General features: G+C 69.0%; 45 protein-coding genes and 10 pseudogenes. 21 read left to right on the forward strand and 34 right to left on the reverse strand.

Features of this window, described 5'->3' with window-relative positions; genetic code table 11:
• Nucleotides 1–477: 477 nt before the first annotated feature.
• The 6 genes and pseudogenes from E6U81_RS34070 to E6U81_RS34100 form a co-directional block, all read right to left on the reverse strand.
• Nucleotides 478–1,148, reverse strand: a pseudogene (locus tag E6U81_RS34070) (response regulator transcription factor).
• Nucleotides 1,145–1,819 (reverse strand): annotated as a pseudogene (locus tag E6U81_RS34075) (ATP-binding protein); the annotation flags it as partial. The pseudogenes E6U81_RS34075 and E6U81_RS34070, both read right to left, overlap by 4 nt.
• A 482-nt stretch (nt 1,820–2,301) precedes the next feature.
• Nucleotides 2,302–3,222 carry a DEAD/DEAH box helicase family protein gene (locus E6U81_RS34085; protein ID WP_240804172.1) on the reverse strand — a complete coding sequence of 307 codons (921 nt, stop codon included), beginning with the start codon at nt 3,220–3,222 and terminating at the stop codon, nt 2,302–2,304.
• Between the two features lie 554 nt (nt 3,223–3,776).
• Complete coding sequence (locus tag E6U81_RS34090) at nt 3,777–4,922, reverse strand: RICIN domain-containing protein (RefSeq protein WP_136233874.1); 1,146 nt, start codon at nt 4,920–4,922, stop codon at nt 3,777–3,779.
• A 642-nt stretch (nt 4,923–5,564) separates the two neighbouring features.
• Entirely contained in the window at nt 5,565–6,032 is a 468-nt protein-coding gene (locus E6U81_RS34095; RefSeq protein WP_136233875.1) for a hypothetical protein, read from the reverse strand.
• Between the two features lie 23 nt (nt 6,033–6,055).
• Nucleotides 6,056–6,676, reverse strand: coding sequence for a hypothetical protein (locus E6U81_RS34100; RefSeq protein WP_136233876.1), 621 nt, complete (start codon nt 6,674–6,676; stop codon nt 6,056–6,058).
• A 426-nt stretch (nt 6,677–7,102) separates the two neighbouring features.
• Here E6U81_RS34100 and E6U81_RS34105 point away from each other — a divergent pair, with 426 nt between their 5' ends.
• The 5 genes and pseudogenes from E6U81_RS34105 to E6U81_RS34125 all read left to right on the forward strand — a co-directional run bounded on the left by E6U81_RS34105 (nt 7,103) and on the right by E6U81_RS34125 (nt 9,953).
• Nucleotides 7,103–7,504 carry a hypothetical protein gene (locus E6U81_RS34105; protein ID WP_136233877.1) on the forward strand — a complete coding sequence of 134 codons (402 nt, stop codon included), beginning with the start codon at nt 7,103–7,105 and terminating at the stop codon, nt 7,502–7,504.
• Nucleotides 7,505–7,541: 37 nt separating this feature from the next.
• Nucleotides 7,542–7,703 (forward strand): annotated as a pseudogene (locus E6U81_RS34110) (fused response regulator/phosphatase); the annotation flags it as partial.
• Between the two features lie 176 nt (nt 7,704–7,879).
• Nucleotides 7,880–8,230: a PRC-barrel domain-containing protein gene (locus tag E6U81_RS34115; RefSeq protein WP_136233878.1), complete on the forward strand. Its 351-nt coding sequence runs from the start codon at nt 7,880–7,882 to the stop codon at nt 8,228–8,230.
• 398 nt (nt 8,231–8,628) lie between these two features.
• Nucleotides 8,629–9,351, forward strand: a complete 723-nt coding sequence (locus tag E6U81_RS34120; protein ID WP_346766193.1) for a DUF1206 domain-containing protein — start codon at nt 8,629–8,631, stop codon at nt 9,349–9,351.
• A 215-nt stretch (nt 9,352–9,566) separates the two neighbouring features.
• A complete protein-coding gene (locus E6U81_RS34125) occupies nt 9,567–9,953 on the forward strand; it encodes a hypothetical protein (protein WP_136233879.1) in 387 nt (128 codons plus the stop codon).
• Nucleotides 9,954–9,995: 42 nt separating this feature from the next.
• On the opposite strand, the gene E6U81_RS34130 is transcribed toward E6U81_RS34125, so the two are convergent.
• Both E6U81_RS34130 and cutA read right to left on the reverse strand, forming a co-directional pair.
• Nucleotides 9,996–10,400, reverse strand: coding sequence for an STAS domain-containing protein (locus E6U81_RS34130; RefSeq protein ID WP_136233880.1), 405 nt, complete (start codon nt 10,398–10,400; stop codon nt 9,996–9,998).
• A gap of 675 nt (nt 10,401–11,075) precedes the next feature.
• The gene (gene cutA / locus E6U81_RS40200) at nt 11,076–11,318 is read right to left on the reverse strand and encodes a divalent cation tolerance protein CutA (protein ID WP_168714815.1); all 243 of its coding nucleotides are present in this window, start codon (nt 11,316–11,318) and stop codon (nt 11,076–11,078) included.
• Between the two features lie 639 nt (nt 11,319–11,957).
• On the opposite strand from cutA, the pseudogene E6U81_RS34140 reads away from it, so the two are divergent.
• Nucleotides 11,958–12,801 (forward strand): annotated as a pseudogene (locus E6U81_RS34140) (DUF4394 domain-containing protein).
• A gap of 183 nt (nt 12,802–12,984) precedes the next feature.
• Here E6U81_RS34140 and E6U81_RS34145 read toward each other — a convergent pair.
• Together E6U81_RS34145 and E6U81_RS34150 are read right to left on the reverse strand one after the other, a co-directional pair.
• Nucleotides 12,985–13,623, reverse strand: coding sequence for a fasciclin domain-containing protein (locus E6U81_RS34145; RefSeq protein WP_136233883.1), 639 nt, complete (start codon nt 13,621–13,623; stop codon nt 12,985–12,987).
• Between the two features lie 470 nt (nt 13,624–14,093).
• Nucleotides 14,094–14,285: a chaplin gene (locus E6U81_RS34150; protein WP_136233884.1), complete on the reverse strand. Its 192-nt coding sequence runs from the start codon at nt 14,283–14,285 to the stop codon at nt 14,094–14,096.
• 552 nt (nt 14,286–14,837) lie between these two features.
• Here E6U81_RS34150 and E6U81_RS34155 point away from each other — a divergent pair.
• Nucleotides 14,838–15,896 carry a polysaccharide lyase gene (locus tag E6U81_RS34155; protein ID WP_168714816.1) on the forward strand — a complete coding sequence of 353 codons (1,059 nt, stop codon included), beginning with the start codon at nt 14,838–14,840 and terminating at the stop codon, nt 15,894–15,896.
• Nucleotides 15,897–16,336: 440 nt separating this feature from the next.
• On the opposite strand, the gene E6U81_RS40655 is transcribed toward E6U81_RS34155, so the two are convergent.
• The gene (locus E6U81_RS40655; RefSeq protein WP_206310096.1) at nt 16,337–16,747 is read right to left on the reverse strand and encodes an RICIN domain-containing protein; all 411 of its coding nucleotides are present in this window, start codon (nt 16,745–16,747) and stop codon (nt 16,337–16,339) included.
• A gap of 17 nt (nt 16,748–16,764) precedes the next feature.
• Nucleotides 16,765–19,230 (reverse strand): glycoside hydrolase N-terminal domain-containing protein, encoded by a 2,466-nt coding sequence (locus E6U81_RS34160; RefSeq protein ID WP_206310097.1) that lies wholly within the window; start codon nt 19,228–19,230, stop codon nt 16,765–16,767.
• A gap of 521 nt (nt 19,231–19,751) precedes the next feature.
• Between E6U81_RS34160 and E6U81_RS34165 the strand changes: the two genes are divergently transcribed.
• Nucleotides 19,752–20,150, forward strand: a complete 399-nt coding sequence (locus E6U81_RS34165; protein WP_206310098.1) for a tyrosine-type recombinase/integrase — start codon at nt 19,752–19,754, stop codon at nt 20,148–20,150.
• Between the two features lie 88 nt (nt 20,151–20,238).
• On the forward strand, nt 20,239–20,598 hold the full coding sequence (locus tag E6U81_RS34170; protein WP_136233887.1) for a hypothetical protein: 360 nt from the start codon (nt 20,239–20,241) through the stop codon (nt 20,596–20,598).
• A gap of 17 nt (nt 20,599–20,615) precedes the next feature.
• Here the strand turns inward: E6U81_RS34170 and E6U81_RS34175 are convergent.
• Nucleotides 20,616–20,693 (reverse strand): annotated as a pseudogene (locus E6U81_RS34175) (AAA family ATPase); the annotation flags it as partial.
• Nucleotides 20,694–20,872: 179 nt separating this feature from the next.
• On the opposite strand from E6U81_RS34175, the gene E6U81_RS40205 reads away from it, so the two are divergent.
• Nucleotides 20,873–21,028, forward strand: coding sequence for a hypothetical protein (locus E6U81_RS40205; protein WP_168714817.1), 156 nt, complete (start codon nt 20,873–20,875; stop codon nt 21,026–21,028).
• Nucleotides 21,029–21,370: 342 nt separating this feature from the next.
• Here the strand turns inward: E6U81_RS40205 and E6U81_RS34185 are convergent, their stop codons facing one another.
• Nucleotides 21,371–21,745: a hypothetical protein gene (locus E6U81_RS34185; RefSeq protein WP_136233888.1), complete on the reverse strand. Its 375-nt coding sequence runs from the start codon at nt 21,743–21,745 to the stop codon at nt 21,371–21,373.
• A complete protein-coding gene (locus E6U81_RS34190) occupies nt 21,742–22,266 on the reverse strand; it encodes a hypothetical protein (RefSeq protein ID WP_136233889.1) in 525 nt (174 codons plus the stop codon). The genes E6U81_RS34185 and E6U81_RS34190 overlap by 4 nt, the downstream gene beginning before the upstream one ends.
• A gap of 331 nt (nt 22,267–22,597) precedes the next feature.
• On the opposite strand from E6U81_RS34190, the gene E6U81_RS34195 reads away from it, so the two are divergent.
• Nucleotides 22,598–22,957, forward strand: coding sequence for a hypothetical protein (locus E6U81_RS34195; protein ID WP_136233890.1), 360 nt, complete (start codon nt 22,598–22,600; stop codon nt 22,955–22,957).
• Between the two features lie 370 nt (nt 22,958–23,327).
• On the opposite strand, the gene E6U81_RS34200 is transcribed toward E6U81_RS34195, so the two are convergent.
• Nucleotides 23,328–23,699, reverse strand: a complete 372-nt coding sequence (locus E6U81_RS34200) for a hypothetical protein (RefSeq protein ID WP_136233891.1) — start codon at nt 23,697–23,699, stop codon at nt 23,328–23,330.
• A gap of 871 nt (nt 23,700–24,570) precedes the next feature.
• Complete coding sequence (locus E6U81_RS34205) at nt 24,571–25,227, reverse strand: helix-turn-helix domain-containing protein (protein WP_136233892.1); 657 nt, start codon at nt 25,225–25,227, stop codon at nt 24,571–24,573.
• A gap of 489 nt (nt 25,228–25,716) precedes the next feature.
• Here E6U81_RS34205 and E6U81_RS34210 point away from each other — a divergent pair, with 489 nt between their 5' ends.
• A complete protein-coding gene (locus E6U81_RS34210; protein ID WP_136233893.1) occupies nt 25,717–26,829 on the forward strand; it encodes a hypothetical protein in 1,113 nt (370 codons plus the stop codon).
• A gap of 307 nt (nt 26,830–27,136) precedes the next feature.
• Here E6U81_RS34210 and E6U81_RS41410 read toward each other — a convergent pair.
• A pseudogene (locus E6U81_RS41410) lies at nt 27,137–27,609 on the reverse strand (transposase); the annotation flags it as partial.
• On the opposite strand from E6U81_RS41410, the gene E6U81_RS41415 reads away from it, so the two are divergent.
• Nucleotides 27,602–28,735 (forward strand): hypothetical protein, encoded by a 1,134-nt coding sequence (locus E6U81_RS41415; protein ID WP_240804179.1) that lies wholly within the window; start codon nt 27,602–27,604, stop codon nt 28,733–28,735. The pseudogene E6U81_RS41410 and the gene E6U81_RS41415 sit on opposite strands and share 8 nt — an antisense overlap.
• Nucleotides 28,736–29,342: 607 nt before the next feature.
• On the opposite strand, the gene E6U81_RS34230 is transcribed toward E6U81_RS41415, so the two are convergent.
• Nucleotides 29,343–29,549, reverse strand: coding sequence for a hypothetical protein (locus tag E6U81_RS34230; protein WP_136233895.1), 207 nt, complete (start codon nt 29,547–29,549; stop codon nt 29,343–29,345).
• Between the two features lie 34 nt (nt 29,550–29,583).
• Here E6U81_RS34230 and E6U81_RS34235 point away from each other — a divergent pair, with 34 nt between their 5' ends.
• Nucleotides 29,584–29,991: an STAS domain-containing protein gene (locus E6U81_RS34235; protein ID WP_136233896.1), complete on the forward strand. Its 408-nt coding sequence runs from the start codon at nt 29,584–29,586 to the stop codon at nt 29,989–29,991.
• Nucleotides 29,992–30,656: 665 nt separating this feature from the next.
• Here E6U81_RS34235 and E6U81_RS41825 read toward each other — a convergent pair.
• Nucleotides 30,657–30,779, reverse strand: a complete 123-nt coding sequence (locus tag E6U81_RS41825; protein WP_276615835.1) for a hypothetical protein — start codon at nt 30,777–30,779, stop codon at nt 30,657–30,659.
• 712 nt (nt 30,780–31,491) lie between these two features.
• Here E6U81_RS41825 and E6U81_RS41420 point away from each other — a divergent pair.
• A complete protein-coding gene (locus tag E6U81_RS41420) occupies nt 31,492–32,223 on the forward strand; it encodes a DUF6461 domain-containing protein (RefSeq protein ID WP_240804173.1) in 732 nt (243 codons plus the stop codon).
• A 195-nt stretch (nt 32,224–32,418) separates the two neighbouring features.
• On the opposite strand, the gene E6U81_RS40220 is transcribed toward E6U81_RS41420, so the two are convergent.
• Both E6U81_RS40220 and E6U81_RS34245 read right to left on the reverse strand, forming a co-directional pair.
• Complete coding sequence (locus E6U81_RS40220; RefSeq protein ID WP_168714814.1) at nt 32,419–32,577, reverse strand: hypothetical protein; 159 nt, start codon at nt 32,575–32,577, stop codon at nt 32,419–32,421.
• 482 nt (nt 32,578–33,059) lie between these two features.
• A complete protein-coding gene (locus E6U81_RS34245) occupies nt 33,060–33,644 on the reverse strand; it encodes a hypothetical protein (RefSeq protein ID WP_136233898.1) in 585 nt (194 codons plus the stop codon).
• A gap of 155 nt (nt 33,645–33,799) precedes the next feature.
• Here E6U81_RS34245 and E6U81_RS41830 point away from each other — a divergent pair, with 155 nt between their 5' ends.
• Nucleotides 33,800–33,934 carry a hypothetical protein gene (locus E6U81_RS41830; protein ID WP_276615836.1) on the forward strand — a complete coding sequence of 45 codons (135 nt, stop codon included), beginning with the start codon at nt 33,800–33,802 and terminating at the stop codon, nt 33,932–33,934.
• Nucleotides 33,935–34,228: 294 nt separating this feature from the next.
• On the opposite strand, the gene E6U81_RS34250 is transcribed toward E6U81_RS41830, so the two are convergent.
• On the reverse strand, nt 34,229–34,540 hold the full coding sequence (locus E6U81_RS34250; RefSeq protein WP_240804174.1) for a hypothetical protein: 312 nt from the start codon (nt 34,538–34,540) through the stop codon (nt 34,229–34,231).
• Nucleotides 34,541–34,676: 136 nt separating this feature from the next.
• On the opposite strand from E6U81_RS34250, the gene E6U81_RS34255 reads away from it, so the two are divergent.
• A complete protein-coding gene (locus E6U81_RS34255; RefSeq protein WP_136233899.1) occupies nt 34,677–34,904 on the forward strand; it encodes a hypothetical protein in 228 nt (75 codons plus the stop codon).
• Here the strand turns inward: E6U81_RS34255 and E6U81_RS34260 are convergent.
• The 3 genes from E6U81_RS34260 to E6U81_RS41835 all read right to left on the reverse strand — a co-directional run bounded on the left by E6U81_RS34260 (nt 34,894) and on the right by E6U81_RS41835 (nt 38,860).
• A complete protein-coding gene (locus tag E6U81_RS34260) occupies nt 34,894–36,696 on the reverse strand; it encodes a pentapeptide repeat-containing protein (RefSeq protein WP_240804175.1) in 1,803 nt (600 codons plus the stop codon). The genes E6U81_RS34255 and E6U81_RS34260 overlap by 11 nt on opposite strands.
• 336 nt (nt 36,697–37,032) lie before the next feature.
• Nucleotides 37,033–37,503, reverse strand: a complete 471-nt coding sequence (locus E6U81_RS34265) for a lamin tail domain-containing protein (RefSeq protein ID WP_136229177.1) — start codon at nt 37,501–37,503, stop codon at nt 37,033–37,035.
• A 547-nt stretch (nt 37,504–38,050) separates the two neighbouring features.
• Complete coding sequence (locus E6U81_RS41835; RefSeq protein ID WP_346766194.1) at nt 38,051–38,860, reverse strand: DUF6233 domain-containing protein; 810 nt, start codon at nt 38,858–38,860, stop codon at nt 38,051–38,053.
• Here E6U81_RS41835 and E6U81_RS34275 point away from each other — a divergent pair.
• Entirely contained in the window at nt 38,745–39,209 is a 465-nt protein-coding gene (locus tag E6U81_RS34275) for a DUF4262 domain-containing protein (protein WP_240804178.1), read from the forward strand. The genes E6U81_RS41835 and E6U81_RS34275 overlap by 116 nt on opposite strands.
• Nucleotides 39,210–39,350: 141 nt before the next feature.
• On the opposite strand, the pseudogene E6U81_RS34280 reads toward E6U81_RS34275, so the two are convergent.
• Nucleotides 39,351–39,665 (reverse strand): annotated as a pseudogene (locus E6U81_RS34280) (IS110 family transposase); the annotation flags it as partial.
• Between the two features lie 361 nt (nt 39,666–40,026).
• Here E6U81_RS34280 and E6U81_RS34285 point away from each other — a divergent pair.
• Both E6U81_RS34285 and E6U81_RS34290 read left to right on the forward strand, forming a co-directional pair.
• Nucleotides 40,027–40,272 carry a DUF2283 domain-containing protein gene (locus E6U81_RS34285; RefSeq protein ID WP_136233903.1) on the forward strand — a complete coding sequence of 82 codons (246 nt, stop codon included), beginning with the start codon at nt 40,027–40,029 and terminating at the stop codon, nt 40,270–40,272.
• A 166-nt stretch (nt 40,273–40,438) separates the two neighbouring features.
• Nucleotides 40,439–40,570 (forward strand): annotated as a pseudogene (locus E6U81_RS34290) (IS5/IS1182 family transposase); the annotation flags it as partial.
• Nucleotides 40,571–40,641: 71 nt separating this feature from the next.
• On the opposite strand, the pseudogene E6U81_RS34295 reads toward E6U81_RS34290, so the two are convergent.
• The 6 genes and pseudogenes from E6U81_RS34295 to E6U81_RS34320 all read right to left on the reverse strand — a co-directional run.
• Nucleotides 40,642–41,049: pseudogene (locus tag E6U81_RS34295) on the reverse strand (transposase); the annotation flags it as partial.
• A 274-nt stretch (nt 41,050–41,323) separates the two neighbouring features.
• Nucleotides 41,324–42,010 (reverse strand): hypothetical protein, encoded by a 687-nt coding sequence (locus E6U81_RS34300; RefSeq protein WP_136233904.1) that lies wholly within the window; start codon nt 42,008–42,010, stop codon nt 41,324–41,326.
• A gap of 251 nt (nt 42,011–42,261) precedes the next feature.
• Nucleotides 42,262–42,864, reverse strand: a complete 603-nt coding sequence (locus E6U81_RS34305; protein ID WP_240804176.1) for an Imm21 family immunity protein — start codon at nt 42,862–42,864, stop codon at nt 42,262–42,264.
• A 75-nt stretch (nt 42,865–42,939) separates the two neighbouring features.
• Nucleotides 42,940–43,794, reverse strand: a pseudogene (locus E6U81_RS34310) (IS5 family transposase).
• A 57-nt stretch (nt 43,795–43,851) separates the two neighbouring features.
• Nucleotides 43,852–44,280 carry a RacP protein gene (locus tag E6U81_RS34315; protein WP_136233905.1) on the reverse strand — a complete coding sequence of 143 codons (429 nt, stop codon included), beginning with the start codon at nt 44,278–44,280 and terminating at the stop codon, nt 43,852–43,854.
• Between the two features lie 4 nt (nt 44,281–44,284).
• Complete coding sequence (locus tag E6U81_RS34320) at nt 44,285–45,403, reverse strand: DUF6192 family protein (RefSeq protein WP_136233906.1); 1,119 nt, start codon at nt 45,401–45,403, stop codon at nt 44,285–44,287.
• A 517-nt stretch (nt 45,404–45,920) separates the two neighbouring features.
• Between E6U81_RS34320 and E6U81_RS34330 the strand changes: the two genes are divergently transcribed.
• Nucleotides 45,921–46,166 carry a hypothetical protein gene (locus E6U81_RS34330; protein WP_136233908.1) on the forward strand — a complete coding sequence of 82 codons (246 nt, stop codon included), beginning with the start codon at nt 45,921–45,923 and terminating at the stop codon, nt 46,164–46,166.
• 302 nt (nt 46,167–46,468) lie between these two features.
• Here E6U81_RS34330 and E6U81_RS34335 read toward each other — a convergent pair whose 3' ends face one another.
• Nucleotides 46,469–47,923 carry a DNA cytosine methyltransferase gene (locus tag E6U81_RS34335; RefSeq protein WP_168714820.1) on the reverse strand — a complete coding sequence of 485 codons (1,455 nt, stop codon included), beginning with the start codon at nt 47,921–47,923 and terminating at the stop codon, nt 46,469–46,471.
• Nucleotides 47,924–48,536 lie beyond the last annotated feature (613 nt).

Consider the following 48,536-nt stretch of genomic DNA (forward strand, 5'->3'; position numbering starts at 1 on the left):
TACCCGACCATCGTCAAACCATCAGCCGAATACTCAACCACACGCCCCACAATCTCCGTCATGACACCCGACCGTACTAACCACCAAACCCGATCCGACCCGTGTTCCGCCACCGGCAGAACAACACGGACATCCCCCTGAAACACAGACCCACCACCTACACGAGAACCACCTCGTCAGGTCGGGCTCCTGGCCCTCGGCGTTCGTGTACGCCTCACGCCCCGCCCCTCTCCACGCCACCGCCCTCCCGGCCGACGGAATCGCACCAGGACACACGCACAAGAGCAAGCACCCCTTCGACTCGCACACATCCGCCCCTGCGCCGACGCTGGATGCGCCGGTCAGCTTGTCTCGCCAGGGCCAGGTGGCGGAGAACCGTAGGCGGAGCGACGGCCCCCGCGCAAACTCAGGGAGTTGAGGGACCGTGCAACCGACCCCCGGAACGCAACCTGAACCCGAACCGAAGTCGGCCCGGACTCAGACAGTCCCAGGTATCACAAGCCCCGACTCGTACGCCACGATCACGAGCTGCGCCCGGTCCCGTGCCCCCAACTTGCCCATGATCCGGCTGACATGCGTCTTCGCGGTCAGCGGGCTGAGTCCCAACGCGACGGCGATCTCGGAGTTGTTGAGACCGCGCGCGCCCAGCGCGAGCACCTGCCGCTCCCGTTCGGACAGCCCGCTCGGCCCGCCCACCGCGGATGTCGTCGCGGTGTTCGGCGCGCGCAGAAAGCGGGCGATCAGCCGCGAGGTGGGACCGGGCGAGAGGAGGGACTCCCCGCGGCCACCGTCCTGATGGCGTCGAGGAGTTCGGCCGGCCTGATGTCCTTCACGAGGAAGCCGGACGCACCGGCCCGCAGTGCCTCGACGATGTGCTCGTCGGTCTCGTACGTCGTCAGGACGAGCACCTTCACCCCCGCGAGATCCTCGTCGGCGGCGATGAGCCGGGTCGCCTCGATCCCGTCGAGGTCGGGCATGCGGATGTCCATCACGATGAGATCGGCCCGCGCCGACCGGGCCAGCGCCACGGCCTCCCGCCCGGTGCCCGCCTCGGCGACGACCTCCATGTCCCCGGCCGACGAAACGAGCATCGCGAAGGAGGCCCGTACGAGGTTCTGGTCGTCGGCCAGCAGTACGCGGATGGTCATCGAACCTCGCCCTCCCGGGACAGCGGCAGTGTGGCCGTCACTTCGAAGCCCTCGGCGGGCCCCGGACCGGCGTCCAGTGTGCCGCCCACGCTACGGGCCCCGCTCCCGCATTCCGACGAGCCCGAACCCCGGCCGGCCGTCGGACGGGCCCACCCCGCCGCCCGAGCCGGCGTCCCCGCCCGAGCCGTCGTCCCTGACACTCACCCGCAGTACGCCGTCCGCGGCCCACAGACCCACCCGCACGGTGAGGTCCTCGCGGCCACCGTGACGTACGGCGTTGGGAGCGCCTCCTGCACGATCCGGTACGCGGCGACGCCCACGGAGGGCGGGATGCCGTCCGCGCGGACGGACAGTTCGACCTCGGCCCCGGCCACCCGGCCGGCCTCCACGAGACCGGCCAGTCCGTCGATCCCGGGCAGCGGCCCCCGCATGTCCTCGGCCCCGGAAGCAGAACCGGACAAGGAATCGGCCCCCGCTCCCAGATCCGCGCCCACGACCGTGTCGGGCGCCCGCAGCACCTCCAGCGTCGTACGCAGTTCCCCCCGGACGCTCCGGCAGGTCCCCGCGATGTCGTCAAGTGCCTGGGCGACGGCCTTGCGGTCGAGGCGCTCGGGGTCGACCGTGAGGACATGAGCCGCCACGGACGTCTGCACGCCGATGAGCGTGATTGTGATTCCGTCGCTGTCGCGGACGTAGCTGCGGGCAGTGGGTGCGCCGGGGGCTCGGGAGCTCATCGTGGACGAAGGCGTGGACCCCGCGAGCGGGGACATCGTGACGTGCGTCCAGCGGTGCAAGTTCCCGGTAACGGCCATGGCTTGATGCTGGCGGGGCCCGGGCTTGCAGGGCCCCGCCGGCCCCGTGGGTTGAGTTGGCCAGCGCGCATTTTGGTGCGGGTCTTGGCGAACCAGGGGCCAATCTTGACGGTGTCGCCGTCGACGGTGATGGTTTCGCGGCCTGTGGGGGCGCGGTGTTCGCGGTGGAGGAACAGTTCAAGGAGCTGGACGGTCTGGGCGAAGGTGCGACGGGCTGTCGGGCGGGGGGCCAGGCTGGTGGCGGTCGGAGTGATGCCGAGGGCTTCCAGGAGCTGGCGCTGGCCGGTCTCCAGGGTGTCCATTGGGTGAGCTGGCGGACGGCCCAGCCGCCGAGACTGACGCTACCAGCGGTGGTGTCGGCGGTGAGGGGGCGGCCGGTTTCGAGGTGGTGGCGCAGCAGGTGGTATTTGCGGTGCCAATCGGGGCCGTGCGGGAGCTGCCAGTGGGGGTCGAGTGCGGCCAGGTCGGCGGCCCGCTGGGGGGGCTCGGCCGTCCGCGATGACGGTTGCCAGGGGGTACTCGAAGATCTTCCGGCCGTAGACGGCCTCGTTGTCCATCGAGTTCGCGGACGCGTCGGCCGGCTCGGCGGTCGCGTGGTGGCGGCGCGGGGGGATCCGGCTGGCGGACTCTGCCACCTCGGGGGCGGCGAAGCTGCGCGGGGTCGCAGTCATGTAGAGCCGGCGATCCGCGTGGATGGCCGAGGCGTCGTTGATGACCGTCCACTTCTTGTCCGCGCGGCCCGCAATCCGGTGCGCCTCGTCCATGATCGCCAGGTCGAACGGCGGCACGGGGCGGCCGGTGTGCTGGGCGTCGCGGATCTTGTCCAGGGAGTCGTAGGTGCACACCACGGTGAGGAAGGGGATTTGATCCGGGCCCGGGCCGACCACCGACAGCAGTGCGGACAGTGCAGCCGGGCTGCCAGTCGAGCCGACCTGCGCCGCTGTGAGCGCGGCGTGGCCTGCGGTGTCCATCGAGGAGACGATGATCAGGTGGCGCGCGTAGCCGTCCGACCGCCACGCCAACGCCGTCTGCGCAGCCAGGTCCAGCGTGGGGACCACCACCAGGACCAGGCGGGCGCGCAGCGCGAGCGCGGCCCGGATACCGACGACCGTCTTCCCCGTACCCGTCGCCGACACATACAGCCCGCGGCTACCAGGGCGCTGCAGATGGCGGACCACCGCGTCGAGCCCCCGGACCTGATCAGGGAACAGCGCGCGCCTGGGCTCGTGGGAGACAGGCCGGTCGACGGTGGTGGTGCTCACAGGCCCATCATCACCCACAGCCCGCCCAGGACGCGGCGAGAACCGACAGGCTCCCCCGGGGAACTTGACCACGAGGGCGGACTGTTCCTCTGGCCTGTGAGAAGAGGTAAGCGACGCGGATAGGGCGATGTACCCGGGGCCAGCGCGACTCGGCAGCACCACGAAATGGGTGGTCTACCTGGCCATAGCGGACAGGCAGGCCACCCCGTCACAAGGCTCCATGGACGAGTTTGGGAGTCAGTCATGGCGACCAGGCCCCGAAATCCCGGCTCGGACACCACGGGGCAACTGACCGGCCAGTAGCTGGGGCGATCCGGGCGTGACGCCGCAGGTGCCGACCGCCGACCTGCGGAAACGATCCCAGGGCCCGGGACTCGGGGTAGAGAACTCAGGGCAGGGCTTCGGATCCGGCCGATGCAACTGGGTCGTGCCGTACGCCGAGCACCGGCCGGCTGCGGTCGCCGGTGCTCGGCCTTGTCCGTGATGACCTCCGGCAGGGCGTTGCGGTACCCCGGTTCTGCGGGCCGCTCGGTGCCGCTACGACTCGGCTTGGGTCACTCCGGCCAGGCCTTGGCGGTCTCGTCGTCTCCGCGCTCCGGCCAGGACGCCGCGTCGCCCGCCCTAGGCCAGCCGTCGAGAACCGAGCTCCTCTTAGAGCGGGTACGCCATTCCGCGACCTGGCTGCCGTCGATGCGTTGCAGGACGAAGTGATCGCCCCGGTACCAGAGGGCTTCGGTGACCCGGTCGCCGACGAAATACGTCCGGGTGATGATGTCCTCCTTCTCGCTGGACTCGGTCTCCTCCGTGGCGCGCAGGACCCGCAGCTGGTCGGTGACGGTGGTGCTGATCCCGGCGGAGAAGCCTTTGAAGACGAAACCCGCCTCCGCCGTGACGGAGATACTCGTCGTCCGCTCGACCTCGGTCCTGTTCGACGTGGTCAGCCCGATGGTGGTCCGCTGCTTCTCCTCGTACTGGGAGAGACCGGAGTGCTCGTAGTAGAACACCCGCTCCCAGTAGCCGTACTGCTTGAAGATCAGGTACGGGTTGTGCTGCGCCTGCTGGTCGGCGGAGCCGCCGCCGTCCTGAACGGCGAAGGGAACGGCCACCTGGCCGATCAGCACCTCCGGAGTCCGCGCCGGCTCCGGCACGGTGTGCCCGGTCAGGCGGATCACATCACCCACACCGTCCGCAGGCCACGGCACCGGCTGCAGATCCGTGACCGGCCTGTACGTGTCGACGAGCTGGAACTTCCACAGCTGGGAGTCGAAGTTCGCGTCGCCCGGCTGCTGCGCGTAGTACACGTCCACCGCCGACCGCCCGCCGGACCAGCGCTCCGGCGTGATCGCGAGGCCGCTGGCCTTGTTGATGACCTGATACCAGCCCGAGCCCCGGTCGACCAGGTTCCACAGCTGATGGGGACGCTTGTCCTCCCGCTGGATGTGGTATTGGTCCAAACCCGAGGGGCCTGTCGACCAGTACTCCGGCGTGAGCGCCATACCGCCGCGCTTGTTCACCAGGAGGTAGTCGTTGCCGTCCATCGGGAATAGGTGCCACGTCTGGCTGATCGCGTTTCCCGCGCCGGAGGCCTGGATGTCGTACTGGTCCACCGTCGACGGTCCGGTCGACCACGACTTCGGAGTGAGCGCCAAGTTAGAGCGCTTGTTCACGATTTGGTAGGTCTTGCCAGGAGCTAACGCCATGATGTCTCCTTTCCCGCGGCCGGGCCTACCCCGGCCCACGCGTGTCGTGTCTGCACTGATCCGGCTGGGCCTTGCCCATGAGGGGGCAGCCACGACGCCCCACGCTGAGCTGGCATGGCAGGGCGACAACCGGCGGGAAGAATGCCCTCCCCCGACCTCCACAAACCGCTCTCAAAGAACATCAGCCGCAGAAACGTCACATGTGGCTGAACTGGTACGGCACCACCCGCCAGTCATGCGTTCCGGGGGAAGGAGCACAATGGTCCGCCGGTTCAGCAGGTGCCCGCTGTGGGCTTGGAGGCTCTTTCTGCCAGGTCAGGTTGGGCGTCGTCGGAGTCCTCACCCGCGACACACCGCGCAGTTTGCACTCAAAGTCCCGGGCCTCCTCGCCACACGCGGATTTCAAGCGGCCGTGGAGCCAAGCCCGGGACGCTGCCTCCCGTTCTCATGAACACTGCCTATTCGCGCGAGCGTGCGACTCCCAATGTCGCGTCAAAACGACGTCGCGACTCGGTTCTCGCACAGATCTTGGGGGGCGGCCGCGGAGAGTCATCGCAGCGTTCGAGGGTGGGGGTGTCCTATCTCGTCCAGTGGAGGCGTCTACTCAGCGAATCCAGTTGGTTGGCTGGCGCGGCCCATCATTCAGTCGTCCGAATGTTCGCGGCGCAGGTGCTCAGAGCGGGATTGGAGGATGTCCAGGGCCTCGTGGATCGAGCAGCCGAGGTGGTCTCGAAACAGCTTGATGGCCTTGATGGTCATGCCGCCGAGGATCTCTTTGTCTGCGAAGGAGAGCGGGCCGGCCGTCCAGGGGGCGGACGCGGGGTCTCCGCCTGGCCAGTCGACGTCGGTCAGGGTGGCGAGCAGGCGGCCGTCTGCGAGCGCCACCGCCACGTCCATGCCGCGGGCCGCCTTCTCCGTGAAGGCAACGGGTGCAGTGTGGTCCAGGAGGAAGACGAAGTGCTGGGCTATACGCTGCCGCCACTCATCGAGCTCGCCGTCGCCCTCCAGGCGCAGGTTGGAGTTCCAGGCTGCCTGGGCGAGAACTGATACGAACAGCCCGAGGAAGTCCGACTTCAGCAGGTCGTCTGCGTGCTCGACGGGAACTGGCATGCCGACCTGGCGCCGGACCGGCTTTAGGGGTTGGGGATGCGGAGTCCGGCGAGGATCCGCTCGTGCACCGCTTTCAGGGCCTTCTCGTTCGCCTGGGGACCGAGGGACAGGACCTGCACGAAGTGTTTGTCGTCGGCTATGAGACGGACCGAGCCGGCCAGGGGTTCACCGTTGGTCTCGGAAGTGAGACGCGCATCCAGCACAGGCCGACCGTCAACGGTCGACTTCTTCACGTTGCTACTGGTCAGAGGCTCCGCCGTAGTGATCATGTACCGCTCAACGAGGCGCTGGAGATTCTCCTCCAGGGTGTACAAGTCGTCGGGCATGTCGTGGACCGTGAAGCCGACCCCTCCTTCCGCGGTGTCCAGCCAGTAGCCGCGCACGTCGACGTTCCTGCCCTTGATCGACACGATCTCGTCGCGGGTCTCTGCCTTCCCCGGAAGCGAGGCGCGAATGCCACTGGGCGGGTCGGTCGTCTCCACCCAGTCCACCGATGGAATCGCCGCCACTACCCCAATGCGCGGCGTCAGCGCTGGATCGAAGGAGCCGGCCATCGCTGAGCCGGAAGCCGGCACGCTTGCCGCCACCACGACCGCGACGGCGACGAATGTCGCAGGGCGCCGAGCCAGGAAACGGTAAGTCATGCAAGATCACTCCAATAATCTGCTCGCTTACCTATGGCCCCGCTGCCTGATTGCCTACCCCTCCCCAGGGTCCGTCCCGACCGCTCCGCGTGCACCCGGAGAGTGGGACGCGCATCGTCGGGAGCCTGAGCCGGCCGGGCAGCGCCGCACGGGCGGTCATGCCCCCCCCCGACAGCCGCTGAGAAGGCGTGGATCGGGGCCTGGTGCTCGATACCGGACCGGCGTACCTGCCGCATCGTGTACGTGCCACGCGGTAGGGGTGGCACTGGCGGACCCTGCGGGACTTACACGGCGTTCAGACGCAGGCGAGAGCAGGAGCGTGGCTTGCGGCGATGGCCGGGCTGTTCTGGATCACTGAAAATGCCGTGTTCGTAGGTCCGCCACCTGATGCCATCGGCGGTGGCGTCCGCCTGGGTGGGGAGGGGGGTGGAGGCCGTCGATCCCGACGACTCCCGCGTGTGGACGTGGCAGGAACTGCGGTCTGCCGTCGTCGAGGAGGTCCCTACCGCAGGCACATCGGGCCGCGTTGCCCGGCTTCTGGGGTCGATGGTCACGGCCGCGGCGGGGGCCTTCCTCGGCGAGGGGCCGCCCGAGATTCGGCTGCGGCTCGAGACGGACACCGAGTCGACCGTGGTGACCGTCTATGCGGCCACAGCTGGAGGATACGCGGCCAAGGAAGCCGAACTCTCCCAAGCCCTGCTGGCCGACTTCGTCGCGGGAACCGCCCACCCGGGCAACCTCGTCAGGTGGGGCCGCGAGCACGCCGCGCAGGGCACGCTCGAGCCGGTAGTGCGGGAGACCCTGCTGATCGCGTGGGCCCAGGCATAGAACTGACCTGGATGTGGCCCTCGGCGGGAAAGCCGGGACCGCCACGCACGGCATCGCCCCCGGCCGACGGAACCGGGCCGCCACAAAGGTCCCCCTCCCGGCCAACGGCGCCCTGACCCTCTACACCGACGGCCTCACCGAAGGCCACAACGGAGCCACCGGTGAACGACTCCAGGTCGAAGGATTCCTGGAGCTGATCGCCCCCTGGCACTGCCCATAGGCCGTCGTCCACGTCGGGAGGTCCGCCCGGGTGGTTGCTGCGGCGGATGGGCTACTTCCCGACAGGCGGTGCTCTCACAGCGGGCAGGGATGGCCAGTCGTGCGCCGGCGATCGGCGGCCCGACGACGATCCCCGTCCAGAAGGAGAAGACACCCGTGTCCGAGAACATGTGGAGCTACAACCCGCAGTCGCACTACACGCCCGGCACCAGCCTGGTCGGCTTCAAGGTCGAGGCCAGCGACGGCCACATCGGCAAGGTCGATGAAGCGACCGAGGAGGTCGGCGCCTCCTACATCGTCGTCGACACCGGCCCGTGGATCTTCGGCAAGGAGGTTCTGATCCCCGCCGGCGCAGTCGTCCGCGTCGACGTCAAGGAGGAGACGATCAACGTCAACCTCACCAAGGACCAGATCAAGGACTCCCCGGAGTACGACAAGGACAAGCACCGCGGCGACGCCGCCTACCGCAACCAGCTCGGCCAGTACTACGGCCGCGACCACAGCTGAGCCCACTCCGCCGGTGCTGGGCCTCCCCACCAGGCAGGGGAGGCCCAGCACCGGGCGATGCCCGGAGGTGCCGGAGCCGCTGTCGGTAGCTTCCTCAACGAAACCGACCCACGGTGAAAGAACCCCGCTCACCGCATGGCGGCGCCCAGCAGACGGACGATGAGCAGGGACGCCTGGAGGTATTACACCTGCGCAGGTACTGGCGTCGCGGATCGTGCGAGGTCGAAGCCGGAAGATCCGGACCGACCCAGGCCCCGACGTCTTGAGCACCGCCACGCCTCGAGAAGCGGCGGCGGCGAGCACCCGTCAACGTCATCCCTGGCGCTGGACCTGTCCCGTCGGAGGTGCGCATGGCCGTCGGGAAGGACGCGGTCCCCACCCCGTCGCAGGGGCAGCGCGTGGCCGACAGCCACGCCATGGAAGCCGCTGCCCGAATCGGGCTCTGCGCCCGGGGAGTGATCTACGTACTGGTGGGGCTATTCGCCGTGCAGATCGGTTTCGGCGGGGACAGCGGCAAGGAAGCCGATCGCTCCGGCGCGGTGAGCACCATCGGTGATCAGCCCTTCGGCAGGGTGCTGCTGTGGGCGCTGGTGGTGGGCCTGGCGGCGATGGCGCTGTGGCGGCTGTCGGAGGCGGTGTTCGGCCAGGCTGTGGCCGGCGGTGACACGTGGACTCGCCGTCTGGGCTCTCTGGGCCTGGCCGTCTTCTACACGGTGATCGCCATTGGCGTGGCGCAGACCGCGCTCGTCGGCGGGTCCGCCGGCGGCCGTCCCGGCGACGACACCTCGAAGGACTACACGGCCAAGGTTTTGAGCTGGCCGGGCGGGCGGGCGCTCGTCGGCGTCGTGGGAGCCGTCCTGGTGATCGTGGGCGTGGTGATCGTCGTCCGCAGCCTGATGCGTAAGTTCGAGGACAACCTGCGGACCGAGGAGATGAGCGCGCCCACGCGGCGGGTCGTCGCGTGGCTGGGCGTCATCGGCGGCGTCGCGTGCGGGGTGATCGCGGCAGTCGCGGGCCTGTTCATCGTGCTGGCCGCTCTGCGGTTCGAGCCCAGTGAGGCCAAGGGCCTCGACGCGACCCTCCGCTCGTTCGCCACCACCCCCGCCGGACCCGTCTCCTGATCGCGGCAGCCGGGGGCCTGCTGCTGTTCGGCCTCTACTCATTCTGCGAGGCCCGCTGGCGCAAAGCCCCGGAACACGACGCTACGGACGAGTAACCCTGACCCCGGCCACCAGAGAAGCCGAAATGCCCGCACAGTGTGCGAGTGAGACAATTTGGCTACAACGGGTAGCAGGCTTAGCGCGCCCATTCCGATGAAACTGGCAGGTCACAAGTCATGGCCAAGCAGCCGAAGGCGTCCCACCCCCGCGACGGCGAAGGAATCAGCCGCCACAAGGGCAAGCAGCACGGCTGGTCTCCCGACGTGGACGAAACCCGCCAGCAGGACAACCCCAGCGCCCACCGCTCCTTCCACCCGGAGAAGTACGCCCCCGCCAAGGGCCCGGGCAGAAAAGTCTCCAAGGAAGAGGCGGGCAACCCCCACGGCAAGCCCTCCAAGAGCATGGGCACCCGCGGCGAAGACCAGGAGAAGGGCACCGGCGAGAAGGGGATGCACGACCGCGGCGCGCGCGGCCGCTCGCAGCGCCCGAGCGGAACCAAGGACGCTTCCGCCACCACCGGTGTGGATCCCCAAGCCCCCCCTGGTACGCGAAGCGCCGGATAGAAATGAACGTCGGCGGGCCTTGCTGGACAAGACCAGCGCTCGCTAGAGGCCGGACAGCCACCCGGCACCGAAATGCGAGAGGTCGCGTGCGCGCTGCACCCGCTCCTCGATCAGCCGGCGAAAGCCCGCCACGGCGTACCGCTCGCCGGTGGCCGAGCCGCGCCCGCGGATGCCGGCGACATCTGCCATGCACTGCTGGGGCTGGGGCTGCCAGCCGACGACCAGAACGCGCAAGCCCAAGCTCTCCGCACGCCGGTGCAGGGTCAGGAGATGGAGCAGGCCGTCGGCATCCATGGACATCGCGCCGTGAAGGTCGACCATGAGGTCCCGCTCGCCAGCGGTGACGTCGTCCAGCGCCCGCTGGAGTGCCGCGCCCGCGTCATCGTCGAGTGCCCCGTTGACGCTGACCAGGACCGTGCCGTGGCGCTGAACGTTCGTGGTGATCAATGCGCTCTCCTTCCGTCCGGGGAGAGAGGACCCTCGGGCTCCCTATCCTGGCGCGGCGTTCCCCCAGACGGGTGCGAGGCTCGCTGACGCTTCCACACCAACATGGACAGCGGCGGCTGTTACGGGAATCGCCCATCGACCGGAGGGCCACCGGGCTGGCATGGCAGCACGCGACCGCGGGGAACCACCAGGAGGCGGACTACGTCCTGGGCATTGCCGAAGAGGCCATCCACAAACACAGCGACGAGCCAGGCCCGGACTGGGCGTACTGGGTCGACCCCGACGAGATCGCCATCATGACGGGGCGCTGCTGGGCAGAGCTGCACCGACCGCTACGGGCCATCCCGGCCCTGGAGGACGCTCTGGCCCGGTACGACGACACCGGGCCCGGAACAGGGCGCTGTAGCTGTCGTGGCTGGCAGCGGCGTACCTGGACGCGGGAGAGGTCGAGCGCTCGACCGCGATCACAGCACGGGTGTTCAACCTCTCCGAGGGACTGGCGTCGATCAGACCGATGGCCCGGGCCCGCCTGATGGCCAAGCGGTTGGAGCCCCACCGGTCCCTCGCCCCGGTCGGCGCCCTACTGGAGCGCGCAAAGTGCTAGCGGGTGGCCCGGCTGATCCAGTCCAGGTATTCCGCGCGGCCGGCGTCGATGGTGAACGCGATGACCTCTGGCTAGTCGTAGGGGTGGTTGTCCACCAGATGCTTCTCCAGTGCCTCGCGCCGGTCACCGGTCGTACGGAACGTCACCTGATACTCGGTGCCCTTGGAGACTTCCCCGAGGTGTCGGTACGTCGTTTCGATGGGCCCGGTCACCTGCCCGGAAGCGGCTAGGCTCGCCTCCACTGCCGAGCGCGACAGCCTCCGCGCGGAGGTCTGGTTGTCCACCGTCGTGATCATGATCAAGAAGTCAGCCATGGGGGGGGCACCGTACCGGCTTGATGCATCACACCCGTACGGAGCCGGTGGGCCAGATGTGGACCGCCTAAGTCCCCGGAAGACCCTGACAGTGGGGAACAAGCAGTTCACGCACGTCGTATGCATCTCCCGCAACGCTCTGATGATCCGTCGTGACGCGCGCCAGCGTGCGCTCAACGCCCCCAGCCGCCCCGGCGTACGAAGCTGCCTCACCGGTGTGGGAAACCGTCCAAGGGTCAGAAGGCAACGGGGACCCGCAGGCCCACGGCAACCGCCGCATGCCGAACCCCGCGCGGACGCCAACCGGCTCCTCCCGCACATCCGTCTCTGGCCGCTCGCTGGCAGCCTCGTTGGCCCTGGCAGCCGCCGTATGCAGTCCGGCCCGCGCAGTCGGACCGTCGCCGGGGAGCACCGTGACCTCGGCGGCGTCCGCGACCGCGCCGACAGCGGTGGACGAGCCGCTGGACACCCACATGGCCAGCCCAATGGGGGTTCAGGCACTCGACCGGAGCAACAGCCCCACCGCTGTCTAGGCCATGCGGGTGGTATCCGCCCCGGTCACACGTCCGCAGTGGCGGTGGCTGCGAATCACGGTCGAGCCTGCGGCCGCCTGGCCGCGGTACCCGATCCGGGAGCATCATGCGAAAGCACACTCTCACCACCGCGTCCGCAGTTGTCCTCGCTGCCCTGTGCGCCGCGCCCGCGCTGGCCGGCGATGGAGGGCAAGGACGGCCTGATCGCGATCGGCCTGACAGGCGACCAGCGCCTGGTCGAGTTCGACGTGACCAAGCCGTCCAAGACCTGGTCGCTGGGCAGGGTCTCCGGTCTCTCCGGCGACACTAAGCTCGTCGGCATCGACTTCCGGGTCCAGAACGAGAAGCTGTACGGCGTCGGCGACCAGGGCGGCATCTACACCCTGAACACCACAAACACCCGAGCTGTGAAGGTGTCGCAGCTGACCGTGGCACTGGCCGGGACTGCGTTCGGCGTGGACTTCAACCCGGCGGCCAACCGGCTGCGGGTCATCTCCAACACGGGCCAGAACCTGCGCCACAACATCGACGATGCGGCCGCCCCGCTGACGACCACCACCGACGGCACCCTGACCAACCCCACCACGCCGCCGTCGACCGCCATGGGCGTGACCGGCGCCGCCTACACCAACAACGACCTCAACACCGCGACGGCCACCACGCTGTTCGACCTCGACACCATGGCCGACCGGATCTCGCTGCAGTCCCCGGCCAACGCCGGCACCCTCGCCCCCACCGGCAACCTCGGCGTCGACGCCGCCCTGGACGCCGGCTTCGACATCCACTACAGCCCGGCCACCGGAGTGAACCGCGGCTTCGCCACCATCGGCACCGCAGGCACCTACCGCCTCTACGCAGTCGACCCACTGACCGGCAGGGCAACCGACAAGGGCGCCTTCCCGGCCCGGTACAAGGTCACCGACCTGGCCCTGCCCATCAACCAGCAATAGGCCCCGCGCCCGGACGTTCCGTCGGTCCCGGTCTGCGCGCTGCTCCCGTGGCGACGACGGGGCATCGCCCAGGCTGGGCCCGACAGGGCGTCGCCGGGCCGCGGTGCCGTCGGACAGGCCGGTGGCCCTGCCCCGTCGCATAGGGGCAGGGCCACCGGTCGTTCCCGTCACCGCTCGCGCCGGCTACTGGGGCATCAGGACCGTGTCGACGATGTAGACGTTGGCGTTGGCCGTCTTCACGTTCCCGCAGACCACCCTCGAGGCGTCGTTGACCTTGTAGGACTCCTCGGAGCCGGCTGTGGTGACCATTCCCTTCTGCAGCGTCTCGAAGGAGCCGTTGTACAGCTGCTTCGGGGCGAGCCTCTGGCCGACCACGTGGTAGGTGAGGATCTTGGTCAGCGCGGCCTTGTCGGCGAGGACCTTGTCGAGATCGGCCTTCGGGGTCTTCGCGAAGGCATCGTTGGTCGGAGCGAAGACCGTGATGCCCTTCGCATTGTTCAGGGTGTCGACGAGACCGGCCTGCTTGACCGCGGCGACCAGCGTGGACAGCGCCGGGTTGTTCGAGGCGGCGGTCGTGACCGGGTCCTTGGCCATGCCGTCGAACGAACCCGCCCCCTCCTTCGGGACACCGGCACAGGCCGCACCGAACGGCTGATCGCCGGTCATCGAATCGTCCGCCGGGGTGCTCTCACCGGTCTTGGCCTGGTCCCCGGCAGCTGCGGGCGGGGCGGCCTTTGTGTCGGAGCAGGCGGCGAGGGAGAGGGGCAGCACGGCAGCTGCGGCAACGGCGATTGCGGTACGGCGGCTCTTCATGCTGTTCATAATCAGTGCTCCCCTTGAGCGTCTGTCTGAGGGTTGAAGGGGTGGGGCTGCCAGGACGGACCCGGGGTCCGGGGGACGGAGCCGCTGTGCCAGCCGCTCGCCCCGTCGGGGTCCGTCCGACGTCTCCCCCGTCCTGCACCTTCGGGCGCGGCGCGGACGCCGTGGTGGCGGTGGGCGCGACTCCGCGCGGAGCTGAGCTGCCCCTCTGTGCTCGCCTGGAGTCTTGCTGGCGGTAGTGCGGCGCTGTGAGAGACGACTCGTCAGTCCCTTTGCCCACGGCAGGTCATTGCCGGGTTGCATGGGGCGGGGCGTCGGCGGGAGTGCTGTGGGTGGCAGCCGCAGCCGCCCGACCTGCGGCTCACCGCAGAGACGTGCCGACACGCCCCTGCCCTGTGGCCGGGCGGGTCACCCGGTCCGCGCCGCCGCGTCTACTCGGCAGCGCGGACCGGAACCTTCCGGGTGGTGCCGGATCAGGCGTTGATGCAGGTGTTGCCGAACGACGGGTTCAGCAGCCCGATGATGCTGACGGTGTTGCCGCAGGCGTTGACCGGAATGTGGGTGGGCACACTCTGCGCACCCGCGTCGGCGGACGCCGCCGACGCACCGCCGAACACCACCGCACCCGCCGCCACCGCCACCGCCACCGCCAGATCTCGTCGCACACGACCATGTCAACTACCTACGCCGAATCTTGTTTACTTCTGTTCAATAGTGGCGGCGAGTTCACTTTGGTGACTTGCGAAGCAACTACGAGAACGAGCCACCGACCAACATCGCGTGACAGGGGCCCAAGCGCCGTCACAAACTCATCTCAGCCAACGGCGTCAAACGATCCACCAGGGCAGGTACTCCATGGAGTGCCCTACTGCCCACTGGAGACCACTGCCTTCAGAGCGGCCGTCACCCAGCATGAGTCGACGCACCGGTTGACGCCCTGACACGCCGGAACATCACGAGCGAATCTCGGCCTTCCGCACGCCCTTGACTCTGAGTGGCCGGAAACGATCTCATATGCCAGCGCGTGTGAACGCGTTTGTTTCTGCAGGGTTGTGTTCTGTCATGCAGAGCCGTCCTCCCGGGCGGCCGTCGCCAAGTCCTGACTCCTGCCCATCGGCCACCGCCCCGCCGCAGTCGCCCCCTCATCTCAAGGACGATTCATGTTCCAGCGTTACACCCATCGACGTCAGGCCGGCGCAGCATTGGCAGCCGTCTTGGTGGTGGGATTCGGGGCCACCGAGGCCCTTGCCGACCGTGCGCTCACTCCCGTCCCGTTCAAGGACGGGTTCGAGTCGGGTACCACCGCCGCGTTCCAGCGCAAGGGGATCGACGGCACAGGAACCGTGAGTGTCACCCGGGCGCCCGGTGGCCGTAGTGGCAAGGCCGTCAAGTTCGTCATGCCAAACGACGGAAAATCTTACCGCACCGAGATAGCCACACTGCGTGTGCCGTACGGCAGCTACAGGTACACCTTCGCCAACTACCTCCCCGCCGACTGGACCCCGTACGGGGCCCAGACCATCGTCTCCCAATGGCATGGAGGCACGGGAACGTCCCCTGCGGTTGTCCTCGGCGTCAAGAACGACCGCTGGATGATGATCGTGCACTGGAAGACGGCCTCGGAGCAGGTCGACGAAAGCAAGCAGCCGGCGCACGAGGTCAAGTACGACCTGGGCCCGGTACAGCTCGGCCGCTGGAACCAGTGGTCCTTCGACATCACCTGGTCCACGGCCACCACCGCCGGTTCCATCACCGCCCGGCTCGACGGGACCCAGGTGGGATCGCACCACGGCCCCAACAGCTACCACCAGGACACCGCTCCCTACCACAAGATCGGCCTGTACCGCCCGAACTGGCAGGCCTGGAAGGGCCACAAGCCGGACAGCACGCCGGACGTCGTGAACTACTACGACGACATCAGCATCACCCCCCTCTCCCCCGGATCCCCCCAGCCAGCCACGACCTCCCTGCAAGCGGCTCCGGACACCACGGCGAAGCCCTCGCCCGAACCCACCGCAGCGGCACCCGGATCGGCACAGACGACGGAACCGGCCACGGCGGGCTCTGCATCCGGCGCGCCGGTCGAAGTACCCCAGGACACCGGAACCGACACGGACATTGACAACGACGCCCCGCCCCTGGCCGAGACAGGTACCTCCAGCCAGACCCCGGTCGTCCTCGCCTTCGGCAGTACGCTGCTCGCCGCAGGCCTTGTCCTCGTCCTCCGCAGCCGCTCCAGGGCAGCAAAGCGCCGGGCGGGCGCCCACAGGGCGTAAGCCAAGGCACAGTGAGGCAACCGCAGCATGCCTTCCCCAACCCTGGGCTGCGCCCGAAACGGGCGAGCGGCGCAGCGCAGCCAGTAGGCGGTCATGCTCCAACAGCTGGGTCAGCGGTCAGGCGCTGCCGCTCAGCGGGCGCGACGACGGTGACCACCGCGTGCCGCGTTGCCCCGGCCGCCACTTCAGGTGCGAAGCCCGTCGGCACCTGCGAGTACGGCTTCCGCGGTGGGTCGTGGATTTGCTGGCGGGGTCCACTGCAGCTGCCCTTCACTTGAACCGGGTTGGTCGGCTGATCACATATCTCTGTCCGATTGGTGATGACTGAAAGGCGGCCAGAGCCGACCTGACCCGCGGCCGAATCATCGCCAGATGCTGCCAGGCCTGCGGCCCGCCATCCTTGTGGGGCCGCAGGCCACAGCGTTCTGCTCCACGTCATCTCAGAGTTCGCCGACTTGTCGGCGGACGCGACGCCATTGCTGCTGAGCACTGCCGTCAGGGGTCTGCTGTTCGAGCGTGGCGCCGTCGGAGGTCGATCGGCCGGTGATGCCGAGGACCTTGCCGCTGCGGGCACAGGTGAGGGTGACGTGTCCGTCGCCGGTGTCGCTCACCTTCCACCGCTGGTTGTCGGCGTAGGTCGGGTTCCACTGGACCAGTCTCGCGCCGTCGGCGGTGCCACCGCCGCTGATGTCCCAGGACAGGGCGGTGCTGCCGTGGAGGGTGCGGATGTCGTGGAGGCCGCCGCCCAGGGGGATGAAGCGGAACCACTGGCTGGCCGCAGAGCTGTTCGGGGTGTACTGGATGAGTTCGGTTCCGGGACTGGTGGAGGCGCCGGGGGCGTCGACGGCCATTCCGCTGTGCCGGTTGATCAGTTGGAAGACGGTGTGCTGGGCAGGTGGTGCGACGGCGACGGAACCGCCGGAGGGGATGGTGACCGTCTCGCTCCAATCGCCGAAGACGACCGTGGTCGACCGGCCGGCCGGCCGGCCGGGCCGCGGAGCGTAGCGCCGACGACCTGTCCGGCGGTCCAGCGAAGGTCGACGGTGAGGCCGCCTCGGACGCCGACGCCGGTGACCGACCCGGACGCGGCCCACGCGTCCGGCAGGGCAGGCAGGAACTCGACGCGTCCGGGGCCGGCTACCGTGCGGGACTGGACCAGCATGTCGAGCATGGCCACGGGCGTGCCGTAGTTGGCGTCGATCTGGAAGACCGACCTGCCGCCGAGGCTGTACATGTCGAACAGGTTGGCGGCGGAGCCGTTGCCGAAGCCGACGGAGGGCTTCAGCACGTTCACGACGCACTGGTACGCCTTGTCGGCGTGCTTGAGGTGGGCCCAGCATGCGGCACGCCATGCGGTGGCCCAGCCGAAGCTGTCCGTTCCCCGTGCTTCGAGGAGCTTGGCGGCGCCGGCGACGAGCGAGGCGGGAGAGTCCTGGAGGTTGATGCGGTCGCCGGGGAAGAGCCCCATATGGGCGGAGAGGTGCCGGTGGGTTGTCTCGCCCAGGTTGTCGTCGCTCATCCACTCCTCCAGCCGGCCGCTCGTCGTACTGACCTCAGGCATGTACAGCCTGGCCTGGAGGCCGCCGATCGTGGAGGCGTACTCGGTGTCCGTGCCGAGCTTGGCAGCGGCGGCGCGGTAGTTGTTGAACAGCTGCCAGACCAGTTCCTGGGCGTAGGTGATGCCCCGGGCGTTCTCGGGGCCGTGTTCCGGGGACCAGTCGTGGTCGTCGATCAGGACCTGGCGGACCATGCCGGTCACGGAGTCGGTCACGGTCGTCGTGATCAGGCGGGCCTGCCAGAACTGGCAGGCGCCCTTGAGCAGCGGATAGATCTTGGCGAGGTGGGCGGTGTCCTGGGTGTACTCGTAGTGCTCGTAGAGCGAGTTGCACACCCAGGCGTTGCCGGCCGGGTGCCACCACCAGCCGTTGCCGCCCCACACGTTCGTGGAGATGGCCAGCGCCCAGCCCGCCACCTTGCCCGAGGTATTGCGGAACCGGTTGCGGGAGTCCTGGAAGAGGTTCTTCGTCCTGTCCTGCCAGCCGGACAGCTGGGCGACGCAATACTTGGTGAACGCATCGAAGCACTCCGGCAGGCCCGCCCGGTCGGGCAGCCAGTAGTTCATCTGGACGTTGATGTCGGTGTGATAATCGCTCATCCACTCAGGAGTGTTGCTGTCGATCCACAGCCCCTGGAGGTTGGTCGGCAGGCTGTCCCTGGACCCGGTGATCGTCAGATAGCGGCCGAACTCCAGGTAGGCGGCCTCCAGCTCCGGGTCGGGCGCGGCGGCGGCCGCCGCCCGGGCTGCGAGCCGTGCCGGGGTGTCGAGCGCCCGCTGCGCGGCCGTCGATGTTCCCAGGTTCACCGACATGCGCTGCTGGAGCCGCTGGAAGTCCGCGACGTGCGTCGCGAGCAGCACCGTGCCGGTCGCCGCCGCCGCGGCCGTCGCCTTGGTGCGGGCCACGGTCACAGGCGCCAAGGCGGAGTCCTTGTAGTCGACGGAGGCGTCGGCCTTGTAGTTGGTGCCGCCGGAGAGAATCAGCACGACCTCGGTGCAGCAGGTGAACGTGACCTTCGCGCCCGTCGCCGAGACCCTGCCGCCCGCGCCGACCGCCTTGACGAGGGTCGCGTACCTCAGGGCGTTGGGCAGCGCCGCCGCGAACGACGCCTCGGCCGCGTCGGCGTTCGACGTCACCGTCTCACCCCGCGTGCCCGCGAGCGTCAACGAACCCGAGTAGGAACCGCCGCCACTCTGCGACAGTCGCACGACGATCACGTCGTCGGGGTGGCTGGAGAACACCTCGCGCCGGTACGTCACTCCGCCCACCTGGTAGGAGGCGCTGACCAGGCCGTTGCTCATGTCGAGGGAGCGGCGGTAGTCACCGACCGCCGATCCGGTGTGGGCGGGTATCTTGAGGAAGGCCTTGGCCAGCATGCCGAAGGCGCCGAAGTCGTCGGTGCCGTAGGGGAACTGGCCATCGGACTGAAGCACGGCGTTGGCGTGCCCGGTCCACAGTGTGGCGTCCGCGAGCACGAGCACGTCCCGGGCCGGGTCGCCGGACACCAGGGCGCCGAGCCGCCCGTTGCCGATGGGCAGCCCCTCTTCAATGATCCTGTCCGCCCGCCCCGGCGAGCGGTACCACAGAGCGACCGCCTCGCCTTCGGGTAAGAGCGACAGGGCGCCCGGCCGCGTGACCGCCGTGGCGGTGGGCGTGAACTCGGGCAGCGAGGACAGCGCGAACGCCGCACCGAGCGCGGAGACCGCTCTCAGTACGCCCCGGCGGGACATCTCGGGCTCGCCGCCGGCCGTGGACGGGCGCGGGTTGAGCTCAGACATGGGGAGATGCTCCTTGGGACTGCGGGGTTGCGGCATACCGGTTCGAGGACGGGCCCCGATCGGGGCCATCACGGCCAACTTCCAGGCCGGGTCACGAAGCGCCTTGAAGGTCCATCCGGCGAGGCAAGGCATCGCGTCGGTCGGGGGTATGCCGTGTCGATGAAGCCAGCTGAGCCCCGTCGGTCATGACGATCCTGTCCCGCCCGAGGTGGTTGCCCGCATCCTGCGGTTGCTCCAAGCCGCGCGTCGCCGTCTTGATTCTCATGACCGATACCTCCGAAGGGAGAAGGAGACAAGGCACCCATCCGAAGTGCCTCGATGGCCGAGCAACGTAGGAGCCATCGACCAAAAGAGCAATAGAACCAACAGGAATCAACAACTGTGAGAAGAGGTTCCGCTTCGCTCGCAGGCTGTTCGAGGACGCACCGGGCCTCCCCTGACGCAGGAGGACTCTGATCCACCAGCGGGGGAAAGATCTGGGGCAGCTCGCGGCATGTTGGGGCCAGTCAGCTGGCTGCAGCGTGCTCAGCACGTACTCGGGTGCTGGCGAGGCGGTAGGAGTCGGTGCCGACCCTCTGTTCTGCACCCGGGCCGGGCGGCGCCTCAGTCGCGACGCCGTTGCACAGCGTCTGAGCATCCACGCACAGGCTGCCGCGCAAGCCTGCGCATCCCTCCTGGACAAGAGCATCCACCCGCACGTCCTGCGGCACAGTTGCGCGATGTCGCTGCTGCAGGCCGGCGGCGACACCACGGTCATCGCGCTCTGGCTCGGCCACGCCGGCGTCCGCTCCACCGACGCCTACGTCCACGCCGACATGACCATCAAGGAGAAGGCGCTCGCGCTGACTGCGCCCGTCGCCACCCGGCCGGGCCGCTATCGGCCCACCGACAAGGTCTTGGCCTTCCTCGACCGCTTGTGACTATGCCGAGGAAACTCAAATGGTTTGCTTCCCCGAGGGCGGGCTGGGAGTGTCGGAGCGACACTACGGGCGGTCGAAGGAGCAGACGGTGGCGCTGGTCAAGAAGGGTTCCCGGCGCATCGTCGTGGACGGCGTCACCTACCGCTGGCGCGTCCGCCACAAGCCGACCTACTGCCAGTCAAACGGATGGGGTCCGCTGACGTTCGCGGTCGAGGACGCCACCGTCCCGGGAACCGTTCTCGTCATCGAGACCGGCTGGCACCACCCCGAGAACTGGTTCGGTCTGACGACCAAGCCGGTCGTTCCCGCTGATGTCGCCCAGGCCATCCGGACCGCCCTCGCGCAGGGATGGACGCCTCTCGCCAACGGATCACCCTTCCATCTCGACGTCTCAAACGCAGACCAGACAGGCGAGGATGCAACCCTCGCCAGCAGATTGTCGGCATAGTCGCGGTCTCGGCATAGGTCGATACAGAGCAGATCAACACGGCCGTAGCGGGCGATCGTCTTGGAGAGCTGTTTCTCGTCGGCGGCCTCGACGAGCCCCTGGGGCGGGAGGACGGAGGACGGCCACCGACGGCGAGGGCGTCCGAGGCGTCGCCGGCGGCGGGTGCGGCGTCGGGTGCGGCCTTGCCGGGGGAGAGGGCTTCGACGGCGTCGGGGCCGGGCGCGCCCCGGGTGACCGCCGACATGGCGCGCTGGAGGGCGTCGGTGATGGGCTGGTGGCCGGGGCGGGCGCCCAGGAGTCCCTGGTCTCCGGCGCCCGCCTGCCCCTCGGGGAGCTGGCCGAGCGCTCCGGCCTCACCGTGGAAGACCTCGCGGCGCTCGCCACCGAGCTGGTATCCAAGGACGCGGCCGCCGTCTCCCAGCCGCGGTAGGACCGCCGTGTTCGAGCCCCGCCCCAGCCACCGTCGACCGGATGCTGGCCGCCCAGCACGCCGCCGACCGGTTCGGCCTGCGCGCCGCCGGCCGCCGGGTGTGGGGGTATCGGGGCCGAAGCCTTTCCTCGGCAGCCAGCCCGCACTGGCTCCGCGTGGCCTGTGCGGGGCCGGCGCCGAGGGCGGCACGCTGTGGAACGGCCCGTCCTCCTCCCGCGCTCTCCCCGCGCCGGTGCCGCGCGGAGGAGAACGGGCGCCCGGCGCCCCCGAAAGGGCATCGAAAAAATATCGATTGGGAAGTGCGTGCGAAGCTTCGGTGCGCCCTCTCTCCGCGCTCCCGCCCTACCGCGCCGGTTGCTGCCCGGCGGGGTGGGCGGGAGCGGGTTCGGGTACTTCCACGAGGTGTCCGATGCCGAGGTCGAGCGCTTCCTGGACGGCCGGGGGAAGGTCGTAGGCGTTGGCGTAGCCGCGGCAGATGGCCGCACGGGTGCCGGGCGGGACGTCGTCGCCGAAGGTCTGGTGGCAGACGACGTAGCCGTCCTCGGCGTAGCGGGCCTCGCGGACGAACTCCTCGCGGCGGCCGGGCGGGAGCGGGATCGCGGTGCGGGCGGGGTTAAGCACGCAGGTAGTGCAGCGGCGCGCGAGGATTCGGATCTCGCCGGTGGCTGGGTCGGCGACCCCGGGCGCGGGCGCGTGGTCGGCGTTGCGGCCGGTCACGCGCCGTCTCCCTGCTGGTCGAGGAGGTGGGCGAGGCCTTCGCAGAAGGCGGGGAGGGCTTCGTCGCGGATGCGGTAGCCCTGGACCTTGCCGTAGCCGGGGCCGATGCCGAGGATCGGCTGCTGCATGCCGTGCGGCCACAGCTGCTTCTCGACCCCCTTGGTCAGGGTGGTCTTGAGGCCGTTGGCGTGGCCGTTGAGGCCCTTGCCATCGTCCGTGCGCAGGGCGTCGGCCGGCACGCGGCCGCCACGGCGGAGTGCCTCGCGGACGATGGTCTTGGCGCGGGCCGGCAGTTCCTCGTAGTAGTCGCGGGCCCGCGCCGGCGTCCACGTGGTGTCGGTCTGTACAACGGCGGCGTGCTTGGTGAGGAAGGCGTCGAGGTCCGCGAGGACTTCGGAGGTCGGATTCTCGACACAGACGGTGATACGGATGACGGCTCCTTCATACGGGACGTGGATGAACGTGGTTAGGAAGAGCGATCCCACCGTAACCGTCGGCCCCTCGTCCTGTTCGACGTTCATCCACATTCGCCGAACGAGTCGGCGAACTCGCTCGCCCCAATAGGGTTCCACCGCTCCCTCGGCTGGACCGTCGGCTACGCCGAAGCCTGTCTGATCACGGACAACTCAAAAATGCGAGAGCCCAGTTGCTCTGGCTCCACGCCGAGGCCTGGCACCAGCACTCCAACTACTTCAACGCGATTCGATGACTGACACCACCACAGGGGCGCAGAAGCCCGCGATATCCTGACCACCCACACGCTGAGGAGCAGTACGTGCAGACCCACGCCCCACGTTCCGGAAGGGCGACGAGTACTACGCTGCCCGGCCCCCGCTCGGCATCGAGAGCGTCGTGATCCGCGTCGCGAAGGATGCCGGCAGCCCGGGGCTCCTCTACACCGGCAAGGTGTGGGTCGAGACCGTCGGCGAGGACGGTCGCGGCCGCCGCGGGCGATGGCTGCCGTCCAAGCAGCTGCACGACTCCCCCACCACCGCCGCCGGCAAGCCCCGCACGACGGGGTACATCCGCCTCCACTCCGGCCAGCAGGTACCCGCCCCGCGCCCCGAGACGAGCGCGACGGGTCGGATTTCCGACCCGCTGGCCGACGACGCGGTCGCGGCCGCGCTGCGCCTGGCCCTGGACGACACCGCCCAGTGCCTCAAGCCGCTCGGGGCTCTCCCTGGACGACCCGGCCGCCTGGGAGCACACTGATTCGGCCACGGAGTGGGCCGACCGCACCGGCCAGATCGTCAAGGCGCTGGCGTTACTCGTTGCGCGCATCGAGCCGTACGCGGCGACGCCCGCGGCCGCCCGCCGGGTGCGCGCGGCCGCGGGCTCCGCTGCGGAGCGCACTGGAGCGGTCGGACGATGACCAGGAGCGAGGAGACGGCGGCGGCCGCCTCGTGGGTCTCCTTACTGCGGGGCCGCGTTGCCGAGGAGCGGGCCATGGCGCAGACCGCCATGGCTAGCGGCTGGTAGGCGCCGACCGGCCCCGGCCTCCCGAAGAACAAGGTGTGGAAGTGCTCGGTGATCTCCAGGAGGTGGCGCAGCTTGGTCTCCTCGGTCCGGTCGGAGATCCAGATCAGCGGGCCGTCCCGCAGCAGCGCATCCCCAGCTCCCCGATGGAGCCGCGGAAGGTGAAGACGAACTTCTGCGCGTGGTCGGTGAGGTGTTGAGTAGCCTCGTCGACTTGCCGGTGCCACCTGTCGCGCTCCTCGGTGAGAGCGGCTCGGAGCGTGTCGGTGACGCCGTCGGGAACCTGCACCTCCCGCAGCTTGATCACGGCGGTCAGGATGGACAGGGCGTTGGTCGTGATCTTCTCTTGCGCCTGCATCTTCGTCTGGAAGCGCCGGTTGCGGACCTCCAGCAATGGCGAGATGTAGCGGCCGGTGAAGATGGTCGTCGCCATCGAGATCAGTGCGGCACTCCCCCATGCGGGGATCCAGTCGAGCATGGCGCCGATTCTGGTGACGCGCAGCGGCCGACCGCAGGCGAACCGGCATATCCGGCAGGGGGCCGATCGCTTCGAGACAGGCGGCGCAGGGCGTGCCGTGGGAGCCCGCTGGCCCGGGTGCGCCACAGTGGTCGGATGCGCCGCCGGACCCTGCCCTTGCTGATTGCCGTCCTGTTGGCCTCGTCGGGGTGCGTCTCCGTCGCCCCCGCCGACGACAAGCCACCCCGTGCACCCTCGGGCATCGCTGCTCCGACGTCGGCCACGGACTCAGCCACGGACCCACCTGGGCAGGAGCGCGCGTTGCCGCTGTCGGCACTGCCTTCGGAGCCTGCGCCCGCATCCGTCGCGGCCCCGGCGACTGTCGCGGCGGCCCCCGCCGAGGAGAAGCCGGCGGCTCGCCCCCGGCAGGTGTCACAACCGGTGCAGCAGAAGGAGCGTCCGCAGACCCGGGTACGAGTCGAGCAGAAGAGGACGGCGGCGGCGAAGCCGAAGCGCCCGCGTTCGGCGGTTGGTGTTCCGCAGGGCAAGCCGAGGGCGAAGAAGGTACGGCTGCCGGTGCCCTCGGTTCCTCGGCGGTCGCAGCCCGGCCGGGTGCCGGGGCAGCTGGACATGGCGGAACTCTGCCGGGCCTCTCACGGCGTCACGAGTCCGGCGATCACGCAGCTTTGCGGGGCGTCGCTCCGGTAGCCGTGTCCTGGCCAACGCGACGGATCAACACCGGCGCTCCATGACCGCCTTCGGTGACCGCTGCCGCCGTGGTCGGAGCGTGCGGCGCGGGACCGGAATGGTGATGCCGGGCCCGCGCGGACTTGGGACGGTGGGTGCGGGGCAGTGGTGGAGCTCCGTCGGGATGGTGCTCCACCGCGGGTGGTCACCCTGTTGCGTGCTGGCGTGCTGCTGCGAGGAGCCGCTGCGCGGTGCGGGTGCTGACTGCGTATCGGTGGACGATCTCGGAGGTGGTGAGGGGTGACCGGCGAGTCAGTTCGGCGATCTCGGCGATACGCGGGTCGTGGCGGGGACGTGGTGCTCGGTTGCGAGGGTCGCCCGGCCGCTGGCCGGGGTTGTGGTGCCGCCGGTCGCCTGCGTCGCGTCGGGCCTCGACGGCGTGGCGCGGCCACCAGGTCCGGCCGTGTCGGTCGGTGCCCTTGGGCAGGTAGCCGGTGCTGGCGTAGGCGCGGACGGTGGAGGGGTCGATACCGAGCAGCGCTCCGGCCTCCTTGTCGGTGAGGAGGTCGCTGGGGTGGGGACCCGCACTGGGAAGGGTGGGGATCGCCCCGGCGAATGCCGTGTCGTCCAGTCCGTTGACGGGGGCTGGGCGCTGGGTGGTGCGGGTGTAGGTCAGGGCGCGGTGGAGGATGGCGGTGGCGTCGTGGTGGTCGGCGGTCGCGGCGTGCAGGACGTTGGCGACGGCGTTGGTAAAGGCGGCCTGGATGGGCGCTTCGTGGCCGGGGATGCGGGCGGCTTCCGCCACGAGCTCCACGCCTCGGTCGACGGCCGTCGGTGCGTCCGCGTGTTCGCTGAGGTCCATGTAGGTGTGGACGGTCGCCAGACCGGTGGAGGCGTACGCGTCCCGGAGGGCGCCCGGATCGCCGCGATGGCTGCGGCGGCGTCGGTGTCCAGGTCGGCGGCGGCCGGACCGGAGTGGAGTGGATCTCCTCGTGGTCTTCGGCTTCGCCGGTCGGGCTGTAGGTGACCACCCACCCGTCGTGCTGGTAGGCGGGGTAGCCGGTCTCGCACCCCTTTGAGTGAGAACGGGTTCTGAGAACGAATGAGGGGTCTCGCGGACCCTCCCGGCTGCCCGCCGGTCCGGTTCGTGCAAAGGACCGTTTGCGAGACCCGTCGGACACATTCCCGCAGATAGAGAGCATGTTCGTGTCAGGTGGGGCGGGGTTGCTGTCAAGCGGGTTCCGCCGGACATTCAGGACCATGTGGATGGCGTGCGGGCGTCTATTGAGACCGGTGGTGGGCGGTACAGGATGTGAGGGTCCGGTGAAACACATCACAGGAGGAGAACCCCATGTCGGTCGCACCGCTGCCGGGATACGCTTACCGGCTGAAGAACAAGGGAACGGGCCAGTACCTCACCTCGGCCGACTTCTCGCCGACGTCCTACGCCACCGTCTACCCCTTGGAGAGCGGGGGCAACGGACTCCTGTCGCAGACCTGGCATCTGCTGGGCCTGGACAACGACCGGTACATAATCCAGCAGAAGCTGGGCGGTCTGGTGCTGACCAACGACAACTACTGGCCCGGGAGCCTGCCGTCCTTCTTCGGTGGAGTACGGCTGAACCTCGGCGGAGTGGACCGGAACGCGGACCAGAACGTCATCAACAGCCAGACCTTCGTCTTACGGCCGTCCGGAAGCGGCTACTACACGATCGTGAGCCACAACGGCGGCGGATACGCGTCCGCCGCCCCGAACGGGAGCGTCAGGCTGTACGCGTCCCCCATAGACGGGGACAGGCATCTGTGGAGCCTGGAGTTCGAGTCGTCCTATCCGGCGGTCACCGGCGCCCAGATCGGTCCGACCACGAACTTCCTCACTGACCCTCCCCAGGCGACCAGCTTCTCCAGGCCGAGTCCGGAGACCACGACCGAAGTCCTGATCGGCGCCACCCTGCTGCCGTCGGTACTGGTCAACGACCCTCTGTTCGAGAACGACCGGCGACTCCAGGCAAGCGAGAGCCCCTGGTACATCGTCTGCCGCTTCGGCTTCTACCGGCTGAAGTACTTCTTCAACAACAGCGGGGTCTCCGCAGTCACCGAAACCCAGGAGGTTAAGGTCGGGGTGTCCACCAATAACGCCACCGAGGTCGAGCGGACCACCAGCATCTCGGTCACCGCCGAGGCCAGCTACGGCTTCAAAGGCTTCTCCGCCTCCCTCAGCACCACCTACACCAACCAGCTGCGCACCAAGGTCTCCCAGTCCACCACCGAGACCACCGAGAAGACGGTCTCGGTCAGGCGCGAGTTCGGCAGGGGCTACGAGAGCGCCCTGTCCATCTGGTACCCGTCCGACCGCTACGCCCTGCAACGGCTGGACGGCACCACCGTCGTCCAATGGGAGACGATCGCCGGGGACGGCGCCATCGAGCGCGCCTACGCCCCCGGCATGCCGAGGCCGAGTTAGCTTGCCGTTTAACCTCGGCGCGAGATGAGTCGGGCGAGCGACTCTGTGGGCCAGCAGAGGCATCCGAGAAGAGCGCTGGTGACCACGAACCAGTGGACACTGATTCGGCCCTGCTGCTTGTCCAGGATCGGTGGGGCCTCATCCCGGTAGACATAGCGGAGGTATCGGCAACGGACCGGCGCTCCGGCTATCAGCAGCACTGGCGAGGCGACGAGGATGGCCACCGGGACCAGGGCTCTCGCGACGGCGAGCTTTGCCTTCTCCTCGTATCGCATGTGCTCAGTGTGCTGATGCTCGATGTCGCTTGTCAGCCTGTCCTGCGGGGTTTGGTGCCGACGTTGTGGTGTGCGGGTCGGGTGTAGGACTCGCCGGTGGCGAGGACTCGTCCGACGTCGTAGCGGGTGGCGGGCTGCCTGTTCTTCGATCCGAGTGGTCGGCCGGGGCCGGGCCGAGTGGTTTCGGTGCACGGGCTGGCGTGCCCGTCTTCGTGTGCAGGTTCCTGAACCCGCGCCGGACGCTGGCAGGTGTGAGTCTGTTCGGTTCCGCCGCCCGTTCCCAGGGCCGGCGGAGATCCCGTGCGAGCGGGCGGGCGAGCCGGAGCTGGGCGTGTACGGCCAGGACGATCCAGGTCCAGCGGTCGGCCGCTTCGGAGTTCCGGAGCTTGGGGCGAGTCCAGCCGAGCGTCTGCTTGAGCAGGCGGAAGGTGTGCTCCACATCGAACCGTCGCAGGAAGGCCTGCCAGCATCGCTCGACGTCCTCGGGGCGGGCGCCGGTGCGGGAGGTCATCGCGTCCGCCCACGGTCCGGGCGAACTCCCGCAGGTCCGCGCGGACTTGGTCCTGCGCTTGAACGCGGAGAGCGTCGACACTGCCGTGCTCGAGGAGGGTACGCACCAGGGCGAGGGGGTGGCCGGCCGCCGCGAGCAGGGCGGCAAGACGCTCGGGCGTGAGGAAAGCCTGCAGGTCCTGATCCCGGTCGTGGACTGTCGCGTGGTCGTGGGGCAGGAAGTCGTCGAGTCGGGAGAGCGGGTCGCGCAGGTCGGCGACCGCGTGGTGGGCGGGAGCCCACCGGCCTTCCTGCAGCGCGGCCGCGATGGCGGCCACCTCGTGCAGAGGAGCGGGCGTGGTGGGCGGCATGTGCGCCGACGGCATGCGGGCCGCCGCCGTACTCGCTGTGCCGTTCCTGATCCGGATCGCCGCCGACACCGCCACCCCCACCGCGCCGCCGCGCTCGCCGAGGTCTCCTGCCCGGCCCGCGCCCGCCACTTCGGTATCGCCTCCCGCGAGGAACTGCTGCTCCACCGCGCCAGCACCCGGTACGACGACTACGACGAGTACGGCGTGGAGGTAACCGGCTGCCCGGCGGGCTGGTCGGTCGCCGCCGCCCGGGCCGCAATCACCGCCGACACCGCCCTCCTGCAACCCCTTCTCGACGACGACCCCGACCCCGCAATCCGTATCGACGCCGCCTACGCACTGGCCACCGCCACCGACTCCGAGCATGCGGTCCGTGCGTCCTTCCGTACCCGGCTCGCCGCCGAGCCGGACCCGGTCGTCCGAGCTGCCCTGGTCCTCACCACCGCCGAAGCCGCCCGCACCCATCCCCACCCGCCGACCACCGCGCGGATACGAGAGCGGTGGGAGGACCGGACACCGGCGCCCGAGGTCCGCCTCGCCGCCGCGATCGGCTGGCTCTGCCTCACCGGCGAACCCGCCCCCGACGACCTGCGCGCCACCGTCGACGACCTCGCCACCGAAGAGCGCGCCCACGCCATGGAAGCCCTACCCTGGATGGCCGCCGCCGGCGGATCCCGTGAGACGGGACTGCGGCGCTGCGTCCGAAAGATGCTCCACCCCGAACTGCCCGACCCTGCGGATTGCGACGACCCCTGGTGCCCGCACCACTGACAGCGAGAGCGTCGCTGGCCCGCCCCGTCGGCGTGCGAATGAGGTGGCCAGGTGCTGCCGACCGGGGGCGGTGCCGGCGACGTGTGACGGCTGCCGGGCCTGCCCGCGGTCGACAGCGCCACGGGGGCCGGGAGCAGCCCGTCCGATGGCCGCTCCACAGCGGTCGCCATTGCATCCCCTGACCGTGCGGGGCCGGGTGTCGGCGCGCGGGACGAGGAGTGAACCCCACCCGGACAGAGTGCTCTCGCCCGGCCAATCGGGGCGGCGCGGGCCGGACGGCCGCAGTCCTCGAACGCGACACTGTGTGAGACCTGGCCCGGATGGGGGGCTTTCCGTCGGGTCAGCCGGAGGGGCATGGCGAGCTGGTCCTGACACCTGACGCTGCCACCACACGGCTACATCCGCCACCCGCGGGCCGCCCACAGCACGGAACATCAGGTGCCAGGACGTGGGTCCGCCCCGGGCAGATCCGGGGGACCGGATGGAACCCCCGGAGCGGTGTGCGTCCCAGCCCTTCAGCGACCGGACACGCAACCGGTTGCGCACCCCGGGCCGCGGCGCCGAGCCCACCGGCTGCGCCAGCGTGCTCCGCGCGCACCTGCCGGCGTCAGTAGGAGACCCGGTGCAGGGGCAGCCCCACGGCGAAGCGTGCCTCCTTGAAGGACTCGCCCGCAGGCTCCGGCAGCCGGTAAGCGTGGCGGAGAGCCATCTGCAGCTCCTCCAGCCCGTCGAGGTCGAGGACGCCGGACAACTCCGCCTTGACGTCGGTGATGGCCGTCCCGGCCGCCCACTCCCGCAGCGCTCCCGCAGGCACACAAGCCTGTGGGACTGGGAGCGAGGAGTCCGCATTGATCACTGTCGACGTCCAGCACCGCGGCGGCACCGTCCTGCTCGGCGCCACCGGCGAACTCGGCGAGTACGCGGGTGAATCCCTCCGCGCGGCGGTGGACGGTGTCCCGGTTGGGGTGCGGGACCTGCTGGTGGACCTGCATGGCGTCCCGGTTATGGACCGCGACGGCCTGCTGAACCACCTGGACGCCCACCGGCGGGCGGAGCGGCGGGGACTGCGCGTCCTGGTCACTGGGTGGCAGCCGCAGCCCCAGCAGTGCATGGCCGACATTGCCGGAGTCCCCGGAGCCCGCAATGCCACCGGGGAGTGGTACGCCGTGGCAGGCTTTCGCAAGCTCATCGAGCAACGCGCCAACCACGCCCGGCACAGCGCCGACTTCACTGCCGGATGGCTCCCCTCTACCTGACCCGCGCTACACCACGGGAGCCAGCCAGCAGTAACGCGCCGAGAGCCCTTCCCCGCGGCCGACACCACCAAGAAGAATCCTTTTGCCCGCCACCGCCGTCCGCTGCTGGCCGCGAACAACAGAAACAGTCCGGCCGCCGTGCGCTCCGCTCCACGGCGGGCGGGGCCGGGCGGGACCCGGCCCGAGTCCAGAATTCTTGGCCTGCGATGGTTGCGGAACAACGTAAGCCGTCTGAAGGGGGCAATGGGTGGCACTGTGCACGCGGTGCAACGTAGGCGACACATCGGCATTCCGGCTGGTCAAAGATGGGCGGCGCCTATGGGTCTGCCACGAATGTGACGCCGTATGGCTCGGGGCCGCACTGCCCGAGGGTCCCTCGGACGGAACGCTGTTCCAGTACGTCGAGCGCTACGCGGGCCCGGGTACCCCTACGGACTGGGAGCAGATCGAGGCAGTCGGCGAGTGACGACGAGCGATGCAACCCGGCCAGCACCGAGGACACCTCACCTGCCCCCGAGACGGCATGCTGCCCGGCATCGAGCACGCTGTCGCAAGCGGCCGACCCTGCCCTTACATACGCCGGCGCCAGGCCTTCGCCGAAAAGCCGGGCACCGGCCGACCGGCGCGAGGCCGGGATACGCAGAACCTGTCCCTCGCAGACCGTCTTAGGGGTGGCGGTACCTGTTCACGTACCTGCGGGCGGCGGCCTCGCTCGTGCCGAGCGCGGTCGCGACCGTCTCCATCGGGATCCGGCCGACCTGCACCGCCATGGCCGCGTTCGCACCCACACCGGCGATCCGGTACCTGAGGTCTGCCAGGGCCTTCAGCGCATACCTCCCAGTCCCCGACGCCGTCGAGTGTGTACGCCGAGGTGCTGCCGTCGCTGTAGTGCACCGTGCCGGAGCCGGTCACCGCGCCACCGGTGGCTGTGACGAGGAAGCCGAGCGCGTTGCCGGAACCGGACACGGGCACCCGTACGGGAAACCCTGGAGTACTCACTCTCAGACTCCAAGCACGGCGCCGCCTCAGCCGTCTACCAGTACGGTCAAGCACTCCGCGGCAATGCACCGCTCTCGCGGGGCGAGGGATTGGCCGGGGCCAATCGGGCGAAGACCTGCGAAACCACGCTCGATCCGTTCGTTCGGCGCCCTGACATCAACCCGGACGATGAGTGCGACGAGTTCCCCTTCGCCGGCACGCTGGAGGGAGGAAGCGAGGGAGCGCAATGCGCGGACGTCATCCCCGTACTCCAAAACGGGACGTGGGTGATCACCCAGGCACGCGCTAACAAGCCGCTCACTGGGCACGAGCCCTGCGTGCGAGCGAACATGTCCGCGGAGGCGAACAGGTCGGCTGGAGGCAAGCTCGGTAGCTTCTGGAAGAACAACCGGATCCTGGACACCGAGAAGTTCGACCTGGTGTTCACCCCCTGATAGCAACGGCATCCGCGCATAGGGCCCGGGCTGTAGCCCGGGCCCAACGCCCCGATTGGAGGACAAGGTGCACAGCAACGACACCGACCCCGGCCCCTCGACTACCTGGGCCGACCACGAGATCATGTGGTGCCTGACCGTCACACGGGGCATTACGCCGACCGAGCTCCTCACCCGGTATGGGGCTCATCAGCCCGACCAAGTACAGCCCCTGACGCGGCAGGAGACGGAAGAGCTTGGTCAACGCATCAGCGACGAGACGATCCCGGGGACCGTACTCCGCGTCGGCACGGGAAACGGCTGGGCGTTCTGCCTCGAGGAATGGGGCTGGGTCGGTTCCACACGCGACGTACTGGCCCGCCTCTCCCACAACACGGAGAGCTTCAGCCTTCTCAAGGACGCCCGCGGCCGAAACATCTTCCAGGTCTGGCGCGACGGTCACCAAGCAGAGCGATTCGAGCCCGGCATGATCGGCACCCGTCCGGCCACACCTCACCCATGGTGGGACGCACTCGAGCAAAGCCGGATCTCATCAGGCCAGGAACACCCGGGCTGGGAAACCGTGCTGCGGTCCGTCTCCCAGCACACGGGGGTATCCGTCGACAACGAGACAGTCAACAGCCAGCTGCTGACGGTACTGCTCCGCGACGAGAGCCAGGGGTACGGCACGACTCCCCCTGCCACTCGGAAATCACTCGGCTTCGGACTGCAACTCACGCAGAGCGACACCCCCAGGAGTGAAAGCAATGAACATCACGGAGCCGCCGCCGCGGTTGGGGTCGATGTTCCGGATCTCTGAATCCGCCAGGATCTGCAGGAAGTCCGCTTCGGTCACTTCCAGGTCCGACCGCAGACGATCCAGATAGGTCGGCGGAACTGCTGATGTGGAGGCCAGCTGCAGATGATGCCGTGGGCTACCGACAACCGGCCAGGCTCAGCGCCCGCAAGGGGAATGCCCTACACAGAACCACCGATGCGGGCGCGCCGCGGGAACCTATGTCCTGCCGTCGCGCCATCTAGCCATCAACTCGCCCAGGGTGCGGCGTTGCTGTTCCTCCCGGGCGATCTGCCGGGCAAGGACGTCGCGGTCGATGTGCGGGTCGACGGCGGAGAGGACCATGCGCTGGAGTTCGTCCGGCGCCAGTACTTCCACCTCCCACTGCACCGTGCGGCGGGGATCGAAGCGAGCAGTGCGCCAGACAGCAGGACCCGGGCTTCGATCCGATACCTGCCGGACAACGCCCACCAAGCCTCCGCGCCCAATGCCCGGATACCCGCCCTTCTGGAGCTCCGGCAGTCATCTCCCCCGGCCCCGAGGTCCTACAGCTGCCAGGGCGCGGGGCATCGCTGGCTCGCGGGCGCCGGCTGGCCGGGGGCTCGCACGGGAGGGCGCCCTGCCGGGGCGCGCCGGTGTGTAGGAGATGCCCGATGAAAAAATTCGCCGCGTCGGGGTGCGGCGGGTCAATCAGGAGCGCGCCGCGACCGGCTCTACCAGACCCAGCGCGCCGCACTCGCCGAACTCGGTGTCGACTGGGCAGGGGAATGGTAAGCGTCCAGGGTCGCCGAGAGCAGCGCGGGGCGACCCACTTGCTTACAGGCGACGCGCTGGGCACTGATCCCCGCGTCAGCCACGGATCAGCCAGTGTTGGCACTCGCGCGCTCGCGGGCGCCGACCGTGACCGGGTGCTCATCGCCAAGGAGTGGAGCACTGAGTTCGGCGACGTACGCCCACTCGTTGGCGACGGTGCGCTCTGAGAGCACCCGGCCGGCCATGCGCTCCGCCCTCTGGTACTGCTCGGCAAGCCGTAGGTAGGCATGGCCCGTCTTCAACAGGTCTTGGACGCGGGGGCTCGGCGGCGGATCGGCTTCCGCTTTCGCAGCCGCCTTCCACCGCTCGATGAAACGCACGGTGGTCTCGTCCAGGTTCATCGAACCGGCGGGCGCGAACTCCACCAGCACCGCGACGAGCCGTTGCATCGTGTGGGAGTCCGGCAGCCGCGGCTCCGACATCACGTAGCTGATCGTGCTCGTGCCCAGGTAGCCGTCATCCGTCTTCTTCCCCGACTTGGTGGAGATTTTGGAGAGGCTGGGGCGCCCCACCTGCAGATGCAGGTCATGAAGGCTTTCGATGAGGACCTTCAACGGCCCCGCGTCGATCTGAGGCTTCTTCAGAATGCCGGGCCGTCCCATCGGCACTTCCAATCCATCGTCCAGAACCATCCAGGACTGTACAGAACCACTGGACTGGTGTCCGGGTTTGAGTGGCCGATGTCCGGGTGTTCGCAGTGACCACCCAGCGCCGAATCGTAGCCCCAAGGTCGGGGGAAGGGTCGTCCCGAAGCACCCACCGGGTGCCCAAGAAGGGGAGGACCCTCATGAACGAACTGCTGGTTACCGCTGTCCACGGACTTGTGGCGGAGCTGCCCGCAAACCTTGTCGCGGCCGCCGTGATCGGCGCTTCCGCGGCCATTGTACGAGCATGGCGCCGGCGCGTGTGCAAGCCGAAGTGACCCGTGATGTGCTGCCGGGTCCGCTCTCGCGATCATCAGGGTCGATCCGGAGGTGGCAGCGCTCCCCTACACCCTCAATCATGCGGAGCTTTTGGTCGACCGCGCCCACGGGCTTCTGGACTCGGGAACTCACCGGTGTGAAGACGAGCACCAGCACCAGCGGCCTCCCGAGACGCACGTTTCGGAAGGCGCTTGGTGCGAGTCGGCACTGTGCCGGTGTTCGGGAGGATTCGCTGACCACGACGGAGATCTCGAACTCCAACGGCTCATGTCCGACCCATCCGGCGCACACGGTCAGAGGCGTGCCAGGACCCGCTGCAGATCATCTCGGTTGAACGCGTGGCCGGAGGCGAGGAGAGTTCGGGCGTAGGCGTCCAGAGCAGAGATCAGCTCTTCCGAGAACCCCACTGCCGCAGGAAGGCCCCACGCATTGGCAAGCGCCTTGTCGAGATCGCTCGGATCCACCGGCGGTCGGTGGGTGTAGATCTCCCACGGCGGGACGACGTTCAACCTGCCTCGCTCGGAGCGTGGAACTTTGCGCTTTCCCGCTCGCTCCAGAGCCCGCAGCACCGCCAGTTCCGATGCGGCTGTCATGTCCAGTGCCATCGCAGTCCGGTCCATCCACTCAGATGCACTGACAGCGGCCTTGCCCTCGGGCGCCTCTGTCCTGGTCGATACCGGCACGACGCTAAGCGCCGAGCAAGAGGAGCCGAACAGGATCGCAGGACTTCAACTCAAACGAGTGGACACGCAGCCGCTGCTGGACGGTCCGACCACCGGACAAGGCGCGGCGTTGCAGCGCCTCGGCGGAAAGACGGTCTCCCGACCACGCCCCGACTTCGCCGTCGAGAACCTGGCCGTGCGGCAGCTGCGTCGCCGCGGTGACGAGGTCGACCCGACCATCGGGGACGTCGCCGCCTGGCCGCGGTGGAGGTCTGCCATGCGCTGGGGCCGTCGTTTCAGCGTTTGACGCGGTTGCGGACGGCGAGGATCGCGAGGCCCAGGAGGATGGGTTCGGTGAGGCGGGAGGTCATCTCGATGTAGGTGCCGGCGGTGGTCAGGTCCTGGCCGGAAGAGCGGAACACCACCGAGTTGAGCGTGACCTTCATTGCCTTCTCGAAGCGCTTTGTGGTGAACCGGTTCCCGGTGGGTTTTCGGGGATCGGCTTTGTCGATCACGAAGGCCACCGTGCCTCCCCCGGCCGGCACGATGCCGGTGGCCCGCTGCTTCGGGTCGTCCTCGGGCAGCCCGAAGCCCGTCATCAGCACGACGGTGGCCAGCATGCAGACCGCCAGCCAGCCCAGGGCCCGGGAGGCCCGCAGGCCGTAGCCGGACAGCGCCCAGTAGGCAGTCAGCAGCCTTCGCTCGCTGCGGGGGATGTCGTCGGCATGGCGGCGCATCTCCATCTCCCCGTAGTAGAAGTCGGCGGCACCCGGCTCGTGCTTGCCGTCCTCGAACGCCTTGCGCAGCGCCCGGTACACCGGCGCCAGCTGCAGCGGCCCGACCCGCCCGGCCCCGGGGGCGGCCTGGTTCCAGCCCGGGACCGCGGAGGACCGTCGGGCGCGCCAGTGGTGCTCTTCGGCGAGTGTGCGGCGCTCGGTGAACTGCACCGGGCGCCAGACCCGCCAGTGTCTGCCGGGCGGCACTGCGGCGAAGGAGCAGGCGCCCTCCAGGCGCACTTGGTCCAGGTGCACGGTTCCGGTGAACAGACACTCCGACAGGTCGAGGTCGGACAGGACGAGGTGGGCCGCGTCCACTCCGCGCAGCGAGGCCATCCTCACCGTGGCGTTGGGTTCGGTGGCGAAGAGGGTCTCTGGCATCGAATGCAGGTTGGACAGCAGCGGGAAGGGGTCTGTCTCCGCTGCGATGGTGAGGGGGTACTCGAAAACGGCATGGGCGAAGTCCACCGTGGTGTAGCGCAGACGTATCTCGGCCGTGGACAGCCAGCGGGTGCGTCGGCACTCCAGGTGGCGTGCGGCAAATAGGAGGGTGACCGGCCTACCGAATGTCGCCCCGGACAGGAGGATCCGCCCGGCACACACTAACGGCCCCAGATTGACCGCCCGTTCGAAGGTCGCCGACTCGAAATCGGCGTCGCCCTCGAAGGTCGCATGCTTGAAATCAATGCCGCGCTCGAAAGTCGCCGCGCTGAATGCGGCGTGATCCTTGAAGATGGTCGACTCGAACGTGCCGCTCCCGATGGTCGCCGCGGAGAACTTGACGCGGCGCTCGAACGTCACCAGCCTGAACCGGGCCTGGCCCTTGAAGGTCGCCTTCCTAAACCCGGCGAAGCCCTTGAAAACCGCCCACTTGAATTCGGCACTGCCGAAGGTCGCCGCCTCGAAATCGGCGTCACCCATGAAGGTCACCCGCCGCAAGTCGGCATGGCCCTCGAAGGTCACCGCCCCGAAACCGGCGTCGTCCATGAAGGTCGCCCCCCGCAACCTGGCGCCACGCTCGAGGGTCACCGCCTTGAACGCGGCGCCGCCGGTGAAGGTGGCCCCACCGAAGTCGGCGTCGCCCGCGAAGGTCGCAGACTCGAACTCAACATCGCCGTCGAAGGTCGCCTCGTTGAAGCTGACGGTGCCGAAGCGAGGGCGTCCCGTCGCGGGGTCGTGAACCGCGTTGAGGAGCTCGGAGAGAAGAAGTGGGGTGAAGGCGGTGCCCCTGTGGTCGACGCTGCTGCCGGGGGTGAGGCCGGCCAGGTACGCGTTGCGGTCGGCGTCGATCAGGTGGGTAAGACATGCGGTGTGGCCGGGCACATGGATGCCGCGGCATCCGACAGGGTCCTGCGAGCTGCTGCCGTGAGCACAGTGCGACCAAGCAGGCGGAGTCTGGCGGGGAACGGGAGTCGGCTGCGGCATACCCCGGAGGACGACTAAGTACAGCTGGATGGTTGCCGGCCACCCGACGGCGGAGCCCCCTCCGTCCGATCCTGGCGGAGGACAGGGACAGCCCATCGCGGGCAGCAGTGCGGGCCGCCGCCTGGTGGGGCGACGGCCCGTGCTCGCGGCCGGTCAGCGGCGGTGACCGTCTGGTCCGGCTACGGGTGGGTCCTCGCGCAGGCTCTCGGCATGGGTGCCGCCTGCGCGCGGGGGTTAGCGGCGGCGGCCCCAGGTTTCGGTGTCGACCGTGCGGCCGCGGTCATCGCGCAGGGTGGCGGTGTCGGAGCGGTTGTCCCAGACGTAGTCGCGGCGGTCCTGGAAGAGATCGGTGCGGGTGTCGCGGCCGTTTCCGGTGTGGATCCGGATGGTGTCACGGCCACCGATGCGGACGTTGTCGAAGCGGTAGCGGTTGCCGTCGTTGTCGCGCAGGGTCCAGCCGCGGAGGTTGATCGGGTTGCGGGTGGTGTTGCGGATCTCCACCCACTCGGCGTTGAGGGAGCGGTTGGAGCGGTCCTCGCGTCCGGGGCTGTCGGCCTGGACCCGGCTGATCTCCACCCGCGGCCGCTGCTGGTGGTGGCGGTCGCCGTCATGGGCGGCGGCCGGCAGTGCGGCGGCCGAGACGATCGCCCCGGCGGCCAGGACGGTGGCCGCGATACGGCGTACGGAGGAAGAAGCGGAAGACATAGGTGGCGCCCCTCAAGAACAGTCCCCCACCAGCCGAAACACGGTGGTGAAGGCGCTTGTCGTGTCGGCCCGGTTGAGCCGAGGGCCACACTCTCGACCCGGCACGACCCCGGGCGCATCTCCCGCCGACGCCGGTTACCGGACACGGACATATCCGTCACAGTCGCCTGCACGAGGCACGCATTTCACCCGAGCGTGGCCCTGACATTCACTGACCGTTACATCCATCCGCACCGGAGGCCGCACTTCCGGTTGGCGCGCTCCGGCGCACCACCGGGCGCACACCTCGCCCATCTCACCCGGCCGGACCAGTTGAGCAAGTAACAACCGTTCTGCGGAATTCTTCGCACGCAAGTTCGCAATCCGCACATGCTCACGCCCTTGCGCGGGCCGCCGTCGGCCCGGGGCGAAGGACGCTTCGGCCTGCAGCACCGGCGGCAGGCGCCCGAAAAATGCACACCTTCCTGCGGCCGGCGGCGGTCCCCAAGCAGCGGCGCCCCGGGTAGCTGCCGCGCGCGGGCAGGCACACGGGCGCGGCGAGCCGGCGTCAGGTGTCGAGGAGGCCCAGTTCGCTGTCGGGCCGGCACAGCGGGCACGCCATGACGCCGGAGGCCGTCAGCAGGAGCTCCCGGACGTTCTGCGCGGTCACGGGCCGGCCTCGGCTGCCCATTGGGCAGTCGCCGGTGTGCACCCGCTCCGGGGTGCGGCGGACGCCGGGATGCCGTACTCGATCCACCACTGCGGCGGCTCCGGCATCGGTCGGCGCCGGGCCTGCTCGGCGTCGGTCGCGCGGACCGCGGCGATCCCTCGTCGACGCGGGCCAGGCCTCCTGCTCGTGTCCCAGCCCGAAGTAGCCAGGAGGCCTTGGTCGCGGCAGGAATCGCCGGCAGGAGTCGGCAGCCTCGGGGAGCAAGCTGTAGGGCAAGCCGCCGGGCGGCCCGGGCCACGGGGACGGGTGGGCGGTGTCGTCCGGCGCGAACGGCGGTGCACCACGGCGAGACCTGCCCGCGCCGGTCGATACCGACCGGAGCGGGGGTCTGGGGACCGGCGAAGGCCAATGCAGTTGCCTTCGCACGGTGGCCCACGAGGCACCCCGACCAGCGGGTGTTGATCCTGACTGCTTGGATGCGTAGGTGACTGACCAGACCGTGTCCTCATCGTGCCCTTGTGTGCTGTGCGATCCCGCGACCTCGGCGACCCTTCGGGCGCGCCGACAGCGGCGGAAGCGCTGGTCCCGGGTGATGGCGGACGTCCGCAAGCATGGCTGGCAGGTGGTGGGTGTCGGTGGCGAAGACATTCCGGGCTGGTCATTCACCGTCGGCCTGTGGCATTCCTGTCGGATCCCGGAGATCGTCATGTTCGGTTTGGAGCTTGAGGGGCTGATGCACTGGGTCAACGACGCGGCCGCCGAGCTGCGTGGCGGGGCGGCGACGGAGCCCGGCGCACTGCTCTCAGGTGTCATCGAGGGGTACGACGTCCAGGTCCAACCCGTCGACGTCAGCTGGCATCGCCCTCTGCTGGGCACGGCCGTCGGCTTCTACCGCCAGGCCCCGGTCCCCTTCGTCCAGCTCGTCTGGCCCGACCGGAATCACCGCTGGCCGTCGGACGAGCAGGCCAGCCCCGGCTGCCGCGCGCAGCCCAGTCTGTGGCTTCCGGTCGACGAGCACCCCACCGGAGTCTGGACCGAGGAGGCAGCCAAGCAGTGAGCGGATGCGAGCCGACGGGGCGGGCGTGGGCGTCTACGGCAGTGTCGGGGCCCGGGTTCCCTTGAGGACCGGTCTTCCGGCTCGGCGGTTGCTCTTCGGCTTCGTGGTCTGGTTGTGCGCCCAGCGGCCGGGCTGGACCGTCGCGTCCGTCTTGGCCTCACCCGGGTAGAGATCGGCGATCCGGCGCATCGTCAAACCCGGCAGATAGGCGACCGGGCAGCCCATGTCCCTCGCGACCGCCAGCGGCAGAGCCCCGATCGAGGCCGGCTGATCGACCACGACCAGCACCGTTCCGTGCTTGGCCTGGAGTTTCGCGAACAGTTCGCGGAGCTTGGGTTCGGTGTGGGGCAGGCGCTTGTCGAATGCCTTCTTCCCGGCCGGGGTGACGGCGGTGGCGTGGTGTTCGCCCTTGCCGACGTCCAGGGCGAGGAAGACGTCGATGTCGCCGGTGTCGATCACGTACAGGCCCCTCCATCACGTTCTCGTCCGGCCTTGCCTGGGCACCGAGCTGCCACATCCACGTTACGGAGAGCTCTTCCGGCTCGGGTGAAGCCGGTGCTCAAGCCCCTCATCAGCGGTCCGTCGATGCCTCCGGATCCGGTGACACCACCCCCCAGATCATGAACAACAAGGGGGGAAGTCATGCCGGACCCGAAGGCCGGAGGCCCCATTGCGGAGCCACGAAAAAGACATCCGATGGAGTTAGGAAGTCAATGTCTTCTGTCTCGGCGAACACCCGTGACTGGCTCTGGCAGGATTTCCGCAGCCGAAGATCGTCTTTTGCCGCCGCCAACCACATCAATGGAGTGTGCCCGCCATGGCAGACGTCCGGGTCACCTATGACAAGACCGCGAACGCAGCGTACGTGTACCTCACAGATCCGCAGGTGCGCACGAAGTCCTCGCGCATGTATCCCTGTGATCCAGCGGGGGTCGACGGCATGATCAACCTTGACTTCGACGAGCAAGGGCGCCTCATCGGTATCGAGGTACTGGCGGCCAACTCCAAGCTTCCCGAGTACCTGCTCGAGTCATCTGAGCGCCTGGATGCTGGAGACGCATGACCTGGCTGAGCAGGAGGGCGGCCGACACTGCATCGAGAGCAGAGTAGCGAGGTGGTCAGGTTCAGTGGCGGAGAACAGTTAGGCCGCGATGGCTAGTTCGAGCTTGCGTGGGGCCGGGAAGGCGATGTTTTCGCTGTAGAGCGTGCCGGTGGCCAGGCAGTGGTGGAGGCAGCCGAGGAGCCGGTTGTCCCGGATGAAGAACTGGAAGATCCTCCGCGACTGCCGCCAAAAGGGAGACGGCCTCCACCACGCCATCCAAGCCGTCGCCACCATGCACAACCTCGCCATGACACGGTGAAACAACAGGCCAGACGCCACTTCGACCCGCCAGGCCCGACCTTCTGCAACACCCTTTAGCTTGTTCTCTATCTACCAAGATCTTCCGGGTTTGCCGATGGCCTTGAGGGTCTCGGGGCGTTTGACGGTCTTGCCGACGTCGTAGCGGGGTGCCCGGTGTTTGTTCTTGGCGCCGGGTGGCCGTCCGGGGCCGACGCCTCGGGGTTTGGGAACACGGGCCGGGCAGGCGAGGTGGGCGCGGATGTTCCTGAACCCCCGGCGGACCCGGGCGGGGGTGAGCCGGTCGGAGGCGGTGGGTTGCTCCCAGGGCCGGCGGAGGTCCGCGGCGAGAGGACGGGCAAGGCGGAGCTGGGTGTGAGCGACGATCAAGATCCAGGTCCAGCGGTCCGCCGCCTCGGGCGTGCGGAGTTTCGGTGTGGTCCAGCCGAGTGTCTGTTTCGCGAAGCGGAAGGTGTGCTCGAGGTCGAAGCGGCGGAGAAACGCTCAGGGACAAAGGGATCTGTGGAAGTCCTGAGGCGATCCACGGGCTCGTCGGAACCTTGACCGAGAGCGACAATCCGATCAAGGACTGGCCCGGTCTCAGCTCCTACGGACTCTCGGCACAGTCGTTCCACCCGAAGATTGCTGGTGCACGGCTCTACGCCGACCGGCTCCAAGCCACCATGGCAGGCTGGACCCTGTGAACTGACGGCGGGGGCGCCGCACTTCTGGTGCGTCGCCCCGCCAGCGCGTCGGCCTTCGGGTGTATCCAACGTCACCTGCCGGCCTCGACGCTCAGGTATGAACTTGTGAGTGTCCAGACGAAGAGTGGTCCGTGTTCTTCCCGCAAGGCCGTCAGAGGCTGCCGGGACGGCTCTGAGAGGCATCGCCGGTAGACGGGGCGAGGACCGCTGCATTGCTCCTCGAGCGGGGCACCTGGCTTTGGCGCGTCCCACGAGAGGGACTCCCCCGTGGCGCTGGCCATCCGGGGCTGATAGGAGCGAGGATTCTCGTATCCGGCCGTCTCGTAGAACGCCAGAGCGTCGCGTACCGATGCCGGGGTCCACGTGGTGGGTCCCCCCGCAGCGGTGACCCGTTCAACAACAGTCGGTACAGGCAGGCCAGGGGCAAAGTAGAGGTGCAGGCGCATGACACAGACCAGCTTCATCCGGGTCGGTGGGTCGGGGTCGATCGGGTTCGATGGTGCCCCTCTAATACAGTCGTCCACCAGCTGAAGGTGCACGGGCGTCAGCCAGGGATAGTGCGCCTGAACGGCAGCCGCCTTGGCGCGCAGCTCCTGTTCTGCTGCATCCCGCGCTGTGGCAGTGCTCTCCGACGTCGCCAGCTTGCGCAGGCCGGCATCGGTCGAGCCGCCCTTGCAGGCACTGATGCCGTAGAACAGCAGGACGCACACACCGGCCAGAACCTTCTTGCAGGACCTGGATAACCAGGCATCTGCCATGGGGCACTCCTAAACCAGGTTGAGATCCCATCAGTCTGCCGTGCCGAGGCGGCGGTGTCCTGAGTACCGATACTCAGGACACTTAGTACCTGATCCATATCCCCTGTGGTGGTCCTCCGCCGACGTGGTCCGGGTCTAGATAGCGTCAGGCCAGGGGATCAACGGACCTTCGAGGAGAACGAGCCGCAGTCTCGGTCAGGGGCGGGTGCTGGCAGCGCGATGTTCGACTCCTCGTGTTCTGACGGTGGGAGTCAAGGAGTAGTTGTCGGCTGAGCATCGGCCGGGAGGAGTTGGACTACGCCAACCCAGGGGAAATCACCGGTCTTGTGGAACGCACGGACTTCCCATCGCCCTGCGGGCACCGGAACTGGGGCTTCGGCCGGTTGTCCTCTGCCGTCGGGGTAGGGCACGCCGAGATCCTCGCCGGCCTCGGCCGAGTCCATGAGAACGGCTGGGCCATCAGTGTCCCAGACTCCGCACTTCTCCCACGGCGTCGCCGGGTCGCTCAGGACGGCCTCGGCGGCGGCGAGCAACTCCGCGTCGGAGTCGGCGGCGAGCCACCGAAGGAAGATCCTCTGCTCGGGCAGGTAGCAGGTGGTGGCGGGCTCGTCGCCGAGCACCAGCGCGGACGCAGTGCGGGTGTCGCCCAGGCTGATCACTTCGGCGTACTCCTCGACCGCGCAGGCCCGGTCGTAGTCGTCCGGCTGGTCGGTGTCACCGTTGATCATTCCGTCCATGGTGCAGCCGCCCCACTGGTGCAGCGCGGACACGGGAACGACGATCAGCGGCCCACCCATGGACGGCACCCAGGCCAGACCAAGCCTGTGGCGGATGGCGTTGTCGCTGTTACTCATGCGCGTAGTCTGCCGGTGCCCAGTGACACGCCAAGCTACTGGACGGCTGCGAAGGTGCCACGGGTGTGACTGCGGTCAGTCGCGTGTGTGTTCGCGGGAGGGCGGCTGGCTGGCCCGGCGGGACTGTCGGCGGGTGATTCGCCTGGTCATGAGGGTGATCGCGGCCCAGGTGATCAGCGATTCTGAGTGTTGGATGAGCCGTTCGTAGTCGCGGGCGTGTCTGCGCGCGTGCATGACTCAGGCCAGCGACCGCTCGACCACCCAGCGGCGGGGCAGGACGACGAACCCGACCGCGTTCTTTGGCCGGCTGACGGTCTTCAGCGTCAGGTTCAGGTACTTCTTCGCCCATTCGACGAGCTATCCGGCGTAGGCGGAATCGGCCCAGCCGATCGTGATCTCGGGGTGCATGAGCCGCAGCCTGAACAGGACTTCCTTCGCCGCGTCGCGGTCGGTCATGTCGGCGGGGGTGACCATGACGAACAGCGGCAGGCCTTTGGTGTCGACCACCAGGTGCCGCTTCCTGCCGTTGATCTTCTTCGCCGCGTCGTAGCCGCGCGAGTCTTTACCGACTGTCTCGGCGGCTTTGACGGACTGCGAGTCGATGATGGTGGCGACTGCTCCGGGTGACCGGCCCATGTCCCGGCGGACGCGTTTGCGGAGCTGGTTTCGGATCTGCCCGATCACCCCGGCGGCGGCCCAGCGGGCCATGAAGTTGTAGCAGGTCCGCCAGGGTGGATAGTCCTTGGGCAGGGCCCGCCACTTGCAGCCGGTGTCGACGACGTACCGGATCGCGTCCACGATCTCGCGCCGCGGGTGCCTTTCCGGCCGCCCGCCGCGAGGGGTCTCGCAGGCCGGGACTGGCAGGAGCGGTTCGATCAATGCCCACTCGCCGTCGTAGGTGTCCGAGGGGTAGCAGCGGCGCCGGGCCAACGCCCCCTCCTTTCATGGGGGTGGGGGCTGGCCGCGAAGCGGTCGGCCCCCACCGGGTCATGCGTCGATGTAGTCGGCGATCACGTCGAGTGTGGACTCGACGGAGTTGAGCTGGGTGTTCAGGTGCCGGATCCACCGGCCCTTGGGTTGGAATGCTGCGTGCGGGGCGACGACGCCGGTGATGAACCGGCGGATCTCGGTGAGCTTCTCGCGGATGACCGCGACCTCGTAGGCCTGAAGCTCGGTCGGGTCGGAGCAGAACTTGTAGCCGTCCGCTCTCGTCCAGATCAGGGGCGGCCAGCCGTGTTCGGCGATGGTGTCCCGCAGGCAGGCCAGGCCTGAGCGGGCCTGGTGGGCGGAGAGCTCACTTGACCTGACCAACTGGTTGAAGGCCAGGCCGGCCGGCCGTGCCTCGAAGAGGATGAAGCGGACGGTGTCGGCGTGCCGCTGGGCCGCCGGTGACCGGCGCTGTGACGCGCGCGGCATCCCACTACTCGCCTTGCAGCAGGCGGGCCAGCTCACCGTCGACGTCGACCTTGCCGGTGTCGACGGCCGTTTCGATCCAGTCGAGCGTCGCCCGTACCCGGGCGACGTTCTCGTGAATGATCACCTTCTCGTTGTCGCTGAGCTGCCGGTCCCGCATCCCGGGAACGACCCGTCCGGAGGCAGCGACGAACGCGTGGCAGGCGGTGATCAGGTCCAGGAACTCCACCGAGCGGTCGATCCGCTTCACCGCCGGCGCGACCGGACTCGTCCGCTCGAAGTCCTCGCGGGCCTGCCGGCCCCGCTCGACCTGAGCGTGATTGACCTGGTGACGGGCGGTGTCGTCCGACATGGCCCGGAAGGCGACGTCCGGCCGGCGCAGCAGGCCTGTGGTCACCGTCGCGGCGACACTCTCGTCGCGGGTCAGTTCCTCGACGGCCCGGACCCGGTCTTCCTGCCGGACCTGCGCGACGACGGTGGGCCGCTTGAGCAGATCGCCGGTGACGGCCGCGGCGATCCGTTCGTCCTCGACCAGCGCGTGGGCCGCGCTGATCCGGTCTTCCTGGCGGACCTGGGCGACCACGGACGGACGTCGCAGCAGGTCACCCGTGATGACCGCGGCGACTTCCTCGTCCCGCGCGAGGGTGTGGATCGCGCTGACCTTCTCCTGAGGCGTGATCGGCCTCTCGACCTGGCGGCCGACCCTCCGCGACGCGTCGTCGGGAGTCCACCGGGCCTTCCCTCCTGGTGGGGTGAGGATCGCGGTGAACCGCTCCTCCTCGTTCGAGATGGCCGCCAGGATTCGGTGGACCGTGAAGGATACGCGGGCCTGCCGGTGCTGTTTGGGCCACCGCGAAGCAACCCAGCGGGCTCCGTTCACTGCCGAATAGGACAAGCCGATGTCCTCGGCCAAGCGGAACAGCGAGTCCTTGACCGTGAACAACTCCTCGCCCCTGTCCTGCGGGCCCTGCTCTCGCATGGGCTCGATCTCCAAGGCGTAGTCCCCGACCGCGAACTGACCCCGGGCCTGGGCTTCCACGATTTTGCGCAGCTCCGCGACGATCTGCTCGTAACGGTGGGCGCTGACGCTGCCGACCTTGTCGGCACTCTCGATCTTCTCGGGCATGGTTCTCACCACCCTGAACGGGCCGGGGCACGGCCCCTCGGCCGTGACAAGACGCGGCCCGCTGTTGTGACCGAGAGTCGAACCCACCTGCCGAAGATCACAACAGGTGACCGGAAGAAGCCCGAAGCTGATCGGAAGGCTGATTCAGATGCGTTCGTGCAGCGGTCACTGTGACTGTTCTCCGAACGATTCGTTCCGCGACCGCCCGGCCCTCATGACGCACCGGCGCGAGCAGTAGACAGCGTCCGAGCGCCGATCCACGCCAGCCACCCAGGGCGTCCCGCACTGGGGACACGTCACCCGACCCGCCCCGTTCAACTCCGCCATCACCCGGCGCCGCAACCGACGATCCCGCCGCCACGACCTGGCACGACATGCCGTCGAACAGAACACGGCGTCCGGCCGCGCGTCCGGCCTCAACCGGTCACCACAGCCCCCACACACCCGCACTCCGGGCCGCCCGGAACCCTCGGACACCACTACAGGCTACGGCCCCGAACACCTCGAAATCAGGGATATGGATCAGGCACTGAGCCGCGCCCTCGTCTTCGAGGTACATCCAGCGGATGTGGAGGACGACCGCTCGCTGGGCGCCGTCGCTGTCGGTTCCTCCGTCGATGACGTGGATGGTGTCGGCGCAGTCGTAGCCGTACTTGGCGGCGTCCTTGAGCTTTCGGCGGAGAGCAGGCGGACGGCGTCGAGGGTGAAGAAGGGGGAGACGAAGCCGTTCCAGCGGTTTGCCGGGTCGACGACGGCGGGGTAGGCCTCGGTTCCACCGAAGGTGACGCGGGTGAGGACGGAGCCGTTCTTCGGGGAGGACGATGGGGTCATGACTCTCCTGGTGTGAGTTCGGTTGGGTTGGTCGGCTGCCACCACCGACCACAAGACAACTATACCAGTTATTCATCACTTCCTCGGCGGATGAAAACTGCACCTCGCTGCATTCCCGCAGCTGAGCGGCTCCCCGGCGTGGCCGCCCCGGACGACCGGGACGGCCTTGCCCGGCAGTGCGGTCCCGCCACCGGTGGCGCAGCCCCGGGACTGCGCCACCCTGCGCGGGCTGGCCTACGCGGCCAGCGCCAGCCGGTCCGCCGGGACGCGCGCGCTGCGCTGCTGCGGCACTTCCACCGGCGCCGCGGCCTTCGCTCCGCGGTAGACCCGGCCGAGGTAGTCCTCGACCGGCTGACGCCACGGACGGCCGGTCAGAGCGCCCAGGACGACCGCGCCGACGGGCGGGCACATCACGTCCCCGATCCGCTGGAAGGCGCTCGTACGCGAGTCCTCGCGGGCCGTCGGATCCGAGGCGCGCCAGGGGTAGGAGGGCAGGAATCCGACCAGCTGTCCGGCCTCGGCCTCGGTCAGCCGGTGGCCGTCCGACTCGCGGTACCAGGTCCTGGCCTTGCCGGTGAGGCACCAGCCGGTCTTGTCGGCGGAGAAGGTGTTGCCGCCCTTGGGGCGGCCGTTGGCGTCCAGTCTCCGCGTGCCGCGGGTGTTGACCCGCTCCCCGGGCGCCCAGCCGAGGGCGGCGGCCAGGGTCTGCTCGGCGAAGGGCAGGCCGGACCGCACGGAGCCGGGGATGCGGCCGTAGCGCACCGCCATGAAGAAGACCCGGCGCCGGTGGGTGGCCACTCCGTAGTCGGCCGCGTCCAGTTCGGCCCACTGCTGCTGGGACCAGCCGGCCAGGGCCAGCTCGAAGCTGACCGCCTCCCGCACTTCTGCGGGGAGGTTCGCGGACTGCTCCATGGCGACCCACCGCAGGGTCTCGCCGTGGAGCTGGAGACCGAGGGCCCAGATGAGCACCTCGGCGACGAGCCCGGCTTCCGGGTCCGGCATGGCGGCCGCCATGGCGCGCACCTCGGCCCATGTCATCCCGGAGCGGTCGCGGTACCCGCCGTTTCCGGCCGCCTCCCCGGCGGCGCGCAGCATGGCGGCGAGGACCTGGAGGGACTGCGCGGTGAGTCCGGCGCGCTTGCCCGCGGTGGACCAGGCCGGGCAGGGCGGGGAAATGATGACGCCGACGGTCCAGCGCAGGGCGGGGTGTTCGGGGTCGAGCAGGGTGATGTCGCTGACGATGCGGCGGTGCCCGGCACGCTCGGCGGTGGCGCAGGCATCGCCGGAGAGGTCGAGGCCGACGGCGTCGTAGCGGGCCCCGAGGGCTTCGAGCCCCTCGTCCCAGCCGCCGGGGCCGGCGCAGACGCCGACGACTCGCTCGCGGTCGCCCTCACGGGGGCGCAGGAGCCAGCGGCCGGGCCAGGGCGCGGCCATCTCGTCGAGCTCGACGAGGACGTCGTCGGGGATCTCGGCGCCGAGGTCGAGCGCGAGGTCGGCGAGGCGGACCGGGCAGGTGCGCTCCTCGAACCAGTCGATGCAGATGATGTGACTGTGCCAGTCGGTGAAGCCGCAGCGGGTGGTGGTGTCGTCGTGGTCGGGCAGGAGGTGCACGAGGCCTTCGGCCGCGGTACCGAGGGCGGTGACGCGGATGGGTTCGGCGACGCGCTCGGCGGTCTGAGCTTCCGTCATGAGCTGCTCCCCTCGGGTCGGCCGGTCCAGCGGCCGCACGGTGTGCTGTCGGTCGCCGGTCGGGCGCCACTCCCGACCGGCGACACAACTACACTCACTATTCATCACGAATGGCCAGGAGGGGCGCACCCCTTCCTCCGGAACCGTCCCCGGCGGTCAGGCGGCCAGGGCCAGGGCCAGGGCAGGACCGTGCGCTGGCCGGTGCTCGCGCGCGCGTCGAGGGCGAGCGGCAGCTCCCGGGCCCGGCGGGGGGATTCGGCGGCACGGATCTCGAGGGCGGAGAGGATCAGAGTTTGTCCGTCCAGGCCGAGGGCGTCGGTGATCTGCTTGAACAGCGGGGCGATCTTGTCCCGCTTCAGCGTCGAGGTGCACAGACGGCGGGTCCGGCCACATCTTGCGCTTCTCGACGAGGCCGAGCAGGCCGCGGTCGCCCTGGACGGCAATGAACTCGACACCCCAGCGCTCGGCCTGGCGCTGGGCTAAGGACTGTCCCGTAAATGATCTTCGGGTCATCTCGGGCATGGCTGATCACGGTGAAGCCCGTTGGCCTATCCGGCGAGAGCGAGGTTATGCATCCGGGCGATGCCGAGCATCGCGTGATGGACACCGTCTC

Source organism: Streptomyces sp. A0592, assembly GCF_004795115.1.
Taxonomy (GTDB): domain Bacteria; phylum Actinomycetota; class Actinomycetes; order Streptomycetales; family Streptomycetaceae; genus Streptomyces; species Streptomyces erythrochromogenes.

Excerpts from the sequence above, each read along its gene's own strand:
- E6U81_RS34330 (WP_136233908.1), top strand. The coding sequence starts at position 45,921 with ATGGATCAGGCACTGAGCCGCGCCCTCGTCTTCGAGGTACATCCAGCG.
- E6U81_RS34100 (WP_136233876.1), bottom strand. The coding sequence starts at position 6,676 with ATGACTTACCGTTTCCTGGCTCGGCGCCCTGCGACATTCGTCGCCGTC.
- E6U81_RS34300 (WP_136233904.1), bottom strand. The coding sequence starts at position 42,010 with ATGGCAGATGCCTGGTTATCCAGGTCCTGCAAGAAGGTTCTGGCCGGT.
- E6U81_RS34265 (WP_136229177.1), bottom strand. The coding sequence starts at position 37,503 with ATGTCTTCCGCTTCTTCCTCCGTACGCCGTATCGCGGCCACCGTCCTG.
- cutA (WP_168714815.1), bottom strand. The coding sequence starts at position 11,318 with ATGGCTGACTTCTTGATCATGATCACGACGGTGGACAACCAGACCTCC.
- E6U81_RS41835 (WP_346766194.1), bottom strand. The coding sequence starts at position 38,860 with ATGACGATCTCCGGGATCCGACAGGAATGCCACAGGCCGACGGTGAAT.
- E6U81_RS40655 (WP_206310096.1), bottom strand. The coding sequence starts at position 16,747 with ATGGCCGTCGACGCCCCCGGCGCCTCCACCAGTCCCGGAACCGAACTC.
- E6U81_RS34200 (WP_136233891.1), bottom strand. The coding sequence starts at position 23,699 with ATGCTCGACTGGATCCCCGCATGGGGGAGTGCCGCACTGATCTCGATG.
- E6U81_RS41830 (WP_276615836.1), top strand. The coding sequence starts at position 33,800 with ATGAACGAACTGCTGGTTACCGCTGTCCACGGACTTGTGGCGGAGCTG.
- E6U81_RS34210 (WP_136233893.1), top strand. The coding sequence starts at position 25,717 with ATGTCGGTCGCACCGCTGCCGGGATACGCTTACCGGCTGAAGAACAAG.
- E6U81_RS34245 (WP_136233898.1), bottom strand. The coding sequence starts at position 33,644 with ATGGTTCTGGACGATGGATTGGAAGTGCCGATGGGACGGCCCGGCATT.
- E6U81_RS34250 (WP_240804174.1), bottom strand. The coding sequence starts at position 34,540 with ATGGCACTGGACATGACAGCCGCATCGGAACTGGCGGTGCTGCGGGCT.
- E6U81_RS34305 (WP_240804176.1), bottom strand. The coding sequence starts at position 42,864 with ATGAGTAACAGCGACAACGCCATCCGCCACAGGCTTGGTCTGGCCTGG.
- E6U81_RS34095 (WP_136233875.1), bottom strand. The coding sequence starts at position 6,032 with ATGCCAGTTCCCGTCGAGCACGCAGACGACCTGCTGAAGTCGGACTTC.
- E6U81_RS34285 (WP_136233903.1), top strand. The coding sequence starts at position 40,027 with ATGGCAGACGTCCGGGTCACCTATGACAAGACCGCGAACGCAGCGTAC.
- E6U81_RS34315 (WP_136233905.1), bottom strand. The coding sequence starts at position 44,280 with ATGCCGCGCGCGTCACAGCGCCGGTCACCGGCGGCCCAGCGGCACGCC.
- E6U81_RS34205 (WP_136233892.1), bottom strand. The coding sequence starts at position 25,227 with ATGGACCTCAGCGAACACGCGGACGCACCGACGGCCGTCGACCGAGGC.
- E6U81_RS34160 (WP_206310097.1), bottom strand. The coding sequence starts at position 19,230 with ATGTCTGAGCTCAACCCGCGCCCGTCCACGGCCGGCGGCGAGCCCGAG.
- E6U81_RS34320 (WP_136233906.1), bottom strand. The coding sequence starts at position 45,403 with ATGCCCGAGAAGATCGAGAGTGCCGACAAGGTCGGCAGCGTCAGCGCC.
- E6U81_RS34275 (WP_240804178.1), top strand. The coding sequence starts at position 38,745 with ATGGCGGACGTCCGCAAGCATGGCTGGCAGGTGGTGGGTGTCGGTGGC.
- E6U81_RS34335 (WP_168714820.1), bottom strand. The coding sequence starts at position 47,923 with ATGACGGAAGCTCAGACCGCCGAGCGCGTCGCCGAACCCATCCGCGTC.
- E6U81_RS34125 (WP_136233879.1), top strand. The coding sequence starts at position 9,567 with ATGGCCAAGCAGCCGAAGGCGTCCCACCCCCGCGACGGCGAAGGAATC.
- E6U81_RS34090 (WP_136233874.1), bottom strand. The coding sequence starts at position 4,922 with ATGGCGTTAGCTCCTGGCAAGACCTACCAAATCGTGAACAAGCGCTCT.
- E6U81_RS34145 (WP_136233883.1), bottom strand. The coding sequence starts at position 13,623 with ATGAACAGCATGAAGAGCCGCCGTACCGCAATCGCCGTTGCCGCAGCT.
- E6U81_RS34190 (WP_136233889.1), bottom strand. The coding sequence starts at position 22,266 with ATGAACGTCGAACAGGACGAGGGGCCGACGGTTACGGTGGGATCGCTC.